This is a genomic window from Pedobacter sp. CFBP9032 (genome assembly GCF_034045265.1).
Classification (GTDB): Bacteria; Bacteroidota; Bacteroidia; order Sphingobacteriales; family Sphingobacteriaceae; genus Pedobacter.
In genome coordinates, this window is sequence record NZ_JAXCWE010000014.1 from 57,516 (window position 1) to 111,138 (window position 53,623).

The 53,623-nt window shown below is 37.6% G+C and carries 44 protein-coding genes (1 of these 44 running past the window's edge); 19 read left to right on the forward strand and 25 right to left on the reverse strand.

What is annotated here, in order from left to right:
• From SOM16_RS20625 to bla, 3 genes are all read left to right on the forward strand, one after another.
• A protein-coding gene (locus SOM16_RS20625) for a transglycosylase domain-containing protein (protein ID WP_320465881.1) crosses the window boundary here: on the forward strand, positions 1 to 438 show its end. The gene continues 2,010 nt to the left of window position 1, outside the view; only the last 438 of its 2,448 coding nucleotides appear in the window; its start codon lies beyond the left edge, outside the window; it ends in the stop codon at positions 436 to 438.
• 141 nt (positions 439 to 579) lie between these two features.
• The gene (locus SOM16_RS20630; RefSeq protein WP_320465882.1) at positions 580 to 3,753 is read left to right on the forward strand and encodes a peptidase MA family metallohydrolase; all 3,174 of its coding nucleotides are present in this window, start codon (positions 580 to 582) and stop codon (positions 3,751 to 3,753) included.
• A 58-nt stretch (positions 3,754 to 3,811) separates the two neighbouring features.
• Positions 3,812 to 4,669 (forward strand): subclass B3 metallo-beta-lactamase, encoded by an 858-nt coding sequence (gene bla / locus SOM16_RS20635; RefSeq protein WP_320465883.1) that lies wholly within the window; start codon positions 3,812 to 3,814, stop codon positions 4,667 to 4,669.
• Positions 4,670 to 4,734: 65 nt separating this feature from the next.
• Here bla and SOM16_RS20640 read toward each other — a convergent pair whose 3' ends face one another.
• The gene (locus tag SOM16_RS20640; protein WP_320465884.1) at positions 4,735 to 5,085 is read right to left on the reverse strand and encodes a GIY-YIG nuclease family protein; all 351 of its coding nucleotides are present in this window, start codon (positions 5,083 to 5,085) and stop codon (positions 4,735 to 4,737) included.
• A gap of 131 nt (positions 5,086 to 5,216) precedes the next feature.
• Here SOM16_RS20640 and SOM16_RS20645 point away from each other — a divergent pair, with 131 nt between their 5' ends.
• The gene (locus tag SOM16_RS20645; protein ID WP_320465885.1) at positions 5,217 to 5,993 is read left to right on the forward strand and encodes an XRE family transcriptional regulator; all 777 of its coding nucleotides are present in this window, start codon (positions 5,217 to 5,219) and stop codon (positions 5,991 to 5,993) included.
• A 76-nt stretch (positions 5,994 to 6,069) separates the two neighbouring features.
• The gene (locus SOM16_RS20650) at positions 6,070 to 6,522 is read left to right on the forward strand and encodes a hypothetical protein (protein WP_320465886.1); all 453 of its coding nucleotides are present in this window, start codon (positions 6,070 to 6,072) and stop codon (positions 6,520 to 6,522) included.
• A gap of 162 nt (positions 6,523 to 6,684) precedes the next feature.
• Here the strand turns inward: SOM16_RS20650 and SOM16_RS20655 are convergent, their stop codons facing one another.
• From SOM16_RS20655 to SOM16_RS20685, 7 genes are all read right to left on the reverse strand, one after another.
• Complete coding sequence (locus SOM16_RS20655; RefSeq protein ID WP_320465887.1) at positions 6,685 to 7,377, reverse strand: GDSL-type esterase/lipase family protein; 693 nt, start codon at positions 7,375 to 7,377, stop codon at positions 6,685 to 6,687.
• A gap of 31 nt (positions 7,378 to 7,408) precedes the next feature.
• The gene (locus SOM16_RS20660; protein WP_320465888.1) at positions 7,409 to 8,314 is read right to left on the reverse strand and encodes a glycerophosphodiester phosphodiesterase family protein; all 906 of its coding nucleotides are present in this window, start codon (positions 8,312 to 8,314) and stop codon (positions 7,409 to 7,411) included.
• A gap of 37 nt (positions 8,315 to 8,351) precedes the next feature.
• On the reverse strand, positions 8,352 to 9,761 hold the full coding sequence (locus SOM16_RS20665) for a calcineurin-like phosphoesterase family protein (protein ID WP_320465889.1): 1,410 nt from the start codon (positions 9,759 to 9,761) through the stop codon (positions 8,352 to 8,354).
• Positions 9,762 to 9,822: 61 nt separating this feature from the next.
• A complete protein-coding gene (locus SOM16_RS20670; protein ID WP_320465890.1) occupies positions 9,823 to 11,328 on the reverse strand; it encodes a DUF5689 domain-containing protein in 1,506 nt (501 codons plus the stop codon).
• Positions 11,329 to 11,338: 10 nt separating this feature from the next.
• Positions 11,339 to 12,907 (reverse strand): SusD/RagB family nutrient-binding outer membrane lipoprotein, encoded by a 1,569-nt coding sequence (locus SOM16_RS20675; protein WP_320465891.1) that lies wholly within the window; start codon positions 12,905 to 12,907, stop codon positions 11,339 to 11,341.
• Positions 12,908 to 12,917: 10 nt separating this feature from the next.
• Positions 12,918 to 16,229 (reverse strand): SusC/RagA family TonB-linked outer membrane protein, encoded by a 3,312-nt coding sequence (locus SOM16_RS20680; protein WP_320465892.1) that lies wholly within the window; start codon positions 16,227 to 16,229, stop codon positions 12,918 to 12,920.
• Positions 16,230 to 16,713: 484 nt separating this feature from the next.
• Positions 16,714 to 17,922, reverse strand: a complete 1,209-nt coding sequence (locus SOM16_RS20685) for a sterol desaturase family protein (protein ID WP_320465893.1) — start codon at positions 17,920 to 17,922, stop codon at positions 16,714 to 16,716.
• A gap of 160 nt (positions 17,923 to 18,082) precedes the next feature.
• Here SOM16_RS20685 and SOM16_RS20690 point away from each other — a divergent pair, with 160 nt between their 5' ends.
• From SOM16_RS20690 to pgl, 4 genes are all read left to right on the forward strand, one after another.
• On the forward strand, positions 18,083 to 18,841 hold the full coding sequence (locus SOM16_RS20690; RefSeq protein WP_320465894.1) for an ROK family protein: 759 nt from the start codon (positions 18,083 to 18,085) through the stop codon (positions 18,839 to 18,841).
• A gap of 102 nt (positions 18,842 to 18,943) precedes the next feature.
• Positions 18,944 to 20,359, forward strand: coding sequence for an NADP-dependent phosphogluconate dehydrogenase (gene gndA, locus SOM16_RS20695; protein ID WP_320465895.1), 1,416 nt, complete (start codon positions 18,944 to 18,946; stop codon positions 20,357 to 20,359).
• Between the two features lie 27 nt (positions 20,360 to 20,386).
• Entirely contained in the window at positions 20,387 to 21,901 is a 1,515-nt protein-coding gene (gene zwf / locus SOM16_RS20700) for a glucose-6-phosphate dehydrogenase (RefSeq protein ID WP_320465896.1), read from the forward strand.
• Between the two features lie 69 nt (positions 21,902 to 21,970).
• Positions 21,971 to 22,693: a 6-phosphogluconolactonase gene (pgl, locus tag SOM16_RS20705; protein WP_320465897.1), complete on the forward strand. Its 723-nt coding sequence runs from the start codon at positions 21,971 to 21,973 to the stop codon at positions 22,691 to 22,693.
• Positions 22,694 to 22,791: 98 nt separating this feature from the next.
• On the opposite strand, the gene SOM16_RS20710 is transcribed toward pgl, so the two are convergent.
• The 4 genes from SOM16_RS20710 to SOM16_RS20725 form a co-directional block, all read right to left on the reverse strand.
• Positions 22,792 to 23,460, reverse strand: a complete 669-nt coding sequence (locus tag SOM16_RS20710; protein WP_320465898.1) for a hypothetical protein — start codon at positions 23,458 to 23,460, stop codon at positions 22,792 to 22,794.
• A 209-nt stretch (positions 23,461 to 23,669) separates the two neighbouring features.
• The gene (locus SOM16_RS20715) at positions 23,670 to 24,557 is read right to left on the reverse strand and encodes an exopolyphosphatase (RefSeq protein ID WP_320465899.1); all 888 of its coding nucleotides are present in this window, start codon (positions 24,555 to 24,557) and stop codon (positions 23,670 to 23,672) included.
• On the reverse strand, positions 24,557 to 26,617 hold the full coding sequence (gene ppk1 / locus SOM16_RS20720; protein ID WP_320465900.1) for a polyphosphate kinase 1: 2,061 nt from the start codon (positions 26,615 to 26,617) through the stop codon (positions 24,557 to 24,559). The genes SOM16_RS20715 and ppk1 overlap by 1 nt, the downstream gene beginning before the upstream one ends.
• Positions 26,618 to 26,716: 99 nt before the next feature.
• The gene (locus tag SOM16_RS20725) at positions 26,717 to 27,352 is read right to left on the reverse strand and encodes a hypothetical protein (RefSeq protein ID WP_320465901.1); all 636 of its coding nucleotides are present in this window, start codon (positions 27,350 to 27,352) and stop codon (positions 26,717 to 26,719) included.
• 74 nt (positions 27,353 to 27,426) lie between these two features.
• Between SOM16_RS20725 and SOM16_RS20730 the strand changes: the two genes are divergently transcribed.
• From SOM16_RS20730 to SOM16_RS20745, 4 genes are all read left to right on the forward strand, one after another.
• Positions 27,427 to 27,918, forward strand: a complete 492-nt coding sequence (locus SOM16_RS20730) for a YajQ family cyclic di-GMP-binding protein (protein WP_320465902.1) — start codon at positions 27,427 to 27,429, stop codon at positions 27,916 to 27,918.
• A gap of 63 nt (positions 27,919 to 27,981) precedes the next feature.
• Positions 27,982 to 28,437, forward strand: a complete 456-nt coding sequence (locus SOM16_RS20735; RefSeq protein ID WP_320465903.1) for a GNAT family N-acetyltransferase — start codon at positions 27,982 to 27,984, stop codon at positions 28,435 to 28,437.
• Positions 28,438 to 28,489: 52 nt separating this feature from the next.
• Positions 28,490 to 29,086: a DUF4142 domain-containing protein gene (locus SOM16_RS20740; protein WP_320465904.1), complete on the forward strand. Its 597-nt coding sequence runs from the start codon at positions 28,490 to 28,492 to the stop codon at positions 29,084 to 29,086.
• A gap of 153 nt (positions 29,087 to 29,239) precedes the next feature.
• Complete coding sequence (locus SOM16_RS20745; protein ID WP_320465905.1) at positions 29,240 to 30,841, forward strand: S8 family peptidase; 1,602 nt, start codon at positions 29,240 to 29,242, stop codon at positions 30,839 to 30,841.
• 248 nt (positions 30,842 to 31,089) lie between these two features.
• Here SOM16_RS20745 and SOM16_RS20750 read toward each other — a convergent pair whose 3' ends face one another.
• From SOM16_RS20750 to SOM16_RS20760, 3 genes are read right to left on the reverse strand one after another with little or no spacing between them, the layout of a single operon-like run.
• A complete protein-coding gene (locus SOM16_RS20750) occupies positions 31,090 to 33,213 on the reverse strand; it encodes a xanthine dehydrogenase family protein molybdopterin-binding subunit (protein ID WP_320465906.1) in 2,124 nt (707 codons plus the stop codon).
• Positions 33,214 to 33,215: 2 nt separating this feature from the next.
• Positions 33,216 to 34,199 carry an FAD binding domain-containing protein gene (locus SOM16_RS20755; protein WP_320465907.1) on the reverse strand — a complete coding sequence of 328 codons (984 nt, stop codon included), beginning with the start codon at positions 34,197 to 34,199 and terminating at the stop codon, positions 33,216 to 33,218.
• Positions 34,196 to 34,819, reverse strand: coding sequence for a (2Fe-2S)-binding protein (locus tag SOM16_RS20760; RefSeq protein ID WP_320465908.1), 624 nt, complete (start codon positions 34,817 to 34,819; stop codon positions 34,196 to 34,198). Before SOM16_RS20760 ends, SOM16_RS20755 begins: the two co-directional genes overlap by 4 nt.
• A 243-nt stretch (positions 34,820 to 35,062) precedes the next feature.
• Here SOM16_RS20760 and SOM16_RS20765 point away from each other — a divergent pair, with 243 nt between their 5' ends.
• Positions 35,063 to 35,713, forward strand: a complete 651-nt coding sequence (locus SOM16_RS20765; protein ID WP_320465909.1) for a YceH family protein — start codon at positions 35,063 to 35,065, stop codon at positions 35,711 to 35,713.
• A gap of 46 nt (positions 35,714 to 35,759) precedes the next feature.
• On the opposite strand, the gene fabF is transcribed toward SOM16_RS20765, so the two are convergent.
• A complete protein-coding gene (fabF, locus tag SOM16_RS20770; RefSeq protein ID WP_320465910.1) occupies positions 35,760 to 37,010 on the reverse strand; it encodes a beta-ketoacyl-ACP synthase II in 1,251 nt (416 codons plus the stop codon).
• A 303-nt stretch (positions 37,011 to 37,313) separates the two neighbouring features.
• Positions 37,314 to 37,901, reverse strand: a complete 588-nt coding sequence (locus tag SOM16_RS20775; protein ID WP_320465911.1) for a TetR/AcrR family transcriptional regulator — start codon at positions 37,899 to 37,901, stop codon at positions 37,314 to 37,316.
• A gap of 294 nt (positions 37,902 to 38,195) precedes the next feature.
• Between SOM16_RS20775 and SOM16_RS20780 the strand changes: the two genes are divergently transcribed.
• The 3 genes from SOM16_RS20780 to SOM16_RS20790 all read left to right on the forward strand — a co-directional run bounded on the left by SOM16_RS20780 (position 38,196) and on the right by SOM16_RS20790 (position 40,921).
• Positions 38,196 to 39,107, forward strand: a complete 912-nt coding sequence (locus tag SOM16_RS20780; protein ID WP_320465912.1) for a helix-turn-helix domain-containing protein — start codon at positions 38,196 to 38,198, stop codon at positions 39,105 to 39,107.
• Positions 39,108 to 39,189: 82 nt separating this feature from the next.
• Positions 39,190 to 40,029 carry an SDR family NAD(P)-dependent oxidoreductase gene (locus tag SOM16_RS20785; protein WP_320465913.1) on the forward strand — a complete coding sequence of 280 codons (840 nt, stop codon included), beginning with the start codon at positions 39,190 to 39,192 and terminating at the stop codon, positions 40,027 to 40,029.
• Between the two features lie 55 nt (positions 40,030 to 40,084).
• The gene (locus SOM16_RS20790) at positions 40,085 to 40,921 is read left to right on the forward strand and encodes an SDR family NAD(P)-dependent oxidoreductase (RefSeq protein WP_320465914.1); all 837 of its coding nucleotides are present in this window, start codon (positions 40,085 to 40,087) and stop codon (positions 40,919 to 40,921) included.
• Positions 40,922 to 41,284: 363 nt separating this feature from the next.
• On the opposite strand, the gene SOM16_RS20795 is transcribed toward SOM16_RS20790, so the two are convergent.
• The 3 genes from SOM16_RS20795 to mutS all read right to left on the reverse strand — a co-directional run bounded on the left by SOM16_RS20795 (position 41,285) and on the right by mutS (position 45,005).
• Positions 41,285 to 41,752 (reverse strand): TlpA disulfide reductase family protein, encoded by a 468-nt coding sequence (locus SOM16_RS20795; RefSeq protein ID WP_320465915.1) that lies wholly within the window; start codon positions 41,750 to 41,752, stop codon positions 41,285 to 41,287.
• 106 nt (positions 41,753 to 41,858) lie between these two features.
• Positions 41,859 to 42,362, reverse strand: a complete 504-nt coding sequence (locus tag SOM16_RS20800) for a C40 family peptidase (protein WP_320465916.1) — start codon at positions 42,360 to 42,362, stop codon at positions 41,859 to 41,861.
• Between the two features lie 60 nt (positions 42,363 to 42,422).
• A complete protein-coding gene (gene mutS / locus SOM16_RS20805; RefSeq protein ID WP_320465917.1) occupies positions 42,423 to 45,005 on the reverse strand; it encodes a DNA mismatch repair protein MutS in 2,583 nt (860 codons plus the stop codon).
• 309 nt (positions 45,006 to 45,314) lie between these two features.
• Between mutS and SOM16_RS20810 the strand changes: the two genes are divergently transcribed.
• Positions 45,315 to 45,629, forward strand: a complete 315-nt coding sequence (locus SOM16_RS20810) for an HPF/RaiA family ribosome-associated protein (protein ID WP_320465918.1) — start codon at positions 45,315 to 45,317, stop codon at positions 45,627 to 45,629.
• Between the two features lie 143 nt (positions 45,630 to 45,772).
• Here the strand turns inward: SOM16_RS20810 and SOM16_RS20815 are convergent, their stop codons facing one another.
• From SOM16_RS20815 to SOM16_RS20835, 5 genes are all read right to left on the reverse strand, one after another.
• Entirely contained in the window at positions 45,773 to 46,549 is a 777-nt protein-coding gene (locus SOM16_RS20815; RefSeq protein ID WP_320465919.1) for a Fic family protein, read from the reverse strand.
• Positions 46,550 to 46,605: 56 nt separating this feature from the next.
• Positions 46,606 to 47,331: a menaquinone biosynthetic enzyme MqnA/MqnD family protein gene (locus SOM16_RS20820; protein WP_320465920.1), complete on the reverse strand. Its 726-nt coding sequence runs from the start codon at positions 47,329 to 47,331 to the stop codon at positions 46,606 to 46,608.
• Between the two features lie 46 nt (positions 47,332 to 47,377).
• The gene (locus tag SOM16_RS20825; RefSeq protein ID WP_320465921.1) at positions 47,378 to 48,001 is read right to left on the reverse strand and encodes a histidine phosphatase family protein; all 624 of its coding nucleotides are present in this window, start codon (positions 47,999 to 48,001) and stop codon (positions 47,378 to 47,380) included.
• A 117-nt stretch (positions 48,002 to 48,118) separates the two neighbouring features.
• Entirely contained in the window at positions 48,119 to 49,312 is a 1,194-nt protein-coding gene (mqnE, locus tag SOM16_RS20830; RefSeq protein ID WP_320465922.1) for an aminofutalosine synthase MqnE, read from the reverse strand.
• Positions 49,313 to 50,369: 1,057 nt separating this feature from the next.
• Entirely contained in the window at positions 50,370 to 50,864 is a 495-nt protein-coding gene (locus tag SOM16_RS20835; RefSeq protein WP_320465923.1) for a lipocalin family protein, read from the reverse strand.
• Positions 50,865 to 50,982: 118 nt separating this feature from the next.
• Between SOM16_RS20835 and SOM16_RS20840 the strand changes: the two genes are divergently transcribed.
• The gene (locus SOM16_RS20840) at positions 50,983 to 52,098 is read left to right on the forward strand and encodes a trans-sulfuration enzyme family protein (RefSeq protein ID WP_320465924.1); all 1,116 of its coding nucleotides are present in this window, start codon (positions 50,983 to 50,985) and stop codon (positions 52,096 to 52,098) included.
• Positions 52,099 to 53,623 lie beyond the last annotated feature (1,525 nt).

The following is a 53,623-nucleotide window of genomic DNA, read 5'->3' on the forward strand; positions in this document are numbered from 1 at the left end:
GTGGGTTGTGATGAAAGAACGGCACACTTTAAAAACGGTGAACAAGGAGAAGGCTCCAGAACGGCCCTCCCTATTTTTGCTAAGTTTATGGAAAAGGTCTATCTGGATCCATCAACAGGTTATTCTTACGGACCTTTCCCAAAAGCGACTGTAGAAATTACCAGAAGCTACAACTGCCCTAGTCCGCAGTATGTTCGCGACACCACGTCAGTAGATACCACTGCTGTAGACTCTACACAGTTTGATGTGCCTGAAACGGTTGATCCTGCTAGCCCGGTAACGCCAGCTGAACAAGAGGTGAAGAAGGATGAAAAGAAACAAGACCCGGTTCAAAACCAACCTGCAACTACAATTCCGCTAACCCGAAAGGAAGAAAGAGAATTGCGCAGAAAGCAACGTCAGGAAGAAAGAGATAAGAAAAATAACGAGAATAACTAAATATTACTGAAGAGAATATGGATTGTTTTGAGCGATTTTTGAAATGTTAAATTCTGAAAATTGCACAAAACAATTATTAGTTTTACTCCAATTTTCGATTAATCTCCTGGATTTTACGACATCATACTATAAACCAAACATATGAAAAAAGGCTCTACTTTAATTAGGAGTTACCTTCCACTTTTAATCCTCTTTGCTATTTCGTTTTCAGCACAGGCACAATATTTCGGACAAAATAAAGTACGATACAAGAAAATGGATTTCAAAGTGTTGCAAACGCCACATTTTGAAATTTACTATTACCTGAAAAATGAAGCATTGTTAAAAAAGTTTTCTCAGGAGGCTGAAACCTGGTATAAGATGCATCAGGAGGTGTTTAGAGATACTTTTTTAAAGAAAAACCCAATTATTCTTTATAATAATCATCCGGATTTTCAGCAAACTACCGCTTTGCAAGGTGAAATAGGAATTGGTACCGGCGGTGTAACTGAAGCATTAAAGAACCGGGTAATTATGCCTATCATGGAACTGAACAGCCAAACCAGACATGTACTTGGCCATGAGTTGGTTCACGCCTTTCAATACCATACGCTGTTGGAAAAAGATTCCATCAGTATGGAAAATGTAGGGCAAACGCCATTGTGGATGGTAGAGGGAATGGCCGAATATCTTTCAATAGGTAAAAAAGATGCCTTTACTTCTATGTGGATGCGTGATGCGATGCTGAACAGGGATATTCCATCACTGAAAGACTTAACCAACTCAAATAAATACTTTCCTTATCGTTATGGTCAGGCATTCTGGACTTATATAGGTTCTCAATATGGAGATACAACCATTGTTCCATTATTTAAGAATACGGCCAAATATGGCTATGAAAATGCCATCAGGTACACTTTTGGGTATGATGATAAAACACTATCTGGTTTATGGAAGAACTCCATTGATGCGCATTACAAGCCAATGTTAAAGGCAGACAGTTCTCAAACTAAAATTACAGGAACCAAAATTGTAGATGACAAAAATGCAGGAAACATGAATGTTGCCCCTGCTTTAAGTCCGGATGGAAAATACTTGGCCTTCATGTCTGAAAAAGATTTGTTTGGTATTGATCTTTTTCTGGCAGATGCTAAATCGGGTAGGATTATTCGAAAATTAAGCAGCCAGATCAGCAATGGTCACATTGATGATTTCAACTTTATCGAATCTGCCGGGGCCTGGTCGCCGGATAGCAAGCAATTTGCCTTTAGTATTTTTAGTCATGGGCGAAACCAAATGATGATTATCAATGTATCAAACGGAACAACAGTTTCTCAAACCGCGATGGAACAGGTACAACAGTTTGGTAATCTGACCTGGTCGCCGAACGGAAAAGACATTGCGTTTTCTGGAATGGTAGAAGGACAAAGTGATATTTTTTATTATAACCTGGATTCTAAAAAGGTTACTCAAATTACTAACGATATTTACTCAGATTATGCACCTAATTATTCTCCTGATGGAAAAAAGATTGTTTTCTCTTCTGATCGTGCAGCTATCCAGGCCAATAATATTAACGTCGTAAATCCGATTAACTTAGCCATTTACGATATTGAAAAAAATACAGTAAGCAATTTAAATGTGTTTCCCGGAGCGAATAATTTAAATGCACAATTTTCGGGGAACAGTCAGAATATTTATTTCTTATCAAACAGAGATGGATTCAGAAATCTTTATAAATACAACTTTACCGACAATACAGTAGACCAGTTAACAGATTATTTTACAGGAATTAGTGGTATCACTGAATTTTCTCCTGCAATTTCTGTATCTACTACGGATGAAATCGTTTACAGTTATTATCGTTATCAACGTTATACCTTATATAATGCAAAGCTAAGTAGTTTCAAACCAACGAGAATAGGAAATCAGGATGAAAACTTTGATGCAGCAATCCTCCCTCCTATGGAAAATATTGGTGTAAACATTGTTAATTCTAACCTGAATAATTTTGACCGATTTGAGAAGGTAGTTGCCGATTCTTTAAAAACAGTTGCTTATAAACCGAAGTTCAGATTAGATTATTTAGCAAATAGTGGCGTTGGCGTGTCTTCGAGCCGTTTCGGAACCGGAGTTTCTGGCGGTATTGTAGGAATGTTTAGTGATATTTTGGGTACTAATCAAATCATCGCTAATATTTCTGTAAATGGTGAAATCTACGATGCAGGAGGTTTAGTTGGTTATATCAATCAAAAAAGCCGGATCAACTGGGGAGCTGCCATTTCTCATATTCCTTATGTATCAGGTTTCAATTCAACAAGCTTTGAAAAACTTCCTGCAGACAACAATACAACTATTGATGCTTTATCTCAGAATACAGATATCATTAGAACTTTCGAAGATCAGGTGCAATTGTTTGGAGCCTATCCCTTCAGTAAAATACATCGTTTTGAATTAGGTGGTGCATTCTCCCGTTATAGTTATAGGGTAGATAGATATAGCAATTACTATAATTCGGCTGGCAATTTTATCGGCTCGGACCGTAAGCGTATTTCCAATGAAGTAGCTACACAGGATTACGGTGTTCCGTTTAATTCATTTACGCTTTATCAATTGAATGCAGGATTTGTTGGAGACAATTCCATTTTTGGTTTAACAGGTCCGCTGGATGGTTTTAGATATCGCGTGAGTGCAGAAAAATATTTTGGTACCTACAACTTTTCGGGCGTAACTGCAGATTTAAGAAAGTACTGGAGATTAAAGCCTGTTACCATAGCAGCAAGAACTTACAACACCTTAAGAATTGGTGATGATGCTGATCGACTTTATCCGATGTATGTGGGTTACCCCTATTTAGTTAGAGGTTATGAATCAAATTCTATTTATAAAACAACTTCAGCGCAATCTTCAGAGTCTTTTGATATCAACCAATTAACAGGAAGTAAAATTGCAGTTTTTAATTTTGAATTGAGATTGCCATTTACCGGCCCTAAAAAACTAGCTGCAATTCCATCTAAATTCTTATTTAGTGATTTGAATTTATTCTTCGATGCTGGTTTGGCATGGACAAATGATACGCAGGTTAAATTTAAAAGCGAACCTACTTATATTACAGAAATATTAAGGGATAACAATGGCAATCCGGTTTTAGATAGTCAGGGTAAACAACTCACCTTCCAATCGACTACAGAACGTGTTCCGGTAATGAGTGTAGGGATCTCGTTAAGGGTTAATATTTTTGGTTACTTTGTTTTAGAGCCATATTATGCCATTCCTTTTCAACGGAAAGATGTTAAAACCGGTGTATTTGGATTAACATTTGCACCAGGCTGGTAACGGATTTTATTTTACTGCTTAGCAGATTTTATTTCAACGTAGCAGGCAATTTTGCATTATGAAAAATATTTTTTTCCTGATATTATTATCTTTTAGGTTATTGGCCCTCGCTCAGGATGTTACTGAACCTGCAAATAACCCGAAAGACTGGTCTGAAAAAACTGAGCCTTTTAGAATTGCAGGTAACCTGTATTATGTAGGCACTTATGATTTAGCATCATATTTAATCGTTACTGATAAAGGCAATATTTTAATTAATACTGGATTAGCCAATTCTCTTCCCATAATAAAGGACAACATCAAGGCGTTGGGTTTCGACTATAAATCAATAAAAATATTACTTTTAACTCAAGCGCACTTTGATCACTTAGGTGCAATGGCTGATATTAAAAGAGAAACAGGTGCGAAACTGTACGTTAATGAAGACGATGCTAATGAACTTAAAACCGGTGGCCAATCTGATTACGAATTAGGAAAGTTTGGTATAAGTTTCAAACCCATTACGCCAGACTATCTGCTTAAAGATAATGGCAAAATAAAATTAGGCAACACAACTTTGACAATGCTTAACCACCCAGGACATACAAAGGGATCTTGCAGTTTTATCTTTAATACGAAAGATGGAAACGCCACTTATCGCGTTTTGATCGCAAACTTACCTTCAGTAATTACCGATAGGAAGTTTTCAGTTGTAAAAGATTACCCAACTATTCAGGAAGACTACAATCAAACATTTGCAGCGATGCAAAAAATTAACTTTGATATATGGCTTGCATCACATGCCAACCAATTTAATCTTCATCAAAAACGTAAGCCGGGCGCAGCTTATAACCCAAAGGTTTTTATGGATAAACAAGAATACCTTAATAATATTACAGCATTAAAAAATGCATTCTTAGAAAAAGTTAAGGAATAAGATATCATATTATTCATTATCCTCTAACTGCAGGTATAAATCCATTTCTTACTACGCCAACTTAATTAGGATAAACTTGTAAAGGCCAGATTAATCTGATTGGTGATATTTCTGTGCAACAGGATATTTTCGAAATCCAATCCAATAGTAAGATCAATCCAATCTGGGTTACAAGAACGAACCAAACGTTCTTTCTGCATTCTGGTAAACCTGCTGATAATTTTAAAACGAGCCAATGCCTGCGCTTCACTTTTAAATTCTTCAAAGTATACTAAACGCGTTAATTGCTGCCCGTTATCGAAAAACAAATTTGGCATTTGCTTATAGAAATCTAATGTTTTAATTAAATCAGAACTCATGCCTACATGCATGCTTGTGCGATTTCTGTCGGTAACGATGTAAACAAATTTTTTCATGATCTTTAAATTTTAATTAAACTAAACTATTTAGTATGCCTTCTTGCAAATCAAAATAATATTACTAACTTTATGAGCATAAAATTACTAACTATTTTAGTAATTCCAAATTTATTTTAAACTTTATTTTTATGTCGAATATTTCAAATAATTTAAAGTATCTCAGAAAGAAAAAAGGCCATACACAGCAGAATTTCGCTGATATTATGGAAATCAAGAGATCACTTATCGGTGCTTATGAAGAAGACAGAGCAGAACCGAAATACGATTTGCTAAAAAAAATAGCAGAGTATTTCGAATTAACCATTGATGAGTTCATCAATGAGAAGATAAGTGACAGCTGGAAACCTAAGCCTAAAAGCTCGGGTTCTAACTTAAGGGTATTAAGTATTTCAGTAGATCAGAACGATCGGGAGAATATAGAACTGGTACCGGTTAAGGCCAGTGCTGGTTATTTGAATGGCTTTTCTGATCCTCAATATATCAGTGATCTTCCTAAATTCCAGTTGCCTTTGGCTGCATTGCGTCAGGGTACTTTCAGGGCTTTCGAAATTATGGGTGATAGTATGTTACCAGTTCAACCTGGAAGCGTTATTATTGGCGAGTATTTAGATAATTGGAATGAAGTAAAAACTGGAGAAACTTATATCGTGATCAGCAAGAACGAAGGTGTGGTTTATAAACGTGCCGGAAATCGCTTCAAAGAAAATAAAGATTTAAAGTTGATATCTGATAACAAGGTATACGATCCATATACTATTGCTGCTGATGATATACTGGAAATCTGGCGTGCTAAAGCTTATATTTCTACATCTTTACCAGAGCCAACACCAGACCCTACAATGGAAACCTTAACGCAAATGATGTCGCAGATGCAAAAGTCAATTTCGCAACTTAACAAAAATTAACACTTTTTAACGGATACCCAATTAAACTGTTTGATGCATTTCATCTCTATTATACAAACACATAAATAATAAGGACATGAAAAAAGCAATTTTAACAATCGCAATAGCTGTAATGGGTTTTACAGCTGCGTTCGCACAAGACAGTACCAGAAGAGCAAGAAAACAAATGCCTAAGTTAACTGCAGAACAACGTGCAGAAAAAGCAACTTCCAGGTTAGAGAAAGAGTTGAACTTAACTGCAGACCAGAAAAAGAAAATTTATGCAGTTGAATTGGAAAATGCTAAAAACATGGAAACCTGGAGAAAAGCCGAAGAAGGGGCCAGAAAAGGAAAAATGGATGAACGCAAAGTGGTGCTGGATAAACAAAAAGCTAAAATTGACGGTATTTTAACAGCAGAGCAAAAAACAAAAATGGAGGCTTTCCGTGCTGAAGCGAGAGAAAAAGGTGGTAAAATGCACAGAGGAATGCGTCATGGTGAAAGAAAAGGTAAAGGGCCAGAAGCTCCAACCCCACCCGTTAAAGGTTAATAAATTCTAATACAATATTCGATAATATAAAAATGCCCCGATTTTTCGGGGCATTTTTTTGTAGTATTTAACCTTACGTCTTAATTGGTTAATCAAAGCACCGCAGATGATAATATGTTTCTGCGCAGCTGCGATTTAGATGGAAGATTAACACCAAATAAATTAGTTCAAATAACCACTTTTCTTTAAAAAAGCAGACCAAACTTCATATCCGGCCGGGATTAAGTGTAAACCATCTTTAGTCAACTCCGCTCGTAAGTGCTTATCCTTATCGGTGAAGACTGGATAAATATCAACTACTGTAATGTTCTTCGCACTGAACTTTCTGATCTCGTCATTTAAATAAAGAATATGGTCATCCTTTCCATAGTGGTTTTTGAATTTCTCAAAAGCACTATTCACAGGCAATAACGTATTAAAATAGATTTGCGTTTTCTTAGATCCCTTTCTAATCCTGGCAATCATTTGTTTATAATTTCTTAAAATTATGCTGTCTGGAATATTTCTGGAAATATCATTGATCCCGATCAGAATGAAAACTTTTGATGGTTTTCCGTCAATTACATCCTGAAGCCTATCTAAAACACCAAAAGTGATGTCGCCAGAGATGCCACGATTTTTCGCTTGCGGTAAATCCAGCAACTTCGCCCAGTCCGTTCCTGCTGTAATGCTATTACCTAGAAACACAATATCCCTTTTCGATTTAGGATCATCTTTAAACTTCTTTACCAACTCTACATATTTACCAGGCCGATAGGTGCTATCCCACTGTACTGTTTGTGCGTTTACTGCAGTAATAGAGAGGAGTAAAAAATTAAATGCGATCAGGCATTTGGAAAAAGAAGATATTTTCATGGGTTGATTCAGTTATATTCTTCAAACATAATTATTTTGCCTGAACTAAAATATCCGGGTAATCAGAAATTATTCCATCTACATTTAAAGCTTTTAGTTTTTGGATATCTTCCAGTTTATTGGCAGTCCACGGAATAACTTTAACACCATCTGCATGTGCCTTACTTACAAGTTCCGCATTTACCATTTGCCAAACCGGACTTAGAATAAATGGTTTATAACCTAAATCTGCAATATTTTCCTCGTAAGATTTCTTATTGGCGACCAGGTAAGAGGTCTTTATCTGTGGATAATTTTTATGGATCAGCTGAATCGTACGTTTGTCAAATGACTGAATGACTACGAAAGGAACAATTTTCTTCTTTTTAATTACCTCCCTCAACAGCTTAACAAAAATTTCGGGTGTTGGATTGGTTACGCCATCGCCCTGCGGACTGCACTTGGTTTCAATATTATAGAAAACCTGCTCCCGTTTGTTTTTCTTGATATCGTGTTGAACAGAATCAATTAGGTCTGCAAGTAAGGGAATGTAGCTTTTTACTTTTCGTTGCGTTGGAAATGCCTCAAAATATTTAGTTCCAAGATCAAAATTTTTTAACTCCGCATAGTTCATCCCAAATACCGGATATCTCTTTGCATCTGCCTCAGGGATTTCTTTTCCTTCAGGTGTAAGCATAAAGGCAGGACTTAAATAGTCATCATGAGTAACTACCACTTGCCCATCTTTTGTAATATGCGTATCCATTTCCAGGGTGGTAATGCCTTTTATATTCAGGGTGTTGATCATGGCCAAGATCGTATTTTCTGGTACTAAACCTCTCCCACCACGATGTGCTTCAGCACTGAATGCAGGAAACTCAATATTCTTTTGCCCGTAAGAATTTATTGCCATTAAGGAAGCAGTAGTAATTAATATTGCAGATAAGCTTGATTTCATCTTTGTAGGGTTATATTTTATTTAGCAATGGGATAAATTAAGCATCTATTTCTGTGGTGAACTTTTCGCCGAAACGATCGGTTGCCACTACCCTCACCTTTTTTACTGTAGGCTCAAAATGTGCCATGAAGAGGTGTTCCGTTGATCTTGCCTCAACAAAAGGTCTTGGATTTGGCAGTTTGTCGCCTCTATATAACTTAACGGCTAACGGATCAAAGCCATCTTGCTGTGCTAAAGTGCCCATCGCTTTGCCATCCAGAAAATATTCTACCTTCCATTCGGGATCATAATTCCACACATTAGCAATTACACGTTTCTGATTTGTTAAGGTTTCTACATAAACCGACAGCTGATCTTTTCTATCTCTGCCAGTTGATTTATAGTACCATTTTAGATTTGTTCCATCAACTTCATAAACTCCATAACCACGTGGTGTTCCATCCTCACAAATCGGACCTGTCCACCAACCACCACAAACGGTTCCATGATTGTGTTCGTAGACACCATTTTTGATCACATTTTTATTAAAGTGTGTATGGCCAGACATGATGTGAACGTTTTTAAAATCTTTAATTACGGCATAAAAATCATCATTGTTTTTTACCGAATTATGCACCGGGATATGCAGACAAATAATCAGTAGTGCATCTTTCTTTACAAACTGCAAATCTTTGGTAAGCCAATCCAGTTGTGTTGGGGTGATGTATCCATCATAATTTCTTTCGGTTCCCAAATAGCGTACGTCATCTAAAACAACATAATGTGCTTTACCACGGTTAAACGAATAATATGTGGGGCCGTAATGTGCCTGGAAGGTTCTGTCAGAAGTATCATCACCACCTTGTCTGTAATCCTGGTCATGGTTTCCGAGTGCCTGAAAGAAAGGAATGCCGATTTTTGCAATTGCCTCATCATAAGCAGGAAATAAATCAAAATTATCCCACACTAAGTCTCCGACTCCAATTCCGTGTACCAGTGTTTTTCCCATTCCTTCAACCGTTTTCCTGGTATCGGGAACTGAAGTTTCCATCATCTGTTGCACGTCATTGTTGTTTTTTACCTGGGGATCTGCCCAAATAATGAAGTTATGCTTATAATCGTTTTGTTTTAATGGCTGAAGATCAAAGTTTAACTTTCCGGCAGTATCTGGTTTATAATAGTGTCTGGAGATGCTACTTTCGGTTTTAAATTCATAACCAGATGGCGTACTGATCCAAACGAAACGGGCAAGCTCATGTAATTTAATTTCATAATGACCGGTTTTATCGGTTTGTACCACCTGGTAACCATCAGAAATTACTGCGCCAGCCACTGCTTTACCTTTGCTGGTAACCGATCCACTCACTACCCCATCGACTGAAAATAACGAAGAAGGAAAAGATTTTAGGCTAACGAATAGTGTTGTGGTTAATAAACTTGTTTTTTGGATAAAAGATCTTCTATTCATAAATTTTGAATGTTGAAATAAATGATCAAGCCATCTCGTTAAAGATAGCTTGATTGATTAATTAATTTACCAGCGTGGTGAAACCTATTGCTTGTTCTATTTCGGAAAGCTGTGAATTGGCTTTCAGTTCAATACCTCTGGCTATCCTACCTGTACTCCATAGGCCAGTTGTGGCATCATACACGCCGCCCAGCACAGTGAAATTCGTTGCAGCTGGGAAGGTAAACTTATTTGTATTGGTGCCCGCTCCATAGAAGCTCACCCGTTTTCTGTTTTGAATAACGCTGTATTTATCTGTATTGGTAATGCGATAGCCCGCTTCTGGTGGACCAGCGCTATAGATGCTTCCGCCCCCGCCAAACATCACTACATCTAAAGGAACGGAAGTAGCGGTTACATTTATGCCCTCGAACACGGCAATACCGGCTACGTTTCCACTGTTAGCCAGTAGGTTGGTAGTTGCTGTTCCGAAGCCATCGCCATTCACGGTGGCATATTGCATACTCTTAATCCATACAGCAGCACTGATATTTGTTGAACCAGCACCCCAGATATTTTTATTGCCACCTACATAACAAAACTGCCCTTTCTTAACCGTTCCGGATGTGATATTAAACTTGTATGTTCTTACACCACCCATTGCCCAGCCCAAAACTGGTGCTGCCGTAATTCCTGCATTATTAGTGGTTACAATGGCCATTGGTGTAGCTGCAAAATTGATATCTTTTGTTGCTTTAAATTGCATGTATTCGTAATTGCCATCAGCACCTGTTGGATCAACCAAGTAACCTGTAACCACCAAAGGTGAAACTTTAATGATGTCAAGTTCAAAAATATCATCCAGGTATCTTGGCCAAACCTGTATTGCATTTGATGTTCTAAAAGCGATTCCAGTAAAATCAGCAAATGGAACCATTGCGGCTTTTGCCAATGAGGCATTCGCTTCGGTGTGCACTGCTACCTTCCCAAAACCATCGTTAATCATTTTATCACCCACGAAAACCTCTCCTATTACAGGTTCTGGTTCTACCACACCCTTACTAATTGTAACCAGTGTACTTTCATAAAAATCCGGACGGCTATTGAGTGTTCCTGCATTTACCGCCTGTACCTTAATACTTTTACCTGAAGCTATCTTTTTAACTTCGCCTGCATTTACTCCGGCAAGCTGAAGAATTCCATTCTCACGCTTCAGTGTACTTCCCTCTATCTTGATATGAACGGAATCACCCGGAACATACTTGACAGATTCTGAACCAATATTAATGGCGATACCCCTTAACGAATCAATTCCACTTCCTGTAATTCTACTATTTTGAAGAATCAGTAATCCGGCTGGAACATTTCCATTCGACTGATCGGAAATAACCACACCTCTGATGCTATTGGCTCCCGCCATGTTGGAAGTGTTTAGTTGTACATCTGCATTTTTATAAAGTTTGCGCAGATCAAAATTTGCAATAAATGGACTCGGATTTACGACTACATAATCGCTTTCGCGCTTGCAGCTCCATAAAGTGCTACCTAAAATAAATATGGTAGCGATGTATAATATGATGTGTTTCATAAATTCTCGGTTAAGGTTTTTGCCACCAGACAAGTGTATTAATATCATCAGCACCCTGAGCAGCAACCGCATTACGATAAGCGGTTGGGTTTGTAGATTGTGTAACCAATGGATAATTCAGTCTGGCAGGCATCTGACCGCCATTGGCAAAGCCAGTTCCAGTCTGTAGAAAAGGATGTTTTGTTCGTCGATATTCAAGCCACTGTTGAAAGTCGACTAAAAATAATGCATAATATTTTTGAATTTGAATCAGTTGCATTTTACTTGGTGCATTCCTGGTGATGTTATCTAAAGGCAGAGCATTGCTCCAGGCTATATCTGCTGCATTTACATAACTAATTACCTCCGGATCACTGGCACCTGTAAAGCGCTCTGGCATCCAGTAATTTACAGCATCTGCAATTCCTTTTAAGTAATAGGTTTCTCCGGTCCCACTGATCCAGCCTTTTGCTGCAGCTTCAGCCAATATAAAATCTACCTCAGCACAATTCATGATAATTCCTGTAAAACGATCAGTCTGTAAAGTATAAGGTGCATTCGTGGCATCAGAATAAAAATACGATTGTTTCTTTACTGAGTTACCAGCATCATATCCGCTAGGTACACCAACATAGCCATCGGGTCCTGGTGCAATTCCAAATCTGCTAACGTTGTTTTTACCCAACTGCGGATTCACACGTGGGTCTGCCCAAGCCGTAAGGTTACCCAGAAAGAAGTCGGTAATGGCAGGCGTTCTGAAATCGACGGCCCGTACGCCAATCATAAATGGTGAGGAATAAACGGCCGTACTGCTATTGGTGCCATTCCATAAAATTTTTGCCGTGTGCGCATTATTTTCCATAATTGGATAATTGGCTTTGTTCGTTTCTGCTATTTCTTTGATCTTAGCAATTACTTGTGCACTCATCTCCGATTTGCCAGAAATACGAAGCAACAACCTCAAATATAGTGAGTTACCAAACCTGCGCCACTTGCTAATATCGCCCTGATAGACTGGATCGGAAGAAGTAGTAATCGCTTTTCCCTCCGCTAATAATTTATTCGCTTCTTCCAGCTTCGCTAAAAGATCAACGTAAATATCCTTTTGTTTATCAAAAGCAGGCTCGATAATTCCGTCTTTTCCTTTATTGGCATCGAAGTATGGAACATCCCCATAAACATCAGTAAGCAACTGAAATACCCAGGCTTGAGTAATCAAAGAAATGCCTTTGTAAGATGCATTTAAAGATTCTGGCTGATTCGCGATGTTGTAAATATCCCGTAAGTTGGTTAATTCGATATACCAATTGTTCCAGGTATAATCTGCCCAGTTCCGACGGACATCGTAACGGAACACTTTACCTTCAGCATCACTGATATCTACTGTAACCTGCATTAACTCGTTGTTAAAACTTCGATTCCTGGACATATTTGTAGAGAGCACGTTTACCAAAGCAGGCGCAAGTAACTGGCCTGCAGTGGTATTAGAACGGCCAATCGGATCTGTATTGACTTCATTAAAATCTTTTTTACAAGAGAAAGCCGATAAACAAAGTAGCGCGATAAACAAATAGCTTGTTATTTTATTTCTTGTTTTCATTTTCTTTAAATTATAATCCCACCACTAAACGAACGCCATAACTTCTGGTAGATGGCAACTGTCCGGTTTCAAAACCTTGTACAATATCAGTTCCCGAAAGTGTTCCAAATTCAGGATCGAATGCTGGCCATGGCGACCAGATGAATAAATTCCGGCCATAAGCGCCAATTGTGAGTTTGGTAAAGCCAATTCTTTTTAAGAAAGCTTGTCCGAAAGTATAAGTGATGTTAGCCTCCCTGAATTTTAAATAATCTGTTCTGAATACGCTACCCTCCGCCTGGTCTGATCCGTAAAGGGACGTATAAAAGCTTTCCAGATTTGTAGCCACTATATCATTTGGACGATAGGTACCATCCGGATTTTGAATAACACCATCGCCTACTACACCATTATATCTTCCTGGTAAGGTGAGGTTAAGTTTTCCTAAAGCCGCCATTCTAGAGAAGGTAAGTGAGTGCGCTACTGCGCCCAGCTGTGCATCAAATAATCCGTTGATGCTGAATTTATCATAAGTAAGTGTAGAACCAAAACTGAACCTAAACTTTGGCATGGTATTTCCCAAGTAAATCAAATCAGAAGTACTGATTTTAGCATTTCCCGTTGCAGAATCATAAATAATCTGCCCATCCGGCGATCGCATATAGCCCCTTCCATATAAGTCGCCCATACTTCCGCCAACGTTAGCTACAATTTGTCCGCCACCTAAGGCGCCAGTTCTAAGTACCACCGAACTGTCTGCTAGTTCTTTAATGATATTACGGTTTGCGGTGAACGTTCCGGTAAGTTCCCACTTAAATTTCTGGCCTTTAATTGGCGTTCCATTTACAGCAATCTCAATACCCTTGTTTTGAACACGCCCTACGTTAAATACTGCAACATTATAACCTGTGGAACGGTCAACGATTCTATTCAGGATTTGATTTTTAGTATTACCCAGATAAGCAGCAAAATCAAAATTTAAGCGGTTTTTAAATAATCTTAGTTCTGAACCCAATTCAATTGTGGTAGTTTTTAAAGGTTTTAAATTTGGATTCGGCAAAACGTTTGGATTCGTCATTGCACTATCCGGATAAACTCCATTAGAAGCCAGACTATAATTATACGCGGTACGGTATGGTGTAGTTCCACCGCTGCCCACCTGTGAAATTGATGCTCTTAATTTAAAAAAGCTAATAGCCTTGGGAAGTGGTAGTAAATCAGAAACAACTAATGATGTACTGGCTGATGGATAGAAAAAGCCAACATTATCTGTTCTAAATGGTGTAGCCAATGTACTGCTCCAATCCTGACGGCCGGTTAAATCGAGAAAAAGATAATTTTTGAAGCTGAAAGATAAGGCAGCGTAAAAACTGTTGATTCTGAATCTGGCCGTATCCGGAACAGAAACCAGCGGACTGGCATTATTAGTCAGATCAAAAATACCAGGAACAACCAATCCATCTGCACGTAATTCAGATTTTTTATACTCATTCCGCATCTGGCTTCCACCCACATTCGCATTTAGCTGTATGTCTTTGGTAATTTTTTTATCGTACCGAACCAGGAAATCTATGTTGGTTTCGTAAGAGTTGATGTCTTGAACGCGGTAAGAACCTTGTGCAAACTTATTTCCTGCTGCATCCCAAGGGCGTTGTGTTTCGCGGATATCTTTATTATAATCAATCGATCCCCTTAACAAGAAACTTAAATTACTGGTGATTTTATAAGTTGCCTGAATGTTGCTCAGAATCCCGTTTCTACGTTGCTTATTAATATACTGCTCTGAAATAGCATAAGGGCTTTCAGGATTCGTAGTGGTAATATTTACAAACTGAACATTCTCTTTTCCAGGTGCCCAGTAATCACGATACCATTCGGTATTTACATTCGGTTGAGCAAACATAAACCAATACATTAAAGATTGGTTTCCATATCCTGTTGCCGGCAAATTATCACTGTTTCTATTATTATAAGCTGCTTTAAATGCAACGCTTAGCTTCTTGTTAGCATCGGTGTTGGCGGAATAAGAAACTGAAGTACGATTTAACCCTGTGTTAGGTACAATCCATTCGTTATCGCCATGACTGACAGACAATCTCATTCCAACGCCTTTATAGGAACCATCTAAGCTTAATGCATTTGAAGATTCAAATCCGGTTTGAAAAAAAGCATCAACCGGGTTTTGATACGCTACCCATGGCGTTCTGGTCAGACCACGTGTTTTTGTAGCCGGATCATACTGAAAAAAACTAGCGCCTGTACCTAGCGGCGCGCCCCAACTTGCACTGGTGCCATTGGTGCTTGGTCCATCATCAGATGTACCATAAGAAAAATAAGGTACGCCGAACTGTCCTTGTCCGAATTGATTTTGCGCATCAGGGCTTTTATTAACCTGCTCCCATGTACTGTTTGAGGTGAAAGTGATGTTGAGTTTCTTATTTGCCTTAGCAGATTTGGTGGTGATGATAATGGCACCATTTGCACCGCGTTGCCCATATAGCGCAGAGGCTCCGGGCCCTTTTAATACGGTAACACTCTCAATATCATCAGGATTTAAATCATTTAGTGCAGAACCAAAATCTGCAGGCATTACATCTCCTGAGGTTCCATAAACGCCACCTGAGGAGGCTGCGGTACGCCTGGAGGAGCTACTCGCCACAACTCCATCAATCACAATTAATGCTTCATTATCGCCAGTCAGGTTATTTTCGCCACGTAAAATAATCTTATTTGAGGCAGCCGGACCACTATTCCGAACCAGATTTAAGCCAGCTACCTTTCCTGAAAGTGCTTCTGTCCAATTACTGGCAACAGCATTAGTTAAGGCTGTGCTATCCACCTTCGTAACCGAATAACCCAAGGCCTTTTCATCCCGTTTTATACCTAAAGCAGTAACTACTACTTCATTCAAATTACTGGTAGAAGAGGCCAACCGGATAATCGCATTGTTTTCATTACTGGTAAATAGACGACTTACCGTTTTATATCCCACCATATTAAAATTTAGGGTGGATCCCTTAGCTACTTTGACGGTGTAATTTCCTTTTTCGTTAGTTACGCCAAGAAACTTTTTATTGCCATCTGTAATGGTTGTTCCAATCAGAATTTGTCCGTCCTCATCATCCAACACAATTCCTTTTACCGTAACAGTTGCCGGGTTTACCTGCGCAACAGCTTTGTTAAATAAAATAATGTGAATAAGTGTAACGGCGGTAAAAATGGCCATAGTTTTCGAAAGCTGACCAAAAGGCTTCCAATGTTTTTGATCAACAATCTTGTGGCTTCTCCTGAAAATTAAAGGACATTGCCACAGCGAAATTTTTTGAGTAAATTTTTCAATCATAATTATCTATATCCGGTTAGTGGTTGTTCCCTAATTCGTTTTACTATCTCCGGATCAGCGGACAAAGTAAGCCTCCTTACGTTAAAAATATGTTAACGAAATATTAAGGTATAAGAATTAAGATCTATTAATTCCGTTTGCTTTTACTTTGATTACAATATCTTTCGATAAATAGAATTAAATAACAAATCGAAAGTATTGATAATAAATAGTAATTACAATACTAGTAGAATTTGTAGCTGAGAAAATGCTATATTTTAAGATTTTATAGCGAGAATCTTTTTTGATAAAAGATTACTAAACATCCCATGACATGATCATTAGGATCTTATCCTGATAGATGAATATAAATAAAATAGCGCTAAGCAGAAATCGTAATAATTACGATACGCAATAAAAATAGCGTTGAATGGAGATCATTTTTTCTTAAGTAACATTTTAATGATCATTCAATATCGAAAGATAATGAAAGTATTTTCGTTTCTTAAGTACTTAACATATACTTATTATAGCGGGTCTTTATGGAGAATCTTCGTTCAAAAATAGTCAATAGCATTATCGGCAAAATAACCCACTCAAAAATTTGAAAAGAATAGAAGAAAAAGGCAAACAAAAATATCAATCGAAAGGCTTCAAGGTAGTAAATCCAGGTTCGTTGTTCAAGCAACGCGCCAATATTGATTAAGGTGAGTAAAACGGAAACAAACACTGCCCATTTATCCATTTCGCTCAGGTATTGATAAAACATTGTAGTGCCGGTTAAAGCTGCAACCACAATAATCAACTGAATATTTAAATACGTTTTAAATTTTGATTCTCCTCGCTTTTGTTTCTTATTCTGAAAAAATCGTTCTTCCAAAATCGGACGGATATTTTGGTCCATCAATGCCGGACTTCCAAACACTGCATTCCACTTTGCTTTGACGCCTTCTGCCCTTTTATATGCTTCCGCGATCTCCAGGTAATAATGAAAGTGTTGCCACAAAAAGCTATAACTCGTAATGGGATGGGTTAAACCATATTTGGGCGGTTCTTCTTCCCGTTGGAAAGTACCAAAAAGCTTATCCCAGAAAACGAAAACATCACCATAGTTTTTATCCAGGTATTTCTCATCAGAGGCGTGGTGTACACCATGAAGCGACGGCGTAATCAGCACGTTTTCTAACCAACCTAACTTACCTATTAATTGAGTATGGGTAAAAAAAGAATACGCACCGTGCGCAAGTAAAATGGTGATGATCATATTTGGATGAAAACCTACAAGTGGTAAAACACACCAGAAAACATTTCTAAATACAGCCTGTATCGTAGTAATCCGAGCAGCTGCGGTAAAATTGAACTCTTCACTATGATGGTGTACAATGTGTGCAGCCCACAAAAAATTAATTTCATGCCCTAAGCGATGATACCAATACCATACAAAATCAGTTGCCAGCAAAAGCAACAACCACATATACCAATTATGTGGGATTTGAAACAGTGCGTAGTGATTATAAACCCATTGGTAAGCCTGGTAAAAGCTTGCTGCAATAAATAAATTTAATAATCGCTCGGCAATTCCAATACTAAAATTAGCAATCGAGCTTTCGTACTTAAAAATCTTATCTTTTTTCCGCTGTTGCGCAATTTTATATTCTATAAAAACAAAAATAAAAAAAGCAGGAATGGCAAATGCAAGATAGTTTATTGTCATGGTGGCAACATTTTGTTAAAATCGACGCCACAAACATATAAATATTATACTAAATATATAGACTTAGTAGATTACTATTTTAAATTAGTTGCTATTCTATTCGTTTAATATTTTTTGTTTCTATTAATTTGTACAAATCACTTTATATAAAAACAAGAATATGGCAGCAGAAAAAAAAGGCGGGCACACAAACATTCTTTCTATCGATATTGGCGGTACCAGTATTAAAACAGTGTTACTGGATGAAGATGGAAATATGCTGTCAGAATATTTAAAAAGTAAAACGCCCGCTGGTGCAACACCAAAAGATATTGTAACCGGTATACAAGAGCTGATTAAACCTATACCCGAAACATTTAATCGGGTTTCTATTGGCTTTCCAGGTTATGTAACCAATGGGATTGTTAAAACTGCACCAAATTTAGCTAAGAACAAATGGGCTGACGTAGATCTGGCCCAGCGTGTAGCAAATGTTTTAAATTATCCGGTTAGGCTGGTAAATGATGCCGATCAGCAAGGCTTAGGGGTGGTAAAGGGAAAAGGTTTCGAAATTGTTTTTACTGTTGGTACTGGATTTGGAACAGCACTCCTTTTTGATGGAGAACTCCTTCCTCATTTAGAGTTGGCGCATTTACCCATCAATAAAACGGAAGACTACGATGATTATATAGGAAACAAAGCTTTTGAAGACATTGGTTCTGATCGATGGAACAAACGTTTGAAAAAAATTATCGAGATATATAAAACGGTTTTCAATTATGATGCCTTATATATAGGTGGTGGTAATTCAAAACATATTGATTTTAAACTCGAAAATAATATCACCATCGTAACCAATAGAGATGGCATAAAAGGTGGTGCAAAACTTTGGAAACTTGCTGATAAATATAATATCTTCACTGTTAATCCTGATGTGTAAATTATACACTAACGGGTCATAATTATTATTACAATCATTTAACATCAAAATCCACTTTATTAGTTTGGAAGTTCTAAATTTGGATACTATAAAAATTTAAAAATGTCAAATAACGAGTCAAAAAAATACAAATTGGGGATGATCGGTTTAGGTACTATGGGCCGCAACCTATTATTAAATATGGCAGATAAGGGTTTCTCTGTAACCGGTTATGATAAGGATCGAAAGATGATTTCAAAGCTGGAAGATGAAGGACACAAACATAATCTAGAAGGTTTTGATGACATCGAAGCTTTTATCAGTAGTTTGCAAACACCTAGAACACTCATTTTATTAGTTCCAGCCGGCCCCATTGTAGATAGCGTTATTGCTGAATTAAAACCGCTATTAAGTGAAGGCGATATCATCATCGATAGTGGAAACTCCCATTTTACAGATACTAACCGCAGGGTTGAGGAATTAGAAAAAGATGGTTTGCATTTCTTCGGGATGGGAATTTCTGGTGGAGAAGAAGGTGCACGTTTTGGTCCGAGTATGATGCCAGGCGGTGACAAAAAAGCCTACAATGTAGTAAAAGAAGTTTTTGAAGCCGTTGCGGCTAAGGTCGGTACAGATCCTTGCGTTACCTATATCGGCCCGGGCGCCTCTGGCCACTTTGTTAAAATGGTACATAACGGAATTGAGTATGCCATTATGGAACTAATTGCTGAAGTATATGGTGTGCTTAAAAATGGTTTAGGTTATTCAAACGAAGAAATCTACAAGGTATTTAAAAAATGGAATGAAGGCAGACTCCAATCTTTCCTATTGGAAATTACTGCTGAAATTTTCTTGTTTAAAGATACGGTTACTCAAAATGATCTGTTAGATCAAATTAAAGATGAGGCCCGTTCTAAAGGTACCGGAAAATGGACTTCGGAGGTTTCTATGGAATTACAATTGCCGATACCAACCATTAACGAAGCCGTTTCTAACCGTGATTTATCTAAGTTTAAAAAACTAAGGGTTTCATTGGAAGAGGCTTTTGGTAAAAAAGATAATAAAATAGAAATTACTGTCGATGAACTGGAAGATGCATTTTACTTCTCTATGATTAGCGCTTATGCGCAGGGCATGCACCTTTTGGTTCAGGCTTCGAAAGAATATCAATACGATTTACAATTGCAGGAAATTGCAAAAATCTGGAGAGGTGGCTGTATCATCAGGGCTAAATTCTTAGAAGATATCTATCAGGCTTATGATAAAAACAATGCATTAGAGCACTTGTTTGGAGATCCAGGTATCCAAAATATCATCAAAGATACCCTAACAGGAACCCGTAAAACTATTTCAGCGTGTATTAATGCTGGTGTAGGCATCCCTGCATTTGCTTCAACGCTTACTTATTTTGATACCATTACTACGGCTAGAATGCCTTCTAATCTAATTCAGGCACAAAGAGATTTCTTCGGAGCACATACTTTCGAGCGTATTGATCAGGAAGGTGTTTTCCATGCAGACTGGAATAAACTATCATAATTTTAACGAAAAGAATCCAAACATAAAATGAAAACCAAAGCCGCATTAAGTCCAACAATATTTGTAATATTTGGTGGTACAGGTGATTTAAATAAAAGAAAATTAGCCCCTGCACTCTATAATTTATTTATTGAAGGTTACATGCCTGAAAAGTTTGCCATTATTGGTACGGGTAGAACTGAATTTACAGATGATAGTTACAAAACGGCCTTAGAAGAGGCAGTTAATGAATTTTCGAGATCGGGGAAAGTTAAGAAAGAGAAATGGGATAATTTCGGGAACACGATTCACTACTGCCCTACCGACTTTGCACAACCAAAAACTTTCGAAAATTTAAAAGATGCAGTAGAGAAATATCAGAAAGATTATGGACCAACAACTCAGATTATCTTCTACCTGGCTGTAGCACCTAATTTCTTCCCGGTTATTGCAGAATATCTGCATAAATATAAATTGACGGAAGATGAAGACAATAGCCGAATTGTAATTGAAAAACCTTTCGGACATGATTTAGAGTCGGCCAAAGAACTAAATGCGCTGTTAAGCACCATCTTTACCGAAAAACAAATCTATCGCATTGATCATTATCTAGGTAAGGAAACGGTGCAGAATATGATGGCTTTCCGTTTTGCTAATTCGTTATTCGAACCATTGTGGAACCGATCATATATTGATCATGTGCAGATTTCGGTTACAGAACAATTAGGTGTTCAGGATCGTGGAGGATATTATGAGGGATCTGGTGCTTTAAGAGACATGATTCAGAATCATCTTTTGCAATTACTTTGTTTAATCGGAATGGAAGCACCAATTAATTTTGATGCAGATGAAATCAGAAACCGTAAAGTAGAAGTTTTAAGAGCTATGCGTCCGTTTTCTGCTGAAGATATTCGTTTTCATACCGTACGAGGCCAATATAGTAAAGGTTGGGTAGAAGGAAAAGAAGTGCCGGGATACCGCCAGGAAAAAGGTGTAGATGCCCATTCTAATACCGAAACATTTGCTGCAGTTAAATTTCATATTGATAACTGGAGATGGCAGGGCATTCCATTTTATTTAAGAACCGGTAAGCGTTTAAATCAAACCTCATCTTTAATTACGATTCAGTTTAGAGATGTGCCTCATCAGATTTTTTCTTCTGGCGTAACAGAAAACTGGCAACAGAACCGTTTGGTCATCAGCATTCAGCCTGAAATGAGTATTCGTTTGCAAGTTCAGGCAAAACGACCAGGATTAGATATGGTTTTAAATCCTGTAGACATGGTATTCGATTATAAAGGAACTTACGAAGGTGATACGCCTGAAGCTTATGAAACCTTACTTTTGGATGCCATGATGGGTGATCAAACACTCTTCATGCGTGGCGACCAGGTAGAAGCAGCATGGGAATTGGTAATGCCGATTTTAAATACCTGGGAAAGTAAAAAATCAATTAATTTCCCTAATTATCCTGCTGATAGCTGGGGACCAGAAGAAGCTGAGGCACTTATTGCGAGAGACGGTTTTCATTGGTTTAATTTACCGCTTAAAAATAAAGAATAATATTAAAGCTGTTGTTCGTTTTTCGTCTATCATCACAGACGGAAAGCGAACAACGAATAACGTACAAACATGAACTTACTTATTTACAAAACACTGGAAGAATTAAATCAGGATTTAGCTGATTACGTAATTAAGATCGCAGAAATGTCGATCGAAGAAAATGATCGCTTTAACTTTGTTTTAACTGGCGGAAGTTCTCCAAAAGCATTGTACCATTTGTTGGCGACAGAATGTAACCATAGAATTGACTGGGAAAAAGTTTATTTTTTCTTCGGTGATGAAAGAAATGTTCCCGCTAATGACGACAATTACAATGGTTTGATGGCGAAGAAAACTTTGCTTGATCCACTTGGAATTAAAGAAGATCATATTTTTTATGTTGATACTACACTTGCTCCTGAAAAGGCTGCAATTGAATATAAGAAAGCAATCGATAAACACTTTAATGGTGAAGACCTCATTTTTGATCTAATTCTTTTAGGAATGGGCGATGATGCACACACGGCATCTATCTTCCCACATACCACATTGGTAAAAGATCAGGAAGTTGATATTGCTTCGGTATTTGTAGAAAAGTTAAATACCTACCGCATTAGTTTTACTGCTCCATTAATCAACAAAGCAGATAACGTTGCTTTCCTTGTTTTCGGTGAAAATAAAGCGGAAGCATTGAAGCATGTGATTAATGATCAGGAAAAGAATTTAGATTTATATCCTTCTCAGTTAATTGACCCTATTGATGGAAAATTAACCTGGTTTACGGATGAGGCGGCGACTAAGTTATTAGAATAAAATAGTTAATACGTTTTCGTATTATAATGACGGAATACACAACGCGTGTATTCCGTTTTTTGTTAAAATTTGGGACAAAATATCGAGGTGATCCGGGCTTACTGGTTTCCCAGTCTGGTAGTAAAATCTGAAATTATATTCTGATATTTTCGAAGCAGCCTATCCCAATCGTGAAACTGCTCATCGGCTTTTACACTGGTTAATGGCATACCAGAATATTCACTCACCAACTTTACTTTATAGGTTAACGGATCACTTTTAGAGAGCTTGATAATCAACCTGGTACGGATTGTGTTTTGAGCAAAACTTTGAATACTCCAGGCGGTACGCAAATAAGATGTCTCTTTATCAGCAACCTCAATCGCATCAAAATAATCTGTTACAATTTGATTGGCACGCTTCCAAACATCATTGATTTCGAGTTTCTTATTTACTTCAATGGAAAAGTCGATATTGGCCTGATCAGTTTTGATAGAAGCTTCTTCAGCATCATCTTTTTTCATATCGAAAAACTGTTTTTTGGGAGGCTCTGTCATCCCCTTTTTATTGCAATAGGTTTGCTCATAACGTAAGAATCCTGATTTATTAATTTTTACGTTCACACAAGAATTTTTTGGAACTTTAATTTTCAGACTACCTGTACCCAGGCTCTGTCCATCTACAATAATTTTGGCATCGGGTTCTGATGCGGAAACCTCTACTGTTTGGGCTTTTAGGACTAATGTGCACATCAGGCACACCAGGAGCATAATTAATTTAGACTTCATAAATGTATTTTACTAGGTTACAGTGGTAAAAATACGGTACGAAGTACAGGTAATAAATACCCGGTATCGGGTATATTCCAGATTAGCAAAATACCAAACTAAAATTCAAAAAAAATCGAGCTTAACGATTTAGATCAGGCTCGATTTGTATATTTTTCCGAAGATATAACTAATCATCATTGTATTAATAATGTAAGTAACTGATAATCTTAAACTTCTTTCAAATTTTCTTCAATGAGTAGCTTAATAATTCCATCCGCCATGCCAACTTTAGGAACATAAATTTGTTTAATTCCAGTCCATTTCATTAAGGTTAAATAAATCTCAGACGCCGGGATAATTACATCTGCACGATCTGGGTTTAATTTTAGCGTGTTAATCCTTTCTTTTAAAGAATAGCTGGTTAACTTATTATATAATGCATTTAATTTTTGAAGGGAAAGCGGTGCATTTTCTTTCTCCTCACTCATCCTAAAAAGTTTATTAATATTGCCACCGGTACCTATTCCAGCAAGGTTCTTATGACCTTTAGTATGGTCTTTTACCCATTCTTTCATCTCTTCCCAAGTTTCTTCCTTATCCTGATTATCCAACATCCTGATCGTACCAATATCAAAAGAACGTGAGGCTTCTGGTGCACCCTTTACAAAGATGGATAGTTCCGTACTTCCTCCACCCACATCAATGTAAAGATAAGTTTTACTGTCGTCAAGATTGGCTTCGATATGGTTGGCATAAATAATATTAGCTTCACGCTGTCCTTCGATAATTTCCAGGTTGATATCTGTTTTATCCTTAATCATTTTCACGATATCCTGTCCATTCTGTGCTTCACGCATGGCAGAAGTGGCACAAGCTAAATATTCTGATACATGATAAACATCCATCAAGTTTTTAAAAGCCATCATGGTTTTAATTAAATCTCCGGCCTTTTTTTCGGAAATTTGTTTATCTAAAAAAGCATCATCACCCAAACGAAGCGGAACACGAATTAAAGTATTTTTCTTGAAACTGTAATTTCCATCTTGTTTGTTGATATCTGCAATGAGTAACCTCACTGCGTTAGAACCGATATCTATAGCTGCGTATCTTAACATTATGCTTGGTGCTTGGTTTTTAAGTAGTTGTAGGTATCAACCTGTGCGCGGATTTTTTTACTTAACCTGTTTTTATGGTATCTGTTATTGTTTAGGGCGTTAATTTGACGGGCTTTCGTATTGTCTTGCAATTGGAGGTCAATAATATCCTGAATTTCCTGCTTCACATCCGGATCCAGAACTGGAAAACCAACTTCTACCCTATGCTCAAAGTTCCTGCTCATCAGGTCGGCTGATGATAAATACATATCATTTTTGCCATTATTACTGAAAATGTAAACCCGGGCATGTTCCAAAAATTTATCAATGATGCTAATTGCTGTGATATTTTCACTAAAGCCTTTTACGCCTGGTACTAAACAGCAAATCCCGCGAATAATCAATTGAATTTTTACACCAGCATTGCTGGCATCATAAAGTTTAGAAATCAATCCTTCATCTGCTAAACTATTTACTTTCAGCAAGATATAGGCAATCTTTCCAGCTTTTGCATTTCTGATTTCGCGGTTAATAAAGTTCACCAGTTTAGAACGGCTTTCTAAAGGTGAAACAATGAGGTGCTTATAGCCTTTGGTTACCGTACGTTTGCTTAGGGCATCAAATAACTTGACCAAATCATTTGTAATTTCTTTTTTTGCAGTAAAAATACTGTGATCGCAGTACAAACCGGCTGTCTTTTCATTAAAATTTCCTGTCGCCAGATTGGCATAATAAACAGGTTTTTCTTTTTCAATTCTTTTTACCAGGCAGATTTTAGAGTGAACCTTGTAATCGGTTAAGCCATAATTTACTTTCACGCCTTCTTCCATCAGGCGGGTAGTCCAGAATATATTGGCTTGTTCATCAAACCTGGCTTTAAGTTCCAGAAGCACAGATACAGCCTTTCCGTTTTTAGCGGCATTGATTAATGCATTGATTACTTTAGAGTTCTCTGCAAGTCTATATAGTGTAATCTGAATTTCGGTAACCTTCGGGTCAATAGCTGCTTCGCGAAGGAATAAAATAATGTAATCGTAAGACTGGTATGGCAGATTCACCAGATAATCGCGCTGTGCTACTTTAGCAAACATACTTTGCGTGCGATGCAGATCATGAACTTTTAATGGCACGTTAGGTGCATATTCTAGTTCCTTTTTGCCTACATTAGGAAAGGAAATAAAGTCGCCAAATTTATGATATCGGTTGCCAGGAATCAGACTTTCTGCTTCCAGTTTTAGTTTGTTTACCAAAACAGTAAGCATATTCAGCGGCATAGCAGAATCATATAGTAAACGCATAGGCTTACCTTTTTTACGCTTCTCCAGACTGCTTTTTAAGTCTTCAATAAATTTATCGTTGATGTTTTTGTCTATATCTAATTCTGCATCACGTGTTAACTGAATAGAGTAGGCTTCCAGGTTATCATATGTGAAAACATAAAAAATATCATCAAGGCAATAACGAATAATGTCTTCGGCCAGAATGATAAATTTAAGATCATTAGTTTCTGGTAATACCAGAAATCGTGGCAAGTTGGGTGGAATTTCAATTAAGGCATATTTCTCTCTAATTTTAGTATCCTTTTTTGAAAGTTTAACGAAGAAATACAGATACCGGTCTTTTAGCTCTGGAAATGGTTTATCCATATCCAACATAATAGGTACCAGATTTGATAAAATCTTATCGCGGAAATGATTTTTCACAAACTCACCTCTGCTTACATTTAATTGGGTATCATTGAGAATGAAAATCCTATTTTGTGCAAGTTCGTTGATGAGTGTTGCCTGGAAAAGCTGATCGAATTTACGTTCCTGCTTTACAACAATATTTTTTATTTCATTGAGAATTTTTCTTGGGTTGAAACCTAAAAGTGCTTTGGCTTTATCGTTCAGGTTAGTCAGCCGCGTCATCGTTGCCACCCGCACCCGATAAAACTCTTCGAGGTTGGATGAAAAGATAGAAAGAAACTTTATTCGTTCAATAAGCGGGACAGTTTCATCAGCGGCTTCCTGCAATACACGCTCGTTAAAGTAAAGCCAACTTATTTCACGATTTAAAAATGGTATCTTCTTCTTGCTCATTTAAAAAAATAAAAAATCCCCACCAAAGCAGGGATGCTCAAAACTGCATATTAATTTGTTAATTCAATGTTAATTCATGCACGAGTTAACGTTAACAAATTATTTTTTTGTGGTTGCCTTAACGGCTTTTTTAACTACAGGAGCAATTTTTTCTTGAGTTGCTGATGCAGTATCTTTCGCAGCGGTAGTTGTTTTTGTAACCGCTTTCTTTACAACGCTTGCCACCTTAGCTGGCGCATCATCGATTTCCTCCTTTGCCGCTTCAACTTTAGGGGCAACAATATCTTTAGCCTTGTTAGCAGACTTTTCTACTTCTTTGATTGATTTAGCAATGGCTTTCTCTGCTTTTTCTTCTGTTGCAATCGCAGCTACTTTAACACTTTGAACCACAGGTTTGGCTTTAGAAATTGCTTTCTTAACTACTTTGGCTGCGCTTTTTTCGGCTTTATTTGCTGCCTTATCCAGTGGTTTTTTAACTGCTTTTGCCTTCTCTTTGGATGAGTGTAAAATATCATCAATTTTATGTCCTACATCAGATTTAATCACGGTGAACTTTTTCGTTAATTTCTTTGCCACGCGCTTGCTCGCTTTAGCCACTTCTGAACTAATCTCTGAAGCATCATGCCCAAGACTCCTTATTACTTCTAAAAACTGAGCGGTTAAGGATTGTTCTAATTGTTTTGTTGCATCTTTTTTTAATGCTTTTTTTTGAGGCTTAGCTTTAGTGGTTTTCATAATATTTTTCGTTTTTTTGTGCAATCGATTTAATTTCTCATAAATCTACTAATTTTTACCTTAAAGCTAAAACCATGCCTTCTTTTGATATTGTAAGTAAAGTTGATGCGCAGACTCTTGACAACGCAATTAACAATGCTAAAAAAGAAATATTAAACCGTTTCGATTTCAACGGTTCGAAAAGTACCATTGATCTGGATAAGAAAACAAATATCATAACAATTGTTACTGAAGATGATATGCGTTTAAAAGCAATCGAAGGTTCCATTATTTCCAGAATGATGAAACAAGATCTGGATCCAAAAAGTATGGATTTCGGTAAAGAAATTATTGCCTCAGGCAACATGATCCGTAAAGAAATTACCATTAAAGAAGGATTGGATAAGGAAGCTGCTAAAAAAGTGGTGGCAAAAATCAAAGCTAGCGGATTAAAAGTTCAACCTTCTATTATGGATGATCAGGTTCGGGTTACGGCTAAAAAAATCGATGACCTTCAGGCGGTGATTACGCTTTGCCGCGGATCGGATTTTGATCAGCCTTTGCAATTCATTAACATGCGTAACTAAAAAATTTAGTTGTAGATAAGGATCATATCCGTACTAACTGTATTTATCTTTTTCATAATCCTTATGCAGATAACCGAAAGTGACTTTCTGTTTTCAGATCAGAAAGAGCTCCTTCAGATAGACGCTATTCATAGTTATTTGAGTAAAGAATCTTACTGGGCAAAAAACATTCCATTGGATATTGTTAAACGATCTATAGACAATTCATTGTGCTTTGGGATATATAAAAAGGGAGAACAGATAGGTTTTGCCCGCTGGGTTACGGATAAGGCAACTTTTGGATGGCTTTGCGATGTTTACATTTCAACTGCTTACCGTGGTTTAGGCTTATCTAAAAAGCTTATGGCCTTTATGATTTTTCATCCGGATCTGCAAGGTTTACGTCGTTACCAACTGGCTACATTAGATGCACATCGCTTATATGAGCAATATGGATTTAAGGCGCTTGAAAATCCCGATAGACAAATGGGAATTGTATTACCAAATCCTTATCAAAATACAGATACTGAAGTGGATTAAAACCTTTTAATTTATCTCTTGTTTTAGAGATATATTAAAACAAAGACAATACATGAAAAAGATATTTATTTTATCCTCAATCGTTGCTGCTTCGGTTAGTTTTCAGGCATGCCAAACGGCAGATAAAAAATCATCAACTACAAAAGATAGTGTTTCTGGCGATACCTCCATGGTTAATGGAAACCATGTTGCAGGATCTGAAGTAGTAGAATCAGGAATTGATGAGGCTGGTGCTACATTTTTAAGAAAAGCAGCTGTTGGCGGAATTATGGAGGTGGAAGCGGCAAAGATTGCACAAAAAAATGCTTCTAGTCAGCAAGTAAAGGATTTTGCAGCTAAAATGCTCGAAGACCATACCAAAGCCAATAAAGAATTGAAAGAATTTGCAGTTAAAAAGAAGGTAATTACACCTGATGCTTTACCCGCAGAAGACCAGATCCACCTGGATGAGATGAAAAAGATTACAGGTGTAGCATTCGATAAACATTATATGGGCATGATGGTTACCGATCATGAGAAGACAGTTGCCCTATTTAAGGATGGAACCCAAAATAGAGATGCAGGATTAAAACAATGGGCTACAAAAACCCTTGCTGTGATAGTACAACATAATGAAATGGCGAAAAAGATAGCTGTAGATTTAAAATAAATTTAAACTAAATTCAATAATTTATCAATCCCAAATGGATCCCATTTGGGATTTTTTCTTGTCATAAGTTTACCAAACATCATTTTTAATACAATTTATTCAGATTAAAAAAATTAAAATTAACTTTCGACGTTTAATCACAAAAATACATAAATGAATAAGAATAGAATTTTCAATGTACTCTTAACTGGTGCATTCGTTATTGCAGTTCCGTTATTTGCTAGCGCACAAAAAGCTAACTGGCAAAACCTTGATTTAAAAACAGATTCTACTTTTGGGATCAGCACAGAAAAAGCATATAAAGAACTTCTGAAAGGTAAAAAATCCACCAAAGTGATTGTTGCTGTTAATGATGGCGGTGTAGAAGCTACGCATGAAGATCTAAAACGGATCATGTGGGTTAATACCAAAGAAATTGCAGGCAATGGTAAAGATGATGACAAAAATGGTTATGTAGATGATATTCATGGTTGGAACTTTATTGGCGGTCCAAAAGGGTCGGTGAATTTTGAAACCCTGGAACTTACTCGTTTAGTAAGACGCGATCAGGCTCGTTTCGCCAACACCACTGACGCTACCGTTGCAGAAAAAGATAAACAAGATTGGGAAGCTTTCAAAACAAGAAGGGCAGATCTGGAAAAACAATTGGGTGAAGCAAGACAAGGTTTAGCGGGTATTGCAGGTTTTAAGAATGCATTAGATGCTGTAGTTAAAAAAATTGGAAAAGAAAATCCAACTGCGGAAGATTTCAAGAATTTCAAGCCTGCTAATGAGCCAGAATCACGCATACAAGCAGTGATGTCTGAACAATTAGAAAAAGGAAATTTTAAAGATTTTTATGAAGATCAGATTAAGGAAGGTGTAGATTATTATACCCGACAAGCTGAATATAATTTAAATTTAGATTACGATCCCAGAGCAATTGTGGGAGATAACCCCAACGATTCAAATGAGAAATTTTATGGGAATAACGATGTAACTGGTCCTGATGCAATGCATGGTTCACACGTAGCTGGAATTATTGCAGCTGATAGAACGAATAATCTTGGGATTATGGGCGTTGCAGATAATGTTGCCATCATGGGCGTTCGTTGTACGCCAAACGGTGATGAGCGTGATAAAGATGTGGCTAACGGTATTCGTTATGCAGTAGATAACGGTGCGAAGGTAATAAATATGAGTTTTGGAAAAGCGTACAGCTGGGACAAAGCGATTGTTAATGATGCCATGAAATATGCGGCTTCAAAAGATGTTTTAATTGTACAGGCAGCTGGTAATGAAAACAAAGACATTGATACCGAAATCAATTTCCCTAACCATAAAGATTTAGATGCAAAAACCATTGCATCATGGATCACTGTTGGTGCTTCCGGCGCTAAAGATGATGAAACTTTAAAAGCAAGTTTCTCAAACTTCGGTAAAACACAGGTTGATGTTTTTGCTCCTGGTGTTCGCATTCATTCTACTGTTCCAGGATCAAAATATAAAGATTTAGACGGAACAAGTATGGCTTCTCCGGTTGTGGCTGGCTTAGCTGGCTTAATCCGTTCTTACTATCCTAAATTGTCTGCTGCACAGGTAAAAGAAATTATTGTTAAATCAGTTACAAAAGTCAATCATAATGTTTCCTACAAAAAAGGAGATGAAGAGACTGGAGAAACAGTTTCCGTTCCTTTCTCTGATTTATGCATTAGTGGTGGTGTTGTAAATGCTTATGATGCCTTGAAATTAGCAGCTACGTATGGCAAAAAATAATCTGTCAGTTTAATTATAATTATGCTTATTGAAGAAGGGCGAATTTCATTTTGAAATTCGCCCTTCTTAGTTTTATCCGTTGGACGGGATTTTTAATTTGCTTCTCTAACTGCTGATTTTAAATCCGTAATTTAAAGAGTCGGGATCATGTTGGTCGAGATTTATAATCTCGTCCTTCCTTAACTACTGATTTAAAATCCGTAATTTGAATAGTCGGGATTAGAGATCCCGACTAACAATAGAACCTACTAGGCTAAAATCTTATCAGGTGTAATCGGCAGTGTTCTGATTCTTTTACCTGTTGCATTGAAAACCGCATTGGCCACCGCTGCAGAAAAACCAATCAAGGCAATCTCTCCCATTCCCTTGGCGCCCATTGGATTAATATGTGGATCCGGTTTATTGATGAAATGAACCTCTATTTCAGGAATATCTGCGTTTACCGGAACATGATAATCGGCAAAGTTATTATTGATGTACCTTCCATAGCGGTGATCAATAATGGATTCTTCTGTTAAAGCCATCCCCACGCCACCTACTGCACCACCTACCATTTGACTTCTTGCCGTTTTCGGACTCACAATGGTACCCGAATCTCCGACAGAAACAATTTTATCTACCTTCACCACACCAGTTAAACTGTGAACTTTAACCCTTACAAAGTGGATGGAAAATGAATACATAGAATATTCTTCCCGTTCTTTTCCCGCCTGACTTTGCTTCATCACTTCAATAGACGGTAAGTTATTTTTCTTTAATACATCCACAAATTTAGATGCCGCATCCATATTAGAATTGGCTGCCAATTCAGCCACCGTTGATTTTAAGGCAACACAAACATCATTAACAGCAGAACCTACAGTAGAAAGCGTCGCAGAACCACCCTGACTTGGTGCCGGAGGCAATGAAGAATCTCCTAGTTCAAACTTTATTTTGTCTGTCGGAATTTTTAATAACCGACTAGCGATAAGCACCATACCTGTTCCGGTACCCGGACCAATATCACTAGTTGCACTTTGAAGCACTAAAGATCCATCGGCTTTCAATATTCCTTTCACACTGGCTCTGCCCCTATTTGCATTGAATACACCAATACTTACGCCATAACCCATTTTCCACTGACCATCTACCAAACTTCCAGGTTTGTTTTTCCGCTCACTCCAACCAATTTTCTGTGCACCTATCCGGTAAGCTTCTTTAATATTTTTATCAGAAAATGGTTTATCACGCTGTTGATCTCGCTCTGGATCATTCTTAATTCTGAACTCGAGCGGATCCATATCCAGCGCATGGGCCAATTCATCGATCGCACTTTCCAGCGCGAATGCTCCTGTTGCCTCACCTGGTCCACGCATCCAGATTGGAACGCCTAAATCAACAGGAACAACTGTATATTGGGTGTTTACATTATCGCATTGATACATGAACTTTGCCATATTCACTACGCCCTCCGTAAAATTTTCGTAAACAGAAGTTTCACCAAATGCCCGATGCGTAATACCGGTTAACGTTCCATCTTTCTTAGCACCTAATCCAATGGTTTGAATAGCAGCAGGACGATTTCCAACCATGGTAAACATCTGCATACGGGTAAGTACCAGTTTGACAGGTTTACCAATTTGTTTGGAAGCCATCACTGTGGCAATTTCAGCTGGCCAGGTTCGTAAAGCCATTCCGAAACCACCGCCAACAAATTCAGAATTTACCTGAATATTCTCAACAGGAATTTTGAAAACGTTTGCTATGGTACCCTGAGTAGCTTTAACGCCTTGTGTTTTTGCATAAACCACTACCTGATTATTTGGTTTCCAATCTGCAATAATCCCGTGTAATTCCATAGGATTATGCGTTTCGATCGGGAGATGGTACTTCTCTTCTACTTTAACTTCAGCCGTTTGATAAGCATTTTCTATCCCGCGTTTATAATCTGGCTGGCCCTGTAGTTTTTTTGACTGCGCATCGCTAACGGCTTTTTCGAAATCAGTATTAAATGAATCTTTTGTATAAGATGCTTTAACTAAAGAAGCGGCATAAGTAGCCCGTTCAAAAGTATTAGCTACTACTATGGCAATGGGTTGCCCATTATAAAATATTTTATCAGTGTAAAATATTTTCATTGGTGAACCACCCTCTTGCTCATAAGCTGGCGCTGAAGGTTTGTTCAGGTGAGAAACCACTGCAATCACACCAGGCGCTTTTTCTGCAGCCTTTGTATCTAATGATGTTATCTTCCCTTTTGTTATGGTACTCGTAACCAGAACACCATAGGTTAATCCTGGCAATTCATATTCGGCAAAATATTTAGCTTTTCCCGTCACTTTGAAAATACCGTCTACTCGGTCATTCTCATCTTTTATTAATCTTTGTTCCATGATTAAGCTTTTGATTTTGCAATGGTTAATGCTTCGACAATTGAATTTGGAGCCATTTGAAGTTTAAAATCATTTTCTCCATAACCTTTCGCATCGATCATGGCCAGCTTTGCAGCCTGCTCAAAATTTTCAACTGTGGCTTCCCTACCTTTCAAAAAGTTCTCTGCAGCCGTTAAACGCCAGGGTTTATGTGCCACACCTCCCATTGCAAGCCGAACATCTTTAATTTTGTTTTCTGAAAGTTCTAATGCAGCACCAACGGATACCAGTGCAAACGCATAAGACGCTCTATCTCTTACTTTCAGGTAATGAGAATTTTTATGGAGATTATTGGTAGGAATCTCCAGCCTAACAATCATTTCATCAGACTTTAAATTGTTATCCAACTGTGGGTTATCACCTGCCAGGCGATGAAAGTCTTTAAATAAAACCTTGCGTTCCCCTTTAGTGCTGGATAGAACAACAGTCGCATCTAAAGCGACTAATGCAATACACATATCGCTAGGATGTACAGCAATGCATTGATCTGATGTACCAAAAATTGCATGCATTCTATTAAAACCACCAATTGCTCCACAACCAGTGCCTGGCTGCCGCTTATTGCAAGGCATTTCTGTATCATAAAAATAGCCACACCGCGTACGTTGCATCATGTTTCCGCCAACAGTTGCTACATTTCTCAGTTGAGCAGAAGCACCAGCATTTAGTGCCATAGCTAGCAATGGCAGTTTATCTTTAACTAATGCGTGTTCTGCAACGGCAGTGTTTGAAGCCAGTGCTCCAATCATTATTTTATCGCCAATCGCCTCGATTTGTTTTAAGGGTACGTGGTTAATATCAATCAGTTTTTCAGGAGCGGTAACACCTCGTTTCATCAAATCAATCAGGTTGGTACCGCCTGCAAGAAATTTAGCGTTTTTATCTTTCGAGATCAATGAAAGCGCAGATTTTAAAGTTGTTGTTCTTAAATATTGGAAGTTGATCATACTTTCGTTCCTCCTTTCGATACTTCAACAATTGCATCAACGATGTTAGGGTAAGCGCCACACCTGCAAATGTTTCCACTCATGTATTCACTTATTTCAGCACGCGAATTTGTGTGTCCTTCATTTACACAGGCTACAGCAGACATGATTTGTCCTGGGGTACAATACCCACATTGGAAACCATCATGTTTAATAAACGCCGCCTGCATTGGATGTAGTTCCTCGCCATCAGCTAAGCCTTCGATAGTGGTAATTTTTTTTCCTTCATTCATTACCGCTAAACTTAAACATGAGTTTACCCTTTCTCCATCTATATGTACGGTACAAGCACCACACTGGCCATGATCACAACCTTTTTTCGTACCTGTTAAGTGCAGCTCTTCTCTTAAATAATCAAGAAGGGTTACTCTCGGTTCAACGGCTGTTTGATATGCTTTATTATTTACAGTTAAATGGAGTGGAATTTTTTCAAATAGTTCAGCGAAACGCTCATCAGCCTGGTTTTCTGCGGCTTTTACGGCAACGGTTGGTGTGAGGGCAATGGCAGTTATGATAGAGCTTTTTTTTAGGAAGTCTCTCCTGCTGTCTCCCTGATTCGGTTTCTGATCAGATGATTGCATAAGTAATGTTTTGTAGTAATGTGCAATTTTAAAGATCGTTATTCTTATGATGGGATTTTCTCAATTAAAGAATTTAGAATTATTCTATTAAGTAAAATTTATGTTTCGTTTCGATGCAAATATTTCGCTGCGTAACCAACCGAATTTGAATTATGATAGCAACACCAATTACATTTTAAGCAGTTAAATTTTAAAATGCGTAAATAATTACGAAAATGTGAAGTCAATTTCTATTTTTATAAAATGGAAGATGCAAAACCACTACCAAATTTATCATTAGAAGAGCAACGCGTTCTCGGATCGTTAATAGAAAAAAGCAGAACTACGCCTGACTATTACCCGATGACTCTAAACAGTTTAACTGCGGCATGTAACCAGAAAAGTGCTCGGAATCCGGTTGTAAATTATGACGAGGAAACAGTCACCTTAACGCTAGATTCGTTGAAAATAAAAGGCTTAATCTCTAAAGCTACAGGTGGTTCAAGTAGGGTAATTAAATACAAGCATAATCTTGGAATTGTTTATCCATTAATCCCATCAGAACTATCTATTCTTTGTTTGCTGTTGCTACGTGGCCCATTAACACCGGGAGAAATTAATAGCAATGCTGGTAAACTCTATGAATTTGATAGTATCGAAGAGGTATTAGATCAACTTATTAAATTATCTGAAGGAGAGCCAGCTTTCGTAAAACAACTGCCTAAGAAAACTGGTCAGAAAGAATCCCGCTTCATTCATTTACTTGGAGAACAAAGCGAAATTCAGGAAACAAATCAGCAAGCCCCGGAAACAACAATTTTCCAACCCAATGAAGCGTTGGAAAATCGTATTTTAAGACTAGAAAAAGAAGTAGAAGATTTAAAAGAAATGGTTAATCTTTTAATGGATAAGTAAAAATGCCAAACGATTGATCGAAACAAAAAACGATAAACGAACAAAATTAACCTTCGTATTTCTTAAAAATTGTACTGGCTACATGCCCACCAAAACCGAAAGTGTTATTTAACACATAGTTGATATCTTTTTTAATAGTTTGTCCGAGAACAATATTTAATCCTTGTGGGATCTTTTCATCAAGTGTTTGGGTATTAATTGTTGGCGGAATGATACTATCTCTGATGGCTAGTATACTAATCAAACTTTCAACCGCACCAGCAGCACCAAGTAAATGCCCTGTCATTGATTTGGATGCACCAATAATTACGTTTGAGTCGCCAAAAACTGTTTTAATGCCATTCAATTCACTTAAATCACCAAGACCAGTTGAAGTTGCATGTGCATTGATATAATCAATTTTATCTGCAGTTATTCCGGCATCGTTTAATGCTTTTTTCATGCCTAATGCAGCACCGATACCATCAGGAGGAGTTCCGGTTAAGTGATAAGCATCTGCAGCCATTCCGCCACCTACAATTTCCGCGTAAATAGATGCACCACGCTTAATAGCATGTTCAAGCTCTTCTAAAATTAAGGCACCAGCACCCTCTCCCATTACAAATCCATCTCTACTTTCATCGAAGGGTCTTGATGCCGTTTCAGGACTATCGTTTCTTTTAGACAATGCCTGAGCCGCGTTAAAGCCACCAACAGAAGCTTCGGTAATTGCAGCCTCTGAACCACCGGCAACCATTATATTTGCCTTACCTAAACGGATGGTATCAAAGGCATTGATTATTGCGGTGTTTGAAGATGCACATGCAGAAACGGTGCAATAATTCGGACCACGCAGTTTGTGGCGGATAGAAATGGCACCAGCCGCAATATCTACAATCATTTTAGGGATGAAGAATGGACTGAATCTTGGCGTTTTATCTCCCTGATGAAATTCTGCTAATTGTTGCTCAAAGGTAGAAATACCACCGTTTCCTGTTGCCCAGATTACGCCCACCTCAGCAAGTTGATCATCACTCATTGAGGTGAAATCTAATCCTGCGTCATTAATCGCTTCGTCGCTTGATGCAATGGCATACTGCGTAAACGTATCATATTTTCTGGCCTCTTTCTTGTCCAGGAAGGATTCAGGATTGAAGTCTTTTACTTCTGCTGCAAAATGTGTTTTAAACTTACCGGTATCAAATTTGGTAATTGGGCCAACGCCACTTTTACCTGCTAAAATGTTTTCCCAGAAACTTTTAACGGTATTTCCAAGGGGCGTTATCGCACCCAATCCTGTTACTACTACTCTTTTCATGCTATGATTTTTTCGGTTGCTTTAATAAATAAGTAACCAGTGTTTGATTTATTTGGTGATTGATATTCTTAGCATCTTAATTAATACAGATGATTTACCCAATTGGCTCATTAGTATGAATTAAAATGCTGTTCAATCTTAGATTATCAATTTTGATATTCAGGCGCAAATATCATTATAATAAGGCCTAAAGTCATTTTCTTTTTCATCTTCATCCAGATAATCCAGTAATTAGTTAATATTGAGGTTTTTCTATTTTTATTTGAAATTTAGATCGAATCATAATGGTCTTAATTATCGTGATTAGCTAAGATTATTAATATATGCCGTTAAAGATTCCCTAAGCATTTCACGTGTTGCCAGGTTATCGGTAAGTCTGGAAATCATGATTCCTCCTTCAATTATAGCAATCATTGTTAAAGCAATCTGTTCGGGATTAGCTTCGGTTGCTATTTCACTATTGGCCATGCCAGCCCGAATTAATTTAACAATCCTGTTCTTCCAGGCTAAAAGCGCAATTAAAGCTCTTTCCCGGAGCGCCGGATGAGTATCATCAGCATCAATAGAAGTATTCAGGATCGGGCAGCCGCCAGGACAAAATTCACCCTTTATTAATTCCTGGTATACCAACGAATACGCCAAAAGCTTATCTTTAGTAGCAGGTTGTTTAGCAATTAGCGCTTCTATTTTCATTTCTACAGTTTTTATATTGTAGTCGAAGGCGGCCAAAGCGACATCATCTTTATTGATAAAATTTCCGTAAATACTCCCTTTTGTTAAACCAGTGGCAGTAATCATATCATTTAGCGACGTCCCGGAATAACCTTTTTTATTAAAAATGGATGCAGTCTTCTCAACAATATAATGCCTTGTCTTTTCTGATTTTGTCATATTAATTTACAGTAAGCAAATATATACCGATCGGTATTTTTATTTGTCATGAACCTGTACTATTAATTTTTTATGCTGTTTTTCAATTTACCGGTAAATTATCAGTAGTAACATCCATTATAACAAAGCGTGGTTTACAAACGCAGCAGGATTATTAAAATACCTTGTATGTCGTCGATATCAATGAATTGCTTAATCCAAAGACTTATTGGGATAATATAACCTGAAACGTATTACAAAGTGAAATCTGAATACGATGCTGAAACCTTCGTTTGAATTTTGTAACTTTGATTGATGAGTACAACAGAAACTATTGAAGACTTCTATCTAAACAAATTTAGTTTTTTACCCGAGAACCTGCAGAAGGGTGTTGGCCATTTTAATGTTTTCAAACTGGAGGATTGTCTTCGTGATGACAGTAAACAAATAAGTTATAACCGCAGAGATTTTTACAAAATCACGCTTAACAGGGGTCATAACATTTATCATTATGCAGATAAGAGTATCGAAATAAATGGCACCGCCCTAATGTTTTTTAATCCATTGGTGCCATATACATGGGAACTAGCAAGTGGCAGTAAAAGTGATGTTACTGGTTTTTTCTGCATTTTTACAGAGGCTTTCTTCACTGAAAAAATTCGCGGAAACATTGGTGATTTACCCATGTTTGCTCCCGGAGGTAAACCAGCATATATACTAGATGAGAAACAAGATACCGTATTTTCATCAATTTTTACCAAAATGCTCGAAGAAATTAATACCGATTATATATACAAATATGATTTATTAAGAAATTATATTACCGAGATTACCCATTTCGCACTAAAAATGCAGCCGTCAGAAACTTTATTCAAACATACTGATGCCAATGCCAGAATAACTTCAGTATTTACCGAATTACTGGAACGCCAATTCCCGATAGAAACCACTTCACAGAGATTTACCATGCGATCTGCAAAGGATTATGCAACGCAACTTTCGGTTCATGTTAATCATTTAAACCGCGCAATTAAAGAAACTACTGGAAAAACCACTACGCATTATATTACAGCGCGTTTATTAAGTGAGGCAAAGGCATTGCTAAAACACACTGATTGGAACATATCAGAAATTGGCTATTGTTTAGGTTTTGAAGAACCCACTCATTTTAATAACTTTTTTAAAAAACTGACTAAGCATACGCCCACCTCTTACCGAATTGTTTGAATTTCGTAATCATCAGTTTGAATAGCGTAATATTCCAGATCAACCTTCAGCGTAATTTTGTCTTAACAAAAAGGATAAAATTATGGGATATAAAAAAGTTTGGTTTGTAACAGGTGCATCGAAAGGCTTAGGGCTAAGTTTAGTGAACCAGCTGCTAAAAGCTGGTCAGTATGTTGCGGCTACTTCCAGAAATATTAATGAATTAACATCTGCCGTAAATTCCAATTCAGAAAAATTTCTGCCGATTACTGTAGATCTGAGCAGTGAACAAAGTGTAGAGCAAGCCATTAATGCAACGATTACTCAATTTGGAAGAATAGATGTGATCATCAATAATGCGGGTTATGGCATTGGCGGGAGTATAGAAGAACTAACCGAGAAGGAAACCCGAAACAACTTTGATGTAAACGTATTCGGAACGCTCAATGTGATCAGGAAAGCTATTCCTCACTTAAGAGCACAAAAATCAGGACATATCATTAACATTTCGTCCATTGCCGGCATTAATGGTGCAACCGGATGGGCAATTTATTCAGCTACAAAAGCTGCAGTGATTGCATTCTCGGAAGTTCTGGCTGAAGATGTTAAAGCTTTTGGAATAAAAGTAACTGTGGTGGCACCTGGTGCATTCAGAACAAATTTTCTAACACCAGAATCGCTAATACTCCCCGAAAATCCAATTGGAGATTATGAAGAGGTTCGCGAGGCTCATGCCAGATACATAAAAATGGATGGCGCACAGGTCGGTGATCCTGAAAAAGCTGCAGCGGCTATGATTTCGTTGGTAAGCATGCCAAACCCACCTATTCATTTATTGCTTGGAAATGATGCACTAACGAGAGCAACAGGAAAATTAGCGGCATTAACAACAGAAATTCAAACTTGGAAGGCGATCACAATATCTACCGACTTAGATGGATAATTTAGTATTCGCATCTAATAAAATTACAGATACAAATAATAATTAAAATAAATTTATGAACAGTAAAAAAGTATGGTTTGTAACCGGCGCTTCTAAAGGCCTCGGACTTACATTAGTTAAAAAATTATTAAGCATTGGCTATCAGGTTGCTGCAACTTCAAGAAATCTGGATGACCTATCGAAAGCAGTTGGAAATGATGAAAACTTCCTGCCCTTATCAGTAGATCTATTAAACGAAGAAAGTGTAGAAACTGCTGTAAGCAAAACCATAAGCAAATTCGGTCAGTTAGATTTTGTAGTGAATAATGCTGGTTATGGAATGCTAGGTGCATTAGAAGAATTGAGCGACAAAGAAGCCCGTGAAAACTTTGATGTGAACGTTTTCGGTTCACTGAATGTAATCAGGAAAGCTTTGCCTCAAATGAGAAAGCAGCATTCCGGACATATTTTCAACATCTCTTCAATTGGTGGTTTTACGGGTAATTTCCCTGGATTCGGAATCTATTGCGCAACAAAATTTGCGGTTGCTGGTTTCACAGAATCCTTAGCAGCTGAAGTAAAATCAATGGGTATAAAGGCGACTGTTATAGAGCCGGGATATTTCAGAACGGAATTTCTTGCTTCGGGCTCATTAGCGGTTCCATCTAATCCAATTGACGCCTACAAAGAAGTTCGTGATTCGCAGGCTGCACATCAAAACGACATCAATAACCAACAGCCAGGTGATCCGGCAAAAGGTTGTGATGTGATCATTGCAGTAGCGGAAAGTGAGCATGCGCCACTGCATCTGTTTCTTGGTCCGGATGCTTACTCGCTCGCAGAAACTAAAATAAGTGATGTTCAGCGTGATATGGAAACCTGGAGCGCTTTAGCCACAGCAACAAATTTCTAATATTACAATGACGAATTTAACTTACGAAGTTTAGCTGGCGTATCCAACGGAAAACTTCGTAAGTTTTATGCCAAAGTTGCCCGCACTGAACCCTTTAGCGATATTATTCATACCATCCACCATCGGTAATGTCGTAACCTAATTGATTTGATTTATATTATTATTAGCAAGTTAGTTACACTGGAGCGGATAAAACCTTTTTTTACTGAAGACTGGCTTAGTTTGGCGCACCATTTTTCTGCCATTAACTTCTTTCCGAAGATGTGCGACGATGCAATCTCGTTTACGACTATTTGATGGAGATTGCTTCAGCAGATGAAGAATCAGTTTTTCAAAGACTATTCTACAAGAGATTTACTTAACTTACTGAAAATCTAATAGCGTATTTTTCAATTCCGTTTCGGTAAATTCCTTCTCGTAAAATCTTCGCTTCTGTTTATTGACGAACAATGTTGCCGGGATTGCGCCAGACCATTGTTTGTCAATACGTTGAAGATCAGCTTGTCGGTCTTGTGCGTTAAAGATAAAAACCTCGGCATTAAGCTGATTTTTCTGAACAAATGGGATCACTGTATTTTGTAGTTTAGACTTAAAATCTAAACTTACTAATAGCACTTTAACAGGTTTATCTAAATTGGCTAGTCGTAGTTTCTCGAAATTTGGCAGCTCTGCTACACATGGCGAACACCAGGTAGCCCAGAAGTTAATTACATAAGTCGTATCGTTTCCTTCAGCAATGCGGCTGTCTAAATCATCAACTGAAAACAACCTCACTTGTGCACTTACAGCATAACTGATAAAAGATAAACAGATGATCAAAAATAGTCGCATAGATTCTTCTATAAATAACTTTACAAGTTAATTTCTCTGGTTTTGAAAAAAAAGCATTTAATCATCGCTTCATGAATAAAATATGACGAGATGCCAACGCTCTCCATTAATTCACTGTGCCTGTTTTAACCAATGCTTTTTGATAAGCAGGTAAGTTCAGTTCATCTACAATCACTCCCCTGTTCGTACTGGCATGCACAAAAAAACCGTTATTTAAATATACACCTACGTGGTCTACATTTCCTCCACCAAATGAAAAGAAAACTAAATCTCCCTCCTGCAGTGAATCATAGTTTTTTTTCCTCGCAAAATTTGCCTGATCTCTTGAAATTCTTGGCAGGGTAACGCCGTAAATTTCTTTCTCCAGTAAAAAAGCAAAGCCAGAACAATCTATACCCTGTTTATCTAATCCTCCGAAACGATACTTTACGCCTGTCCAATCGGTAATAAACTTATAAAGCTGTCTACTTTTTAAATTTGCCATGGCATCTGCCGCTTTGGATGCTTTTGTATCACTACGTACGGTATACTTCCGACTTCCGCAAGATGCTAAAACCATCACAAAAAAAAAGATGATAAAGTAAGGATAGCGCTTTTTCGTTTTAAGCATATGATGTGTATTTCGGTCTAAACCTTAAAATAACATTTTTAAATTTACAGTATTTTACAACTAATTATCTTTTATCAGTCGTTGTATTTCATCTAATTTCAGCAAGGCTTCTACTGGTGTTAACGCATTTACATCAAGATTATTAAGCGTATCCCGAATTTTAACTAAAACAGGGTCATCTATGGCGAACATTTGTAATTGATAAGCCTGATTCTGAACTTTTTTAATGCTATCCTTAATACTTTGTCCTTCTGTTCTATCAATTTCTAATTTCTTCAGAATTTCATTTGCACGACCAATTAATTTTGGAGGCATCCCTGCCATTTTTGCTACATGAATTCCGAAACTATGCTCACTTCCTCCAGGAATCAGTTTTCGAAGAAAAATCACTTTATTGGTCATTTCTTTAACTGATACATTGAAATTCTTGATCCGCGGCATGGTATTCGCCAGTTCATTTAATTCGTGATAATGCGTTGCAAAAAGTGTTTTAGGCCTGGCCGTAGGATGTTGATGTAAGAACTCGGCAATTGCCCATGCTATAGAAATGCCATCATACGTACTTGTTCCACGTCCTATTTCATCTAATAAAATTAAACTATCATCTGAAATATTATTCAGGATACTGGCGGTTTCGTTCATCTCTACCATGAACGTACTTTCACCAGAAGAAATATTATCAGATGCCCCTACACGAGTAAAAATTTTGTCTACAATTCCAACTTCAGCATCCTTGGCTGGCACAAACGAACCCATTTGAGCCATGAGCACGATTAATGCAGTTTGTCGCAAAATTGCAGATTTACCTGCCATATTGGGGCCAGTAATCATGATGATCTGTTGCGAATCTGTATCTAAATAAACGTCGTTGGTAATGTATTCTTGTCCTACAGGTAGTTGTTTCTCAATTACCGGATGGCGACCACCTTTAATATCAAGCACCTTTTTAGTAGTTACTTTCGGTTTATTGTAATGATTTTTTTCAGCGAGCTGTGCAAAGCAAAGCAAACAATCCAGTTGTGCAATCAGAAAGGAGTCTAGCTGGATTGGTTTAATGTAACCTGCTGTTTCATACATCAGTTCATTGTATAATCGAATCTCAATGGCCTGAATTTTTTCTTCAGCACCTAAAATCTGATCTTCGTACTCTTTCAGTTCAGGCGTGATATATCGCTCTGCGTTTACCAAGGTTTGTTTCCGAATCCAACCTTCAGGTACTTTATCTTTATGGGTATGGGTAACTTCTAAATAGTACCCAAAAACATTATTAAAAGCAATTTTTAAAGACGGAATTCCGGTGGCTTCCGCCTCACGCTTTTGAATCTGAACCAGGTAATCTTTACCGCCAAAGGCGATCTTTCTCAAACGATCCAACTCCTCATCAATGCCATCAGCAATCACATTTCCTTTAATCAGTACGGCAGGAGGCTCTGGTTGAATTTCTTTTTCAATCCGGTCCCGAATGGCAAAACAAGGATTTAACTGATCGGCAATTTTAATTAAATATGGGTTTTTCGAATCAGCTGCCAGCTTTTTAATAGATTCAATATGATAAAGTGCTCGTTTTAAGGCAACCAACTCCCGCGGACCAACTCGCTGCAGACCTACCTTAGAGATTAATCTTTCTAAATCACCAATTTGTTTAATATGGATTAAAAATTGTTCCTGTAATTCATTATTTACTACAAAATATTCCACCATTCCCAATCGCTCCTGAATAGGCTTTAGCTCTTTCAAAGGCATAATAATCCATTTCTGCAACAAACGAGCGCCCATTGGCGTACAGGTATGGTCTAAAATATCAAATAAGGTAACCGCATTATCATTGGGAGAATTGACCAGTTCGAGGTTCCGAATGGTAAAACGATCCAGCCACATGTAACGATCTTCTTCAATTCTGCTGATTGAGGTGATGTGTTGCAGGTTTTTGTGTTCCGTTTCACCCAAATAGTGTAAAACTACACCTGCAGCAACAATTCCACTTTGTAACCGATCTATCCCAAAGCCTTTTAAAGAAGTTACATCAAAATGTTTCATCAATGTTTCATTTCCATAGTCGGAAGTGAAGGGCCAGTCATCTAAGCCAAAAGTATAGAAACGGTCACCAAAATTTTCTGTAAAAGTTTGTCTTTTAGATTTTTGAAAAATCACTTCAGTCGGTTTAAAACCTTGAAGTAATTTGTCTATATAGTCACTATTTCCCTGAGCGATCAAAAATTCACCTGTAGAAATATCCAGGAAAGAAACACCCATTTGTGTTTTATCGAAGAAAACACAAGCTAAAAAATTATTGGATTTTTGATTTACGATGTTATCTCCATAAGCCACACCAGGCGTAATGAGTTCTGTAACCCCGCGTTTAACAATCGATTTTGTAGCTTTTGGATCTTCCAACTGATCGCAGATGGCCACACGTTGCCCTGCCCTAACCAATTTGGATAAATAATTATCTAAAGAATGGTGCGGAAAACCCGCAAGTTCTAAAGCACCACCATTTGGCCCTGTACCTCTTCTTGTTAAAACAATACCTAAGATTTGTGATGTTTTAATAGCATCCTCTCCAAAAGTTTCGTAAAAATCGCCTACCCTGAAAAGTAGTAATGCACCCGGATACTTCGCTTTAATTGCGTTGTACTGTTGCATTAATGGGGTTTCTTTATTCGTGTCTTTAGCCAAAACTGAAATTAATTTGCAAAAGCTATAAAGATAATAGGATTCTGCTTTTTATGACTGTTTTGTTGAAAAATTGAATGATTATTTACGGTTGAACATGGCCTCGCCTAGTGCTAATTTATAGCGCAAGATGAAAATAACATCTTCTAATAAGAAAAATATAAATTACAAAACAATGTTAGTCTGAAAATCAACGGATTAAAACTTAACCATAGCCATTTAAAACGTTTTCTCGATAAAACTGTTAGCTTAGTATAGTTTTAACTTAATAACATCATTATGACGATTCAACTAAATACAGACAAAAACTTAACGATACACCAGGAATACGAAGACAAAATTAAAGGGATGATTACCGATGGTATCGGCAGATTTGATGATTTAATCAGCAGGATTGAAGTACACTTGTCTGATGAGAACGGCAGCAAAGAAGGATTAGATGATAAGCGTTGTTTACTGGAAGCAAAAATTGTAGGCAAGGAACCTATTGCCGTTACTAATCTCGGAAATAACTATGATTTAGCATTAACTGGCGCGATTTCTAAATTGAAAAGTAAATTGGAAACAATTGCCGGAAAATTGAAGGCGCATTAGAAAAAGAATAATAGATATAGTCTAATTATTAATTTAGATTTGTCATGTTGAGCTTGTCGAAAAATATAAAGGACTTTTCTATCCTTCGACAAGCCCGACATGAAATTTTGGTTTTATAACGATAACTTTTAATTTATCGTTTGCTAAATACTTGTTGGTAACATTAAAGCGAATGGCATTGCTTTATTATAATCAAGTTCTTCGTATTCCAGACCTAAAGCTCTTAAATTTTTATAGTAAGTTTGGTGGTTTTTATAGTACATTTTTTCAGATTGCATAAACCATGACTTCTCCCCTAATTTTTGAGCCAGAAACCATTTTTCAAGTAGTCTTCCTGTCCGTCCATTACCATCATTAAATGGGTGAATTTTAACAAAGACCAAATGAATCATAGCGGCAAAAAAGAAAACTTCTTTGATATTTAGCTCCTGGGATAACAATATGGCTAAATCATCATAAAATTTAACCATTTCTTCCTGAAGTTTGAAAGGAGAAATTGCGAAATATTCTATACGCCCATCAGGTGTCGAAACATACATATTGCTATTTCTTAACTTACCTTGATAGTTTCTGGCAACAATATGCTTGCTTAATAATTGATGAGCGGCAGAAATGTTTTCTTGATTTAAGAAATTCCTTTTTGCATAATCATAAGCCGAGTATAAATCATCAATTTTCTTTGTATAATCAGGTAAAAGCTCAATTCCAAACTTTTTATGTTTGATATAAGAATCAAGTTCAATATCTTCTCCTTCTATTTTGCTCGAATAAACGGAAGAAACAGAAGTATAAAAGCTAAATTCGTTTGTTGAAATTTCTGCATCCTGTAGATTATCAAACCTCGCCTGCAAATCATCGTTAACTTGTGAGCAATAATCATCAAGTAATTTAACAGGTATGATTTTCAGTTCATCAAACATATAATCGCTGGTTGTTTTTGTACTAAATTAAAGATAGTTCTTATTAAAAGCTATTTTTATAGCTCCTCAATATAACCCAAAAACAAATTCATTGCCTTTTTACGGTCTTCGGTCACTTCAAATTGAAGTTTGTTATTCAGATAATCTACCAGATCGAAGTTGGGTGTTTCCGGTAAATCCGCTAATACTTCAGTTCGATGATCCAATCCGTATTTTAGTGCCGCATTAAATTCTGTTTTAAAAGATTGTGGTATTTCCTTATTTGCCACCCACGTTGCGTACATAAATGGCAAGCCGGTAAAATTCTTCCATTCCTCACCCATGTCGTAAGCAAAAGCATAATCATCTTTTTTACCGAAAGTTCTGTCGCCAATTAACACAATCGCATCGGTTTTCTCATGCTGATCTGTGGTGAATGCAACTTCTTGTTTCCAATGAAATTTCAACAGTACTTTTGCTAAATTATTTGAGGTTCTGGAATGTGCATCGAGCTTTAACGTTTTTAATTCCTTGATGGGAACATTGCTAAATATGAATACGGAATTTACTGCACCATCACTTCCAATACAGTAATCGGCCACAATATTAGCATTAGGCACCAATGGAATAGCAGCCACAGGCATTAAACCCAGATCTACCTCACCATTTATTACTTTTGCAGCACAGTCTGAAGGAATATCTAAACTTAAATCTATTTTATTGATGATGTCCGAATGTTCTAATCCGTAAATGAAAGCTTTAGTATTAGTGTAGGCTACTGCCGATATTTTAATTTTATTCAAGGTGTTATATTAAAGTTATTGTGCCTGGCTTTGAGGTTTTGGCAGATTATTCTATCACCAAACCATCCAAATGAACAGCATTATTAAATTCGAGAACGCTAAACTTTCCATTTTCAAAACCTATCTTGTATAAAACGGTATTTTGGTGTGGAAAGCCTGTCATTTCACTTAGTGGCTTCCCAAGCAACAAGCAAAGAAAAACCCTCATCGCTCGTCCGTGCATGCAAAGCAAAACATTTTTTTCTTCAGGCCTGATTGATAAAACCTCCATTGGGTACTTTAAGCGTTCGTATACATCCTGTACACTTTCACCGCCTTCAAAATGCGCGGTATAGTTGCCATCTTCCCAGGTTTGAAGCATTTCGCGGAAAGCATCCCTTGCTTCCTCGCTATTTGGCTGACCTTCCCAAACACCCCAGGCCAACTCATCTAATCCAGATAGTTTTTCCCATGGTAATCCAGAATCAATAAATTTTTGAACAGTTTGCCAGGTTCTTTTTAAATCTGAAGTATAAATCTTATCAAACGAAATACCTTTATACTGCTGATAAAAGGCTTCAGCCTGTGCCCTTCCAGTGTCGTTCAAATCAGAGTTGATTCCCCTGCCCTGCACAATTCCCTGTTTATTTAATTCTGTTTCGCCGTGACGGATGATATAGATGTTTTTCATTTAATGGTTTGAATTAGAGAATTAATGAAGTTAGAGAGGAAGTGAATTTAAACAGAGTGAATGATTGAATTTTCGACTGTACAAATATTCAATCATTCTAAACTTATACATTCAAAATTAATTGACTACTGGCAGCTTATAATATTGAGGCTTCTTATCCTCCTCGAAAACAACGTGTTCGAAATCCGTAACTACGTTATACAATGTATCACGTTCTACAGCAATTCTACCCACCTGTTTAATTAAATTGACCAACTCTTTTGTACTCATAGCGGGCGTTTGTTCTTCTGCGCCAGCCATAGAGTAGATTTTGGTGGTATCATCTAAGGTACCATCAATGTCATCTACACCATAATTCAGCGATAATTGGGCAGTTTCTCTACTGATCATTGCCCAGTAAGCTTTAATGTGATCAAAATTATCCATATAGATTCTCGCAATTGCGTAGTTTCTTAGATCTTCGATTACCGAAACTTCAGGCGTATTGCTCATCTGATTATTCTGGTTCCTGAATTTCAAAGGGATAAAGGTCTGGAAACCACCTGTACGATCTTGTAATTCGCGAAGTTTTTCCATATGATCCACACGATGTTCGAATCTTTCGATATGTCCATAAAGCATCGTCGCATTACTTCTCATTCCAAGTTTGTGCCATTCTTCATGAATCGCTAACCATTGCTCGCCTGTACATTTATCTTTCGCAATCTGCTCGCGAATTTCAGGATCAAAGATCTCTGCACCGCCACCAGGCATGGATTGTAAGCCAGCATCTTTCATTAACTTCATGCCCGTAGCATAATCAATTTTAGCCTTCTTGAAAATATAATGATATTCAACAGGTGTTAATGCTTTTACATGTAAATCGGGACGGTGTGTTTTGATTGCCGTAAATAGAGCTGAATAAAAAGCTACATCGTATTGAGGTAAAACTCCGCCAACGATATGCACTTCGGTTACAGGTTCGTTATCGTATTTTTTTACGATGTCGAGCATTTGCTCCATCGTTAAAGCCCAACCTTCTTCTTTTTGTTTAATGAGGCGGGAATACGAGCAGAACTTGCAATCGTATACACAAAGATTGGTTGGTTCTAAATGAAAATTACGATTAAAATAGGTTTTATCGCCATGTTTTTTCTCCCTGATGTAATTTGCTAAAATACCCAGATAGCCCAATTCTGCATGTTCGTATAGATAAACGCCCTCGTTAAAAGTAATTCGCTCGCCACGAAGTATTTTGGATGCTATGTTTTGTAATTCAGTTGATAAGTTAGTATCAGCTAATATTTTCTCAACTTCTGCAGTTGTTGTCATTCCTGATTTCATTTCGAACAAAAATACAATATTGAGGCGATTTGAAAATCATTTTCTTGTAACAAACGGACATAATGGGTTCAATAGTTTATAATTTCACTAATGTCATTGAATTATTATTCCGTGTACATCTGTGCTTCCGTGGCACAGAATAATCAGCAGCTACTTTCACTTCATAAAATTAAAAATGCTGTTTTGCCACAGAGTTTAAAAAGATATAATTGCCACGGAAACACTGAAATCACGGAAAATTAAAAATTCCGTGTACATCTGTGCTTCCGTGGCAAGGGATAATCGGCAGCTTTTTCAACAACCAGAACTAAAAAAATATTGCTGCAATAAAAAATGTTAACATGATGCTGTTTGCCATAGAGTTTAAAAAGTATAATTGCCGCGTAAACATTGAAATCACGGAAAATTAAAAATTCCGTGTACGTCTGTGTTTCCGTGGCAAAGAAAATAATCGGCATCTACTTCAACTACCAGAACAAAAAAAACGATACGGCTGCCGGAACAAATGTTAAGATGCCGCTGTTTGCCACAGAGTTTAAAATCAAATAATTGCCACGGAAACACTGAAATCACGGAAAATTCCAATTCCGTGTACATCTGTGCTTCCGTGGCAAGAAATAATCGGCATCTACTTCCTTCCTAAAACAAAAAAACAGTACTGCTGCCGGAAAAAATGTTAACATGATGCTGTTTGCCACAGAGTTTAAAAAATATAATAGCCGCGGAAACACTGAAATCACGGAAAATTAAAAATTCCGTGTACGTCTGTGCTTCCGTGGCAAACAAAATAATTAGCAGCTGCTTCCTCTTCCTAAAACAAAAAAAACAATACTGCTCCAAGAAAAATGTCAAAATGCTGCTGTTCTGCTACAGAGTTTGAATAAAATAATTGCCACGGAAACACTGAAATCACGGAAAATTAAAATTCCGTGTACATCTGTGCTTCCGTGGCAAAGAAAATAATCGGCAGCTACTTCCTCTTCTTAAAACAAAAAAAGCACCCCTTTTCAGAAGTGCTTTCATGTGGTATTTTGTAGGTGAATTATTAATTTGTTGCCGGAGAGAACGTTAATACAATGTTCGCTGTTTTTCCACCAAACTCAATTGGAGATTTCATTACCATGTTACCTTTTGATAATTGTGTTAACACGAGGCGATAACCTTCTGTTACATTTTTAGCTTTATCACCTTCAAAGATTTTCTTAAACTGAAAAGTTTCTTCTGCCGGTGTTGCTGACCAGAAAATGGTTTGCATTACCTCACCACAGGTGCTTGAGGCTGGTAAAGTATAAGAACCATTTCCACTATTAGTAAGCTTCCAGGTACTTCCCTGAAAACATTTGTAAGATTTCTCTCCAAATAAACCTTGTACAGCCTGGTCTGGAAGACCTTCTAAAGCGATATTGTTTAGTACCCAGGTGCCAGTTACTGTACCTCTCCCACCGTTTATACCCGTTGAAGCGTTTTTAGTAGTGGAACAACTTTGTAACATTACCAAAGTAGAACATGCTATTGCAATAGCTATAAATAATCTTTTCATTTTAGTTTTTTTTATTTCGCTGAACTGATTACATAAATCTTGCCAAAACAATTATGAAGATTAAATTTGTACTAAATTATTAAATTGCGTGCTGTTAAACTCTTCCAACTAAAAAATCATGAAACCAGAAACCCTTGCTATTCACGCCTCTAATCTTGTAAAAAATACTACAGGTGATGTTACGCCTCCAATAAATTTATCTACAACTTTTTTTCGTGATGAAGATGGTGGCTATCCGGGTGGTCACATGTATAGTCGAGTAAGTAATCCAAACCGGTCTGCTTTAGAAAACACTGTAGCCAAATTAGAGTATGGTGAAGATGCTGCCGCCTTCGCATCGGGAAATAATTGCGGGATGTCTTTGTTCCAGGCGCTAAAACCTGGAAGCCATATTATTGCACCTGATGATATGTATTGGGGAATTAAAAAGCAATTACTAACCATTTTTAATGACTCCCTGGAGTTTGATTTTGTAGATCAGACCGACCTGGAGCTGATTAAAAAATCTATCAGACCAAACACTAAAATGATTTGGATAGAGACCCCATCCAATCCTTTGCTGAAGGTTACAGATATTGAAGAAATAGCAAAAATTGCGAAATCAAATGAAGCGATCTTGGTTTGCGATAGTACCTTCGGTACACCTGTTTTACAAAATCCTATTTTATTGGGTGCAGATATTGTGATGCACAGCAGCACCAAATATTTAGGCGGCCATAGCGATGTGCTTGGGGGAATAGTAGTTACTGCAAAAAAAGATTCCTTTTGGGAGAAAATTAGAAATATTCAGCAAACCGGCGGCGCAGTGCCCTCTCCTTTTGATTGCTATTTATTATGCAGAAGTATTAAAACGTTAGCTTACCGCATGAAAGGCCATTGTGAAAATGGTAAAATAGTGGCTGATTACCTGTCTAAACATCCACATGTGGAGGCTGTTTTTTATCCAGGCTTGGAAACACATCCTCAACACGAGATAGCCAAAAAGCAAATGAAAGATTTTGGTGGAATGATGTCATTTCTGGTTAAAGGAGGTGTGGAGGAAACCAGCAAAGTGGTAAATAAAGTGCAACTTTTTGCACAAGCAACTAGCTTGGGTGGTGTAGAAAGTCTGATCGAACACCGTTATTCTGTGGAAGGTCCTGATAGTAAAACGCCGAAAAATTTATTAAGAATATCAGTGGGTTTGGAACATGCGGATGATATTATTGCGGACTTGGAGCAAGCTTTAGGTTAGCCGTCAATTGAAAGTTTAGTGCCATTATTAGCTTGATCTAGGATCTTTGGATTGCAATTTTTCGTTCTCAAACTTTAATTACAGCGCAGGATCTTTGCGCTTTGACTTAATGTTAAAATCTGGTTGTGGTGTCTTGCTATCGCTTGGTCTTGCCTCGGCTAGCCGCCGAAGGGCTTCTACCTTTTTCTTGATAAAAAGGTAGCCAAAAATCAAGGCTTGGATCTGATGTCGGATAAATTCGTTAAAGCTTTATTTCGGCAGCACAAGCACCCGATGAAGGATCGGGAGCGGACGCGCTGCCTTGGGTTGTGGAGGGTATGAAAGATTGTGATTGAAGCTTTAACGTTTTCTCCTTCCATCATTTCCTAGGCCGGATAGCAGGGTGGTAATAGCGAGTGGGCCTTCTTTTTGAAAAAGGAGGAAGAGATACTATCGCTATGACCACCTAGTAAGGCCAAACCACTGTTTCTTCGTTCTGCTCTTAGACCGGCGTGGTCAATTTTTTGGGATGGCACTGACCTAGCCTACTCACTAACTTTAACAGAAAAATTGCGAGCCGGCAGTTTTGTTTCTTTTGCTGTCAAAAGAAAAAAGGCCCGTCCGGCTAGGACACGATGAGATCTTTTTTAACTTGAAGCCTAAAAGACATTTTTTTGTAGCATTCATCTATCGGCTGGTGTCATCACCTGCTAAAAACTTTTCCCGCTACGCAGTCTTGCCTCGGCTGGCCGCCGAAGGGCTATTTTCTTTTCCTTGATGAAAAGAAACAAAAATCAAGGCTTGGATCTGATGTTGGATTAGCACGTCGAAATTTAAATGGCGGTAGCGCAAGGGCTCGATTTGCCTTGTAATAAAGATTTATTACGGGAGCCGTTCGCGCTACCTTGGGCTGGAGGAATTTAAATGTGAGTGCAAAAATTTCAACGTTTTCTCCTTCCATCATTTCCTATGCCGGATAGCAGGGTGGCAATAGCATGATGAGAATTAGGATGCGGACTTAGATTTATAAGTGGTTGAAGCTTTAACGTTTTCTCCTTCCATCATTTCCTAGGCCGGATAGCAGGGTGGCAATAGCACGACGAGAATTAGGATGCAGACTTATATTTATAACAACAAGAAATACGATCGCTATGGCCACCCCACAAGGCCAAACCACCGTTTCTTCGTTCTGCTCTTAGACCGGCATGGTCAATTTTTTGGGATGGCACTGACCTAGCCCTATCTACTAACTTGGATAAAAAAATTGCGAGCCGGCAGTTTTGTTTCTTTTGCTGTCAAAATAAAAAAGGCCCGTCCGGCCAGGACACGATAAGATCTTTTTAACCCGAAGCATAAAAGACATTTTTTTGTAACATTCCTCTATCGGCTGGTGCCAGCACCTACCGAAACTTTTCCCGCTACGCAGTCTTGCCACGGCTAGCCGCCGAAGGGCTTTCTTCTTTTTCTTGACAAAAAGAAGCAAAACTCAAGGCTTGGATCTGATGTCGGATTAGCGCGTCGAAATTTAAATGGCGGTAGCGCAAGG

What these genes read in the sequence shown, in the direction of transcription:
- SOM16_RS20655 (WP_320465887.1), bottom strand. Translation starts at nt 7,377, where the DNA reads ATGAAAATATCTTCTTTTTCCAAATGCCTGATCGCATTTAATTTTTTA.
- SOM16_RS20680 (WP_320465892.1), bottom strand. Translation starts at nt 16,229, where the DNA reads ATGATTGAAAAATTTACTCAAAAAATTTCGCTGTGGCAATGTCCTTTA.
- SOM16_RS20630 (WP_320465882.1), top strand. Translation starts at nt 580, where the DNA reads ATGAAAAAAGGCTCTACTTTAATTAGGAGTTACCTTCCACTTTTAATC.
- SOM16_RS20785 (WP_320465913.1), top strand. Translation starts at nt 39,190, where the DNA reads ATGGGATATAAAAAAGTTTGGTTTGTAACAGGTGCATCGAAAGGCTTA.
- SOM16_RS20650 (WP_320465886.1), top strand. Translation starts at nt 6,070, where the DNA reads ATGAAAAAAGCAATTTTAACAATCGCAATAGCTGTAATGGGTTTTACA.
- SOM16_RS20670 (WP_320465890.1), bottom strand. Translation starts at nt 11,328, where the DNA reads ATGAAACACATCATATTATACATCGCTACCATATTTATTTTAGGTAGC.
- SOM16_RS20825 (WP_320465921.1), bottom strand. Translation starts at nt 48,001, where the DNA reads ATGAAAAACATCTATATCATCCGTCACGGCGAAACAGAATTAAATAAA.
- SOM16_RS20780 (WP_320465912.1), top strand. Translation starts at nt 38,196, where the DNA reads ATGAGTACAACAGAAACTATTGAAGACTTCTATCTAAACAAATTTAGT.
- SOM16_RS20640 (WP_320465884.1), bottom strand. Translation starts at nt 5,085, where the DNA reads ATGAAAAAATTTGTTTACATCGTTACCGACAGAAATCGCACAAGCATG.
- SOM16_RS20760 (WP_320465908.1), bottom strand. Translation starts at nt 34,819, where the DNA reads ATGCAATCATCTGATCAGAAACCGAATCAGGGAGACAGCAGGAGAGAC.
- SOM16_RS20815 (WP_320465919.1), bottom strand. Translation starts at nt 46,549, where the DNA reads ATGTTTGATGAACTGAAAATCATACCTGTTAAATTACTTGATGATTAT.
- SOM16_RS20740 (WP_320465904.1), top strand. Translation starts at nt 28,490, where the DNA reads ATGAAAAAGATATTTATTTTATCCTCAATCGTTGCTGCTTCGGTTAGT.
- SOM16_RS20665 (WP_320465889.1), bottom strand. Translation starts at nt 9,761, where the DNA reads ATGAATAGAAGATCTTTTATCCAAAAAACAAGTTTATTAACCACAACA.
- mqnE (WP_320465922.1), bottom strand. Translation starts at nt 49,312, where the DNA reads ATGACAACAACTGCAGAAGTTGAGAAAATATTAGCTGATACTAACTTA.
- SOM16_RS20715 (WP_320465899.1), bottom strand. Translation starts at nt 24,557, where the DNA reads ATGTTAAGATACGCAGCTATAGATATCGGTTCTAACGCAGTGAGGTTA.
- SOM16_RS20795 (WP_320465915.1), bottom strand. Translation starts at nt 41,752, where the DNA reads ATGCGACTATTTTTGATCATCTGTTTATCTTTTATCAGTTATGCTGTA.
- SOM16_RS20690 (WP_320465894.1), top strand. Translation starts at nt 18,083, where the DNA reads ATGGCAGCAGAAAAAAAAGGCGGGCACACAAACATTCTTTCTATCGAT.
- SOM16_RS20725 (WP_320465901.1), bottom strand. Translation starts at nt 27,352, where the DNA reads ATGAAAACCACTAAAGCTAAGCCTCAAAAAAAAGCATTAAAAAAAGAT.
- SOM16_RS20810 (WP_320465918.1), top strand. Translation starts at nt 45,315, where the DNA reads ATGACGATTCAACTAAATACAGACAAAAACTTAACGATACACCAGGAA.
- SOM16_RS20735 (WP_320465903.1), top strand. Translation starts at nt 27,982, where the DNA reads ATGCAGATAACCGAAAGTGACTTTCTGTTTTCAGATCAGAAAGAGCTC.
- SOM16_RS20645 (WP_320465885.1), top strand. Translation starts at nt 5,217, where the DNA reads ATGTCGAATATTTCAAATAATTTAAAGTATCTCAGAAAGAAAAAAGGC.
- SOM16_RS20775 (WP_320465911.1), bottom strand. Translation starts at nt 37,901, where the DNA reads ATGACAAAATCAGAAAAGACAAGGCATTATATTGTTGAGAAGACTGCA.
- zwf (WP_320465896.1), top strand. Translation starts at nt 20,387, where the DNA reads ATGAAAACCAAAGCCGCATTAAGTCCAACAATATTTGTAATATTTGGT.
- SOM16_RS20755 (WP_320465907.1), bottom strand. Translation starts at nt 34,199, where the DNA reads ATGATCAACTTCCAATATTTAAGAACAACAACTTTAAAATCTGCGCTT.
- SOM16_RS20710 (WP_320465898.1), bottom strand. Translation starts at nt 23,460, where the DNA reads ATGAAGTCTAAATTAATTATGCTCCTGGTGTGCCTGATGTGCACATTA.
- SOM16_RS20835 (WP_320465923.1), bottom strand. Translation starts at nt 50,864, where the DNA reads ATGAAAAGATTATTTATAGCTATTGCAATAGCATGTTCTACTTTGGTA.
- SOM16_RS20685 (WP_320465893.1), bottom strand. Translation starts at nt 17,922, where the DNA reads ATGACAATAAACTATCTTGCATTTGCCATTCCTGCTTTTTTTATTTTT.
- bla (WP_320465883.1), top strand. Translation starts at nt 3,812, where the DNA reads ATGAAAAATATTTTTTTCCTGATATTATTATCTTTTAGGTTATTGGCC.
- fabF (WP_320465910.1), bottom strand. Translation starts at nt 37,010, where the DNA reads ATGAAAAGAGTAGTAGTAACAGGATTGGGTGCGATAACGCCCCTTGGA.
- SOM16_RS20730 (WP_320465902.1), top strand. Translation starts at nt 27,427, where the DNA reads ATGCCTTCTTTTGATATTGTAAGTAAAGTTGATGCGCAGACTCTTGAC.
- mutS (WP_320465917.1), bottom strand. Translation starts at nt 45,005, where the DNA reads ATGCAACAGTACAACGCAATTAAAGCGAAGTATCCGGGTGCATTACTA.
- SOM16_RS20765 (WP_320465909.1), top strand. Translation starts at nt 35,063, where the DNA reads ATGGAAGATGCAAAACCACTACCAAATTTATCATTAGAAGAGCAACGC.
- SOM16_RS20750 (WP_320465906.1), bottom strand. Translation starts at nt 33,213, where the DNA reads ATGGAACAAAGATTAATAAAAGATGAGAATGACCGAGTAGACGGTATT.
- SOM16_RS20745 (WP_320465905.1), top strand. Translation starts at nt 29,240, where the DNA reads ATGAATAAGAATAGAATTTTCAATGTACTCTTAACTGGTGCATTCGTT.
- ppk1 (WP_320465900.1), bottom strand. Translation starts at nt 26,617, where the DNA reads ATGAGCAAGAAGAAGATACCATTTTTAAATCGTGAAATAAGTTGGCTT.
- SOM16_RS20660 (WP_320465888.1), bottom strand. Translation starts at nt 8,314, where the DNA reads ATGAAATCAAGCTTATCTGCAATATTAATTACTACTGCTTCCTTAATG.
- SOM16_RS20800 (WP_320465916.1), bottom strand. Translation starts at nt 42,362, where the DNA reads ATGCTTAAAACGAAAAAGCGCTATCCTTACTTTATCATCTTTTTTTTT.
- gndA (WP_320465895.1), top strand. Translation starts at nt 18,944, where the DNA reads ATGTCAAATAACGAGTCAAAAAAATACAAATTGGGGATGATCGGTTTA.
- SOM16_RS20790 (WP_320465914.1), top strand. Translation starts at nt 40,085, where the DNA reads ATGAACAGTAAAAAAGTATGGTTTGTAACCGGCGCTTCTAAAGGCCTC.
- pgl (WP_320465897.1), top strand. Translation starts at nt 21,971, where the DNA reads ATGAACTTACTTATTTACAAAACACTGGAAGAATTAAATCAGGATTTA.
- SOM16_RS20840 (WP_320465924.1), top strand. Translation starts at nt 50,983, where the DNA reads ATGAAACCAGAAACCCTTGCTATTCACGCCTCTAATCTTGTAAAAAAT.
- SOM16_RS20675 (WP_320465891.1), bottom strand. Translation starts at nt 12,907, where the DNA reads ATGAAAACAAGAAATAAAATAACAAGCTATTTGTTTATCGCGCTACTT.